The sequence below is a fragment of the Actinomadura macra NBRC 14102 genome (assembly GCF_001552215.1).
GTDB lineage: Bacteria > Actinomycetota > Actinomycetes > Streptosporangiales > Streptosporangiaceae > Spirillospora > Spirillospora macra.
In genome coordinates, this window is record NZ_BCQT01000001.1 from 1 (window position 1) to 56,891 (window position 56,891).

Sequence of the window (56,891 nt, forward strand, 5' to 3'; positions counted from 1 at the left end):
CTGTCTTCACGTCACGCAGCCACGATAAAGGCACTCGGATTTCAGAGGCCAGACACCCAGATGCCGGGCCGGAGCACGTTTACCGAGGTACAATCATACGTACGGTAGATCATTCGTCGACCGCGATTAGGAAAGTTTCCCCGATGGGACACCAGCGGGGCCATGTGCTGTCGGGGCGTGTCACCCCTCGGACACAAGATCAGCCCCGGAGATGTGCAGGTCACAGGTCCGGGGCGTTGTCGTACCTGGGCACGCAGAGGCCCGTTGATACCCTGCTGATACTTCCGGCCTGTGGATCATGGTTCTACGCCTCGGCGACGAGCGCGGCGAACGAGTCGGCCGCCGATGCCGATGCGCTGGAGGAGATGATCCGCCTCATGGACGAGTCCCGAACGTTGCACCGACAGGCGGGCGGCCCGAGCGTCGTCAACATCGGCCGCCACCGCATCCGAGCGGGGTACGGGATATAGGCGATGCGGAGGGCGAGCGCGCCCGGCCGGCGAGCCTGCGCGCCGAGTGTCGGCCGCATCATGGCCACTAGGGACAAGCCCACACACGGCTGGCACGTGATGGTGGGAGCGGCGCCGCCCCGGCTCTACCCCTGGAAGGGGCTGGGGACACCGGTGCGCCGAGTGCCCTGCCCACCCGCAGCGCGGCCTGCTCCGGATCGGCTGGCAACTGCACCTGGTAGTCCGGGCCGGATGCCCACACGTAGGTTTCGGCGCCTTCGTCCCAGCGGATCCGCCGCGCCGGACGGTCCCGGTACGAGACGTGCAACCGCATCCCCAGCGCTCCGACCGTCCCCAGCTTGGGGATGCTGTACTGCTCCGGGACGCGTGCACGCGTCACCGCCACCTGCGGAGCGCATCGCCGGACGGCGGCATACAGCGCGTCCAACGGCCCGAACGGCTCGACCTTGAGAACGTCGAGTTCAGCCATCATGCCGCCTGAGCCGGGTCTGCCGGGTCTGCCGGGTCTGGAGACACCGGACGGGAAAGCGCGGGGGTGCGTCCCGCCGTCCGGGGCAGGCCAGCCGCCGGACGGCCTCCGCCATGGCGTCCGGTGTCAGCCGCGCGCCGATCTTCGCGACCGCGCCGGGCAGGTCATGGCAGGGGGTGAGCGCGTCACCGGCCGAGCCGACGAACCAGGGCACCCCACCCTCGCCCGCCTCGACGCCGACGCTCTCCCCGACCACGGGAAGGCTGGGACACCGCACATGCAACAGTGCCGGATCCCGGTCGTAGCGAGGATGCACCGTCCATCCCTCGCTGATCAGGGCCCGTGCGAGCAAGCCGAGATAGAACACGGCATCTCCCGCGCTCACGGCGCCGGGGACAGGTTACCGCTGACGATGACGGCGGCGCCGATGATGTCCTCTGCCTCTGCGATCGGCTCCCCGTTGGCCTCATCGAGGAACCACATCCGCTCCTGCTCGATGACGCGCGGCTTGCACGTGATCCTCTGAACCGCTCCGGTGGGATCGTCCGGACGAGTCACGATGATGGCGAGCGGGCTTGCCCGCAATTCCACGGCGAAGCCGCGCCCCTGCAAGGTGGTCATCAGGTCGTAGAGCTTCGGGTACGCGTGCCGATGTTCGGTGCCATCGAACCGGTCACCGGTGGCCGCTCCGCGTAGTTCGTTACCCTGCCCCATAGCCGGGCCTCCGTTCCGGTCAGGTCCCGGCCGGTGGTCGATTCACCGCGTCCGGGGCCGCCTGTGTGTCGTCAGACACACTCGCGGTGACCAGGATCGGGCGTTGTCCCAGATTGGAACACTGGCGTACTTGTCGACTCGTCCGCGCCTCGCTACGCGCTCATGCGGTTGTGAAGCTGCCGCAGCGACTCGGGCACCGTGCGCCGAACGTCCATCAGGTGGTCCACGATGGTGCGCGCTGAGGGGTGGTAACGGGTCATCTGGGGCGCGGTTTGCTCGGCCGTCAGCAGCCGCGAGAGCGCTCGGTTGTAATCGCCGAGCTCTACTCTCACGCGCGCCATGTCGATCTGATGATGCGCGCGACGCTCGGCTGCGAGGCCAAGAAGCGCCGCTTCGGAGATCTCTTCGTCCCGTCGTGCGGCCTCGTCCAGATCACCCAACTCCAGCGCTATCGCCGCACCGTGGATCGCGAGGTTACCGGGGTTGTAGTCGGTACCGTGCTCGTCCAGGGTGGGGCCACCGGCCGCGCGGCTGACCTCCGTGGCCTGCCCGTAGTAGTCCCATGCGTCGGCGCTCTTTCCACCGCGGGCCGACACGACGGCCGCGCGCAGGTTCAGGGCGCCGAGTACCTCGATGGCGTCCGGGCGCGACCGATCGACCTTACGGATCGACTTGTCGAGCAGGCGCACAGCGGGCCCGTAGGCGGCGACACCCATCATCAGCAGGGAGCGCCGATGTGCGATCATCAGTGGCAGATGAGGGTCTTCTGAGTGTGCAGCTGAGACGGTCGCACGCTCCATGATCTGCCCTGACAGATCGTTGTATCCCAGCCTGCGGGTGAGGGAGGCGGCGAGGTTGTGTGCCTGGTTGAGCATCGTCCAGGCGCGCGGGCTGCCTACCTCGTAGACGTGCCAGGTGAGTTCTTCGACGATGCCCGGCAACCGGGCGGCAAGCTGAAGGTGACGTGCCTGGCGGCGTAGGGCGAGGGCGTTCGCGACGGCGGCCGAGATCTGGTTGAGGGCGCGCGGCGGGGTGTCGAGTTCTGGCCCTACGTCCACATAGGCCATCGCTCGGCGCAGGTCCGATATCGAGCCGTGCACCTGGTCGTGGTCACGGGTGTGGCTGCGGTAGGGCTGCCCGTAGATCTCGGCGGAATCCACAGCCAGGGCCGCGGCAACGGAGGCGACGAACCCGGGAGTCGCGACCTTGTGCCCTGCCTCTACCTGCGCGATGTGGGATCGGGAGTACCGCGAACGCTGGGCGAGGCCGTGTTGCGTCAGTCCACGCCGCTTGCGAACGCGCGCCACCCGGACACCGATGCCATCGGGGGTAGCACCGCCCGACATAGGCCCCGCCTCTCCTGACTGGTCGCGCTTCAGGCTACGAGGCAGATCCCATCGGCGTCATGCGGTCCCAACTACCGAACACCAGACAGCGAGAACCCGCCTGTGGCCGACCGAGCAGGGTCTCCTATGGCCCCAGTCGCCGTTCACGGACGCCTACATCCGGCGGTTCGCCCGCGATAACGGCATTGACCCTGATGGAAGGGCGACGGAAAGGCCGGGGTGTAGGTGAGCGGCAGAATGGCCGGCCGCCCGGGGCGGGTGGCCGGGCATTTCATCGCCCTGGTCCAAGGCTTGTCGTGACCGAATCTACCGCTACCCCCACGAACCACGCCGGTGACTTCGCCTATGTCGGGGTGCAAGCGTCGACCGTGCACGACGGCGTCCACATCTACTCACCGTCCACGGACGCCTCCCCCGCGGAAAAGTTCGAGATCGGTGTCAGATGGTAGGCGAGCCGCAGGCCGGGCTGTCGGTAGACGTTCTGTCGGTCCTTGGGTTTGGCATCGGCCAGGATTTTCACCAGGCCACCGAGAGCCGAGATGCGCCCCTCGATCTCCCCGGGCGTCATGAGCTGCGGCCGCTCGCATCCGGCCGCGTCCATCTGCGCTTGCGCAGCGGCCCGTTCGGCGTTGGTCTCGGCGATCCATGTGGTGATGGTGGCCGGATCGGCACCGGCTTCCAGCGCGGCCCGGTGGCGGGCGAGCCTGGCGTCGCAGGCCGCGACCTTCGCGCGGGCCCTGGTGGTGTCGGAGGTGGGCGGCTGCGTCGGCGCGGTGATCTTGGTCTGCCGCCGCTCAGTCCTTGACCAAGCCGAGCAGGAGGGCGGCGTTGTCCTTGAGGATCTTGGGCCGCACCTCGGGCTTGATTTCGAGCCTGTCGAAGTCGGCCAGCCAGCGGTCGGGGGTGATGACCGGGTAGTCCGAGCCGAAGAGCACCTTGTCCTTGAGCAGGGTGTTCGCGTACCGCACCAGCTGCGGCGGGAAGTACTTCGGCGACCAGCCCGAAAGGTCGATATAGACATACGGCTTGTGGGTGGCCACCGCCAGCGCCTCGTCCTGCCACGGAAAGGAGGGGTGAGCCAGGATGATCCGCAGCTGCGGGAAGTCGACGGCGACGTCGTCGACCAGCATGGGGTTGGAGTACTTCAGCCGGATCCCGCCGCCGCCGGGCACGCCGGCGCCGATGCCGGTCTGGCCGGTGTGGAACAGCGCGGGCACGCCGAGCTCCTCGATCGCCTCGTACAGCGGGTAGGCGAGGCGGTCGTTGGGGGCGAATGCCTGGATGCTGGGGTGGAACTTGAAGCCGCGCACCCCGTACTCCTCCACCAGGCGGCGGGCTTCGCGCACCCCGGCGCGGCCCTTGTGGGGGTCGATGCTGGCGAAGGGGATGAGTACGTCGGGGTGGGCAGCGCAGCCTTCGGCGACCTCTTCGTTGGCGATCCGCGGGTGCCCGGTGGCGTGCTCGGCGTCGACGGTGAACACCACCGCGGCCATCCGGCGCTCGCGGTAGTAGGCGGCCATCTCCTCGATGGTGGGCTGGCGGTGCCCGTGGGCTTTGAAGTACTCCTCGGAGGCACCGAACAGCTCGGGGCTCAACGCCCCGTGACCGTCCTTGGAGATCTCCGCGTGCGTGTGCACGTCGATCGCGACGAGCTCGTCCGGGTTCAGTGATGGCATCGTTGTCTTGCCTTCCGTGGATGAGTGGCGTCGCGCGGGGCCGGGGCCTCCGTTACCGCCAGGTCAGCGCATGCGGGTTCTGGGGCGGCCCTCGGTACGGAACCGCTGTGCCTGGTCCACGTACCAGTCGACCACTTCGGGGTTGGCCAGGGAGCCGCGGTTGACGGCGGTGCCCGGGTCGTGTCCGGTGAAGAGCTTTTTGATCGGGACCTCGATCTTCTTCAACGCGTGGGTGACCGGTACGCCGGGCGCGGCGATGATGTCGTCCGGGACGTGCCGGTGTGAAGTGTGCTCCCGGATCGTGGTGTTGATCCTGGTCCTGAGCTCGTCGGTGAGCTCGTCGTCGAGGACCACGAAGAGCGGCATCCAGTAGCCGCCGTCCGGTTGTTCCAGCCCGAGGACCAGGGCGTCGCGAACCTCGGGCACGTGCTGTAGCGCGGCGTAGATGTCACCGCTGCCGAGGCGGACCCCGAGCCGGTTGAGGGTGGCGTCCGACCGCCCGTGCACGATGAACTCGCCCTCGGGGGTCTCGGTGATCCAGTCGCCCTGTGTCCAGGCGCCCGGGAACTTCTCGAAGTACGAGCCGCGGTACTTGGTGCCGTCCTCGTCCCCCCAGAAGGACACCGGCATCGACGGCATGGGACGGGTGATGACCATCTCCCCGACCTCGCCGACGACCCGCTCCCCGGCCTCAGACCAGGCCTCGACCGCCACGCCGAGCAGTGGCCCCTGGAGCCGGCCCAGGTGCACCGGCTCCAGCGGGTTCGAGCCGATGAATCCGCTGCAGATGTCGGTACCGCCCGTGTCGGAGCCGAGGTGGATGTCTCGCTTGACGTGTTCGTGCACCCAGCGCCAGGTCGAGTCCGGTAGCGGGGATCCGGTGGAGAGGATGGAGCGGAGCAGGGACAGGTCCCACTCCTTGCCGGGGTCCAGGCCGGACTTCTCCACCAGCGACAGGTAGGCGGCGCCAGTGGCGAACATGGTGGCGCCGGTCAGCGCGATGACCTCGAACTGCCGGTCCTTGCGCCGGTGGGTGGGCGACCCGGCGTAGGTGACCACGGAGGCGCCGGACATGAGGTTGTTGACCAGGGTGTTCCAGACCATCCACGAGGTGTTCGCGGCGACGTAGTAGCGGTCGCCCGGGCCCATGTCCTGGTTCAGACCGGTCCCCTTGAGGGCCTCCAGGGTCATGCCGCCGTGTCCGTGGACGATCCCCTTGGGCGAGCCGGTGGTACCGGAAGAGAACAGGATCCAGAGCGGGTGGTCGAAGGGCACCCTCAGACAGGCGGGCTCGACGTCGTCCGCCACCAGCGCGGCGAAGTCCAGTCGGCCGGTGGCCGCCGGCCCGGCTCCCGGCTCCGAGGCCGGGTTCAGGTGACGGACGAGGATGGTGTGCCGTAGGCCCGGCAGGCCGGCTTCCACCTCGGCCAGATGGTCCAGCCGGTGGACGTCCTTGCCGTTGAACCGGTAGCCGTCCACACCGATCAGGATCTTCGGTTCGAGCTGGAGCAAACGGTCCAGGGTGGACGGGGCGGACAGATCAGGCGAGTTGATCGTCCAGACCGCACCGATGCTCGCGGCGGCCAGCAGCCCGATGACGGCCTCGGGCAGATTCGGCAGCACGGCCGCCACCCGGTCCCCCGGTTCGACGCCCAGACGCTTCAGGTGCGCCGCGAGCGACGCCACCTGGGTCGCGAGCTGCCGCCACGTGAGCTCCAAGGCGGCGTTGTCCTCGTCGATGGTCAGCACCGCGGTGGTCTCCGCGAGCCGCGGATCCCGCGCATGGCGCAGAACGTTCTCGGCGAAATTCAGCCTGGCGTTCGGGTACCAGACCGCTCCGGGCATGCGCTCCTCGGCCAGTGCGGGCCCCTGGAAGCCCTCGCCCACCACGCCGAAGTACTGCCGCACCGCGTCCCAGAATTCCGCCGGTTCGCGCACCGACCACCGCCAGACCTCGCGGTAGTCCGCCACCCGAACGTTCCGGTGCCCGGCCACCCAGGACATGAAGTCCCACAGACGGGACGCCCTCCGCTGTTCCTCGGTGGGCAGCCACGTCACCTGCCGGCCGTCCGCCATACTGTCGGGCACCGCGCTGTCATGAACCGCGCTGTCGCGGGTCGACATCGTCGCCATCTCCTCCCCTGTCCCCTGCCTGTCCGCTGTCCCAGCTCGTCCTCTGCACCTACTGCGCCTGCGCCGACGGCGGCGCCGCGTCCTGCGACGCGAGCGAGAGCAACTCCAGCACCTCGGGCAGGCCGTCCGCCACGAGGTCCGGGCGCCGGTCGGCTGGTGCCGCCTCGGCGTCGGCGGCGGAGCTCGTACCGGTGGTGACCAGACATCCCAGGGCACCGGCCGTCCGTGCCATCGCGCACTCGAGGTCGAGGTCGTCGCCGACGATGAGCATCTGCTCCGGCCTGACCCGCAGCCGCCGGGTCAGCAGCTCCAGGGCCTCCCGCGACGGCTTCCCGAGCACGTGGTAGGGGCGGCCGGTGACATGGCTGAGCCCGCTGGCGATGAAGCCGGACACCCCCACGTTGAAGCGGCGTTCGGAGGCGAAGGACGGGGCGTCGGAGGTGCAGTAGATCGGTGCGCCGGCCAGGACGGCCTCGGCGGCCACCTGGAGCTTCTCCCGGCCGAACTGTGTGTCCCAGCCGATGACCACGGCGGCGGCGTCCGTCGGTTCCCCGGCCAGGGCCCGGTCCAGATCCACCAGGGGGAGCCCGTGCCGCAAGAACTCCTCCTGGACGCCGGGGCCGCCGAAGATCAGGACAGGCCGCCCCGGATACAGGGTCCGCATCGTCTCCGCAGCCACCACGGCTGGGGTGAGCACCTCCTCGTCCCGCACGTCCAGACCGAGGGAGCGCAGGGTCTCGGCGATCCGGCTGGGGGTCTGCATGGTGCCGTTGGTGAACACCGCCATGCTCCGCCCGGTGGCACGCACCAGGTCGATGACCTCCCGGGCGCCGGGGAGGGCTCTACCGCCGTGGCCGCTGGGGCCGTCGGAGAGCACCAGGCAGCCGTCAATGTCGAACATCACGCCGCGGACCTCGGCAAGCCTGGCGAGCTCCCTTCGTCGCTGCTCCCGGTGCGCCGTGCCCACCGCGCTCACCGGGCGTCTCCGGTCTCGGTGCGGCGCAGCTCTACCCGCTCCGCGCCGCGGGTAACGGAGAGGTACTTCCACCTGGGCAGCCGGTGGACGGCGCGGATGAAGTCGAGGACGCCGGTCACCGGGGCAGTGCCGCAGCCGGCGTCGGCCGGGGACCAGCGCGGGGCGGGCCCGGCGGCGAGCATGGTGTCCGCCTGGTCCTGCGGGAGCACCAGGCGCAGCAGCAGCTCCTCCTCGGGCAGCTCGCGGGCGAACCGGCGCGCGTATTCCTCGTGCAGCTCGGCCAGGGACTTCTCGGCTGGGGTCACGGCGAGCTCACGGGCCCGGGAGAGCGTGGCCACCTTCTCCAGGACCTCCGGCGCGATCTCCCCCTGGGGAGTGCCGAAGTGCCCGAGGACGAAGCGCACCACCTCGTCGGGGATGCGGCTGTAGCGTTCCTGGCCGGACCCGGCCGCCAGCACGTTCATCAGCGCCTGGCTGCCCACAAACTGGCTGAAGGGCGTGACCATGATCGGGTATCCGAGCTCCGCGCGGACACGTCCGACCTCCTCGATGACGGCGGGCAGCTTGTCCAGCATGCGCAGCTCGCCGAGCTGGCGCTTGAGGGTGGAGATCATCCCGCCGGGAACCTGGTGCACGTGGAAGCTCAGGTCGTACTCGGTGGGCGCACCGGCCGGCAGGCCCTGGGAGTCGGCGATGGTGTGGAGGATCTCCGCGGCCGCGGCGGCCGCCTCGCGATCCGCCTGCACCGCGATGCCGAGGGCGTCGAGGTTGCCCAGCAGGTTCTCCAGGCTGGGCTGGGCGGTGCCGTTGGAGAGCGGACCGAGCCCGGTGTGCAGCACGTCCACGCCCAGCTCGGCGGCCACCAGGTACAGGTGCGAGGCGGCGCCGGTGGTGCAGTGGCTGTGCAGCTCCAGGGGCTTGGCGCCGGCGGCCTGGCGGATACCGGGGATCAGCTGGCGGGTGCGCTCCACGGTGAGCAGCCCGCCGGGGTCCTTGACGTAGAGGGAGTCCACGTACGGGCTGGCGTGGTATGCCCGGATGTTGCGGCTGTAGCTCTCGTCGGTGTGGACGGGGCTCTCGGTGAATGTCACCGCCGCCACTACCTGCTCGAACCCCTCCTCCTTGGCCCACTGGGCCACCCGGAGCAGGGAGTCGACGTCGTTCATCGGCTCGGCGATCTGCAGCCGGCGCAGCCCGTGCCCGGCCATCAGTCGCAGCGCCATCCGCATCACGGTCTCCGAAGCCTTCTCCCAGGACATGAAGCGCATGCCCGTGGTGATGGCAGACAGCGGGGTGGCGGGCATGACGGCGCGCATCCGGGAGATGCGCTCCCACGGGTTCTCCCGGTGCCACTTCACGCCCATGGCGAGGCCGGTCGAGCTGGTGAAGTCGATCGCCTCGTAGCCCACCCGGTCCAGCAGCGGTCCCACGGCCTCGACCATGCCGGTGGTCAGCCCGGTGGCGCCCCACAGGCTCTGGTTGCCGTCCCGCAGGCTGGTGTCCACCAGGCGGATCGTCTTCTGCTGCCCGTCGGACTCGGTGCGGACCCCCGCCGCGGCCGGCTCGGTCGCGAGCGTGGTCATCGGACGGCCTCCTTTCGCCGGTTCTGCCGCTGTTCCCAGACCGGGCCGAACCACGAGGTGCTCACTCCGCCGTGGATGAAGTCGGGGTGGGAGAGGACGAACTGGTGGAGTGGCAATGTGGTCCTGACGCCGTCGAGTTCGACGGAATGCGCGGCGGAGCGCACCGCCGCCACCGCGGCGGGGCGGCTGTGAGCGCGGACGATCACCTTGGCCATCAGGCTGTCGTAGAAGGGCGGGAAGGGGTAGCCGTCCTCGATGTGGGTGTCCACGCGGATCCCCGGCCCGGTGGGCCACCGCACGCGGTCGACGACTCCGGGGTCGGGCCGGAAGTCGTCGTCCGGGTCCTCCGCGTTGATCCGCAGTTCGATCGCGGTGGCCGGAGGGACCGGCGGGACGTCGGGCAGCTGCGGGTCCCGCCCCAGAGCCAGGCGCAGCTGGGCCGCCACCAGGTCGATTCCGTAGGCCTCCTCGGTCACGGGGTGCTCCACCTGGATGCGGGCGTTCATCTCCAGGAAGACCACGTCCTCGGACTCGGTGTCCACCAGGAACTCGACGGTTCCGGCGCCGCGGTAGCGCAGGGCCCGTACCAATGCTCGGGAGGAGTCGTGCAGCACGGCGCGCCGGGCTTCGGAGATTCCCGGTGCGGGGCATTCCTCGATGAGCTTCTGGTGTCGGCGCTGCACCGAGCAGTCCCGGTCCCCGAAGATCTGCGCGCCGCCCTTGCCGTCGCCGAAGACCTGCACCTCCACGTGGCGGGCCGCCGGGTAGAAGCGCTCCAGGTACAGCGCGCCGTTGCCGAAGGCCGCCTGGGCCTCGGCTGCTGCCTGCGGGGCCAGCCGGGCGAGCTCCTCGGCGTCGGTCACCAGGCGGATGCCGCGGCCGCCGCCGCCGTGGACGGCCTTGATCAGCAGCGGATAGCCGAGGGACTCGGCGAGCGGGACCACGGCGTGCACGTCGTCGACCTCGACGGCGGGGGCCACCGGGACACCGGCCGCCACGGCCGCCTTCCGCGCGCTGCTCTTGTCCCCGACCGCGCGGAGCGTCTCCGGCCGCGGACCGGCGAACGCGATGTTCTCGGCGGCGAGCAGTTCGGCTAGTTCGGGCTGTTCACTCAGGAAGCCGTACCCGGGGTGGACGACGTCGGCGCCCGCATGCACGGCGGCCTGGGCGATGTACTCCGGCCGCAGGTAGGACCGGCCAGCCTGCGGCGGGCCGATAACGATGACGCCATCGGCCAGCCGTGCCGCCCGGGAGTCGGTGTCGGCCGCGCTGGCGGCCAGGACCGGGCCGGCCCCGATACGCCGGGCGGCGGCGATGATCCGCACTGCGATCTCCCCGCGGTTGGCGACGAGTACCACGGGCTTCTCGCGGGTCCCGGGAGCCGGGCGGGTGGTGGCGTCGCTCATGACGTGCCCGCCTCGGCGACGACGGCGAGGGGCTGGCCGAACTCGACCTGCTCGCCGTCCTTGACCAGGAAGTCGGTGAGCGTGCCGGCCACCCCGGCGGTGACCGGGTTCATCAGCTTCATCACCTCGATGATGCCGATGGTGGTGTCCGGCTCGACGGCGGCGCCCGGCGCCACGAAGGGCGGTGCGCCGGGAGAGGGCGAGCGGTAGAAGACGCCGATCATGGGGGCGGGGATGGTCGTGCCCTCCACGGCCGGGACAGCGGGGGCCGGTGCGGCCGCGGGCTCCGGTGCCGGGGCGGCGGGCTGTGCCACCGGGGCGGCGACCGGCGGGGCCGGAGCGGCGGCCTGGACCGGCTGGGCAGGCGGGGCCGGCGGGGCCGGCTGCTGGACCGGCGGGAGCTCGGCCGAACGGGACATCCGCACCCGGACGTCGCCGAACTCGACGACGGCGGACTCGTAGGAGCCCTCGTCCAGCTGCGCCACGAGGTCCAGGATGTCCTGCCAGCTCGGGGTGGTCTCGGTGCTCATCGGGTTTCTCCCTTGGCCGCGGCAGCGACGAAGCCGAGCAGGTTGGTCGTGGCCTTGGTGGTGTTCCTGCTCTTCTCCTGCTTGCGCTTCCGCCAGTTCGTCTCCGGCCGGGACTGCAGCAGCATGACCCGGGGAGTGCCGTCGGCGTCCCGCTCAAGCGCCCACTCGATGTCCTGCGGGCAGCCGTAGTGCCTCTCCACGCGCAGCGCGATCTCCGCCAGCTGCATCAGCTCGCTCTCGCTCAGGCAGGAGACGTCACGGCGGGACTTCTCCACGTCGCGCCGGATCACGCCGGTGCCGTCCGGAGCGGGCACGTACTCGTGCTGCTTGGAGGCGATCCGGCGGCTGGTGACGGAGGGGCCGGCCTTGGTCAACCAGTACTCGTCGGGGGTCACCTCGCCCGAGACCACGGCCTGGCCGAGCCCCCAGCTGGCGTTGACGGCGATGACCGAGCGGTCGCCGGTGCGGGGGCTGACCGTGAAGGTGACCCCGGCGACGTCCGCGGCGGCCATCAGCTGCACCGCGACCGAGATCTTCGATGCCTCGGTGGCGTCCGTGTCCGACATGCCGGAGCGGTAGGCGATCGCCTGGGGCGAGTACAGGCTCGCCCAGCACTCGCGCACCTTGGCGAGCACGGCGTCCGCGCCCACCACCCACAGGTAGGTCTCCTGCTGACCGGCGAAGCTGGCGGCGTCGCCGTCCTCGTCGACGGAGGAGGAGCGGACGGCGACCGGGCCGCGGTCCAGGTCGTCCGCACCGCGGCGCCGGGCGGTCTCCCCGGCGAGTTCCAGATAGGCCCCGCGGATCTCCTCCTCGACGGCGGCCGGCAGTTCGCGGCCCAGGATCAGCGCGGTGGCCCGCTCATGGGCGGCGTGGAGGGACCGCGGGCTGGCCGGGTCGGCGCCGCGTACCAGGCGCTTGAGCTCCTCGCGCAGGTCCGAGGCGTCCCGGAAGTCCTCGTACGCGTCGACGGTGATGGCGAACCCGTCCGGGACGGGCAGGCCGGCCTGGAGCATCTCGCCGAGGCCGGCGCACTTGCCGCCCACCAGGGGCCGGTCCGCCGAGCCGAGCTTGTGAAATCTTCTCGTGTAGGTTCCCACGTGTTCGTCCTTGTCAGCTGGGTCAGCTGGGTCAGCTGGTCGGTCCCCGTCAGCTGTGCGCGCCGCCGGATCAGGGCTGTCCGTTCAGGGTGGGTGCCGCGGAGACGAACGGCGGTGCCGGACCGTCGCGGCTGTCCGGCGGGGGCGCGTTACGAGACGTCGGCGGCCTCGTCCAGGATGGTGACGGTGCCGGTGTTGCCGTCGACCCGGATCAGCTGGCCGGTCTTGATGGTCGAGGTGCCGAAGCCGGTACCGACGACGGCGGGCAGTTCGTACTCGCGCGAGACGATCGCGGCGTGGCACATGATGCCGCCGATGTCGCTCACGGCTCCGCGGATCCGGCCGAACACCGGGGTCCAGCTCGGGCTGGTCACCGGGGCCACCAGGATCTCGCCGTCCTGGACGGCGTCGAGCTCGCTCGGGCGCAGCACGAGGCGGGCGCGGCCCTCGACGACGCCGGGGGAGCCAGCGAAGCCGGAGAGGGTGTTGCTGTTCGCGCCGTTGCCCTGGGCGGCCAGCCAGCGCTCCACGGTCTCCGGGGTGATGCCCCAGAGCATGATGGTCAGCGGCTCGCTGATCTCTTCGGGGACCGGTCCCAGGGCCGGCGGTGGGTTCCAGCCGCTCAGCGCGGCGTAGATCTCCTTACGCCGCCTGATGACCTCCGGCCAGTGGTAGCCGCCCTGCGGGCCGCCCCCGGCGCCCCAGGCCATTTGCAGGTCGACGATCGCCTCCTCAACCTCGGCGCGGCGCAGGAAGAAGACATCCTCCACGTCCTCCCAGAAGCCCCACTTCTGCAGCAGTGCGCTGAACTCGCGCGCCTTGTTCCAGAAGTTGGTGAGGAACCAGTGCTCCACGTAGAAGTTGTGGTTCTCCACGTAGGGGAACACCATCCGTGCCAGGCCGAGCGCCTCGTCGAAGCCGGGGAGGTCCTCTTCGTCCAGTAGCGAGCGGTACTGCTCCACCAAGGCGTCGCGCTCCGCCTGGAGCCTCTCCAACGGGCGGACGAGGTCGTCGCCCTCGCGCAGGCGGTCGATGTAGTCCCCGATGGCCTGGATGGGCAGGGTCAAGTCGTCGATCCAGCTGCGGTGCGAGTGGTACATACCCGAGCCGTAGGAGAAGCGGAACCAGGGGTCCTTGCTCTCCTCCAAGGCGGCCAGCCACTGGCGCCCGGCGTCGGTCCCGCCGAGGCCGGTGATCAGCTCCTCCTCGGTGGTGGCGGCGCGGACGACGTCTCCCACGCCGAGCTCCTCGGCCCTGCGGGCCAGGGCGCGCAGTTCGTCGTCGGGGCGAAAGAGCAGCACGTCGATGCCGCTGACCATCCCGGAGATCGTCTGGTCGTCGATCTCGGGGAAGTGCTCCTTGCACAGAGTGAGGAACTGCAGGTAGGCGGCGTAGCCCAAGTTCAGGAACTCCGAGTGCAGGGTCCAGATCCGGTCACCGTACTCAAGCAGCCGGTGGTAGGCGGCGAGCAGCTGGTTGCCCTGGCTGGGTCCACGCTCCTCCAGCACGCGCTCGATCGGCTCGAACTCCGACAGCGGGGGGACCTCAAGGTCGTGGACGGTGCGGATGGCGTCCGTGACGCGGTCCTGCCACTCCGCGTACAGGGTGTCCCAGTTCCGAAAGTAGTAGCCGGCGCGCTTGGCGAACTCCTCCGCCCGGCGGGCCTGCTCCTCCTCGTCCGGGCTGGGGATGGTGGACATGTAGGTGTAGCCGTTGACGACCCTCACGTCCAGGCCCTTGGCCGGCGGCAGGACGAACACGCGGGTGTTGGTGACGCCGGTGCCGGTGAAGGCGCCGTCGACGGTCAGCTGGTCGAAGGGGTAGGAGACCTCCGGGAAGTGCAGCGAGTTGCGGAACCAGGTCTTCGCGGAGTCCTCCGCGCGCCGGGCGTCCAGGAACCGGTTGTGGTAGGCGTACATCTCCTCCCAGCCCTCGGCCCCTTCCGGAGTGGCGATCTCGTAGGGGTCCGGAAAGCCACGCTCGGGAGTGAGGTGCGCGGAAGGAGGAGTCTGGCTCCGCTCGCCGTCTGCGGTGGTCACTGGCTGCTCCTTCACGTCCACCGGGGGCTTGCACGTAGGAGCCACCATGGGGCCTGTGGCCCAGATCTCCAAGCGAGCTTTCCACTGAGTAAAAAACAACTGACCCCGAACCATCGATCCTGCACTTCGGAAAGTGATCATCCGGCGGACTTTTTCATTCAGTGAAGTGCTGGTTAGCTGGATTCCGCGTCGCCGTGACGCCGCACACAGCCACCATGGAGCCACCGCACGAAGCCATCACAGCCACCACAGGAACGACCCTCCAGGAGAAGCGATGGCAGCAGCAGAGAACGGCAACCCCGGCAAGTCGGTGATCCACCGGGCCTTCGCCGTCCTCATGTCCTTCGACGTCGCCCACCGGTACCTGACGCTGTCTCAGCTGTCGCGCCGCAGCGGTCTTCCGGTGGCCACCACCTTCCGGCTGCTCAACCACCTTGAGGTGATCGATGTCGTCGAGCGCGACACGGCGGGGCGGTACAGCATCGGCCCCAGGGTCTGGGAGCTCGGCATCCTGGCCCCCACCCATGACGTGACCGGCAAGGGAACCCGTCCGCTGCTGGTCCGGCTGGCGGCCAGGACCGGCATGATGGTGCGGGTCTTCGCCTACAAGAGCCACAGTGCGCTGTGCCTGGAGGAGGTCCTGGCCAACGGCGCCAGCTCCTCCGGCGGTGGGCCGGGGCTGGCCCTGCCCCTGGCCGACTCGGCCGCCGGCCGGGTCCTCCTGGTCCGCATGGCACCCGCGGCCAGGAAGTCGCTGCCGTTGACCCGGGTGCAGTTCGACCAGGTGGAGGAGGGCATAGCCGCTTACGGGCGACAGGGCTGGGTCCGGTTTGTCCGCTCCGATGGACAGGCCGAATACGCCGTCGCCATCGACGCCGAGGGCCGCCCGCCCATGGCGCTCTCCGTCAGTCAACCGCCGACCCGGGCGGCGGGGGCCAAGGCCGATCCCTTGCCGGCCGCCGCCGTCAAGAGCCTGGTATCCGAGCTCCAAAGCGTGGCCCATGCCCTCGCCACCGCTCTGGCCAGACCTGTCGATCCTCCGGGACACGCGAGCCCACCACCGTACGACAGCGAGGAGAACACCGTCGACCATGAGCAGTGAGCCGTCCAAGAGCCCCCCGAAGTCTGTCACCGCCAGGGCACTCGCCGTGCTGGCGGCGTTCGACGTCGAGCATCCACTGCTCACGCTCAGCCAGCTCGCCCGGCGCTCGGGACTGCCAGTGGCCACCGTGTACCGGCTCGCCGGCGAGTTGGAGGACGGCGGCTTCCTCGACCGAAACAGCTCCGGCCGGTACGGGCTCGGCGTACGGCTGTGGGAGATGGGCGTGCTCACGCCCATCCACGGCCGGCTGCGCGAGACGGCCCTGCCCTTCCTGCTCAACCTCCAATACGACTGCCGGGAGACCGTGCAGCTCGCCGTCTGCGACGGCGCGGCCGCCATCTACATCGAGAAGCTCACCTCCGAGATGTCCGTCCCCGTGGAGAGCCGCATCGGCGCCCGGATCCCCCTCCACGCGACCGGCATCGGCAAGGCGCTGCTGGCGTTCAGGCCCGAGGCCTTCACGGAGGTGATCCTGGCCATGCCCCTGAAGCGGTTCTCACCGGAGACCATCACGGACCGCCGGGTGCTGACCCGCCAGCTCGCGCAAATCAGGCAGCAGGGTTACGCCCAGAGCCACCAGGAGTACCGCCTGGGCTCCACCTCCATCGCCGCGCCAGTCCTGGTCGGCGGGACCGTCAAGGCCGCCATCGGCATCATCAGCTACTCGCTGCGCGAGGATCTGGACCAGTTCGCGCCCGCCTTGCTGCACGCCGCGAAGGGCCTGGCCAAGCGGCTGGCGGAGACAGAGGGCACTGCCTACCCGAGCCTGAGCGGCCTGGACCAAGAGTGACCGCCGCCCGGACGCCCGGACGCCCGACAACGATCGCGAAGCACCTGGTGGCGGACTACGGTGATCGCCGCCTTCTCAGGTGTTGGGCAGCTTGACCCATTCCGGCGTCAACACCGTCCAGTCTCCCTTCCCGTCCGGCTTGACGAACTTGGCGGAGAGGTTGGAGGCGTGGCTGTTCCCGGTCCCGAACGTGAACGGCATCCCGGTCATGGTCGAGTCCAGTGGCTTGAGGTTCTTCACGGCCCTGGTGACGCTCTCGCGGGTGATGTCGCCCTTGATCGAGCGCAGCACCGTGACCAGGTGCTGGGCGGCGAGGTAGCCGCCCTGCGCGAAGGCGCTGAGCGGCACGCCGTGGCGTGTCATGGTGTCCCGCCAGTCCCTATTGGCGGCCGACCGGGTGTCGCTGTAGGGCTCGAACTCCGACAGCGCCACGACGTTTCTGCCCGCCGAGCCCAGCGCCTTCGCGGCCTCCGCGGTGTAGATGGGGGCGAGGAACAGCCACCTGATGTTGGTGATGTTCTGGGCCTGCGCGGCCTTGAACCAGCCGATGGACATCGGTTCCAGGCCGCTGAACAGCACGGCCTGGCAGCCGGCGCCGCGGGCCCGCAGGACGTAGGGGGTGTAGTCGGTGGTGGACGTCGTCAGGCTCATGTCGTTGACGACGAGCCGCTTGCCGGTGATTGTGGACCAGCGGTCCACTCCGTCGCGGAAGCCGGTTGCCATCCCTGCGGCGGCGATCGTGAAGAACGCGCAGATCTTGGTGTACTTCAGCTTCTCGGAGGCGTAGTAGAGGGTCACGGTCGAGCCGAAGAACGGGCCGGTGTTGACCGGCGAGATGCTCGCCGAGGTGAAGCAGCCGGCGTCCACGCCGATGCCCCGTACGTCGGTGATGTTGCTGCGCTGGTAGAACGGTCCATTGACCTGGCAGTCGACGAGGCTGGCGCCGCCCGCGAGGGCCACGGCCTTCTTGCTCTGGATGATGTCGCGGGCGGCGAGCGTGGCGGCGGCCAGGTCGCCCTTGTCGTCGGCCGTGGTGTAGACGATCTTTCGGCCGTTGATGCCGCCTTTGGCGTTGACCTCGTCGAAGACGGCACGGGCGGCCTGGGGGGCTTCGGAGAAGGTGACAGGACCGCTGAGGGTCGACACCGCTCCAATGTTGATCGGACCGGAGCCGGAGTCGGACCCGAGGCTGTCGTCGGCGCACGCCGTCATGGGAAGGACCAGAGCGACGACAGCGAGAATGCGTGTGATTCGCATGTCAGAGACCTTCGGTGCTGGAGGCGATCCCGCGTCGAAAACGGTCACAGCGATGAGAGCGTTCGGGAGGCCATGGGGGGCGGTTCGGCGAGGGTAGCACCTGGCACAGTGACATCGGAGGCTATTCGAGGTTCGAGCTTGCTTTTCTATTCCCCTCAGCCAGCGAAGCGCCCCCGATCGTCCCTGGCATCGGCGCCGCGGTGACAGCCGGGGCGGAGCTGCTCGGGTTCGTCGTCGCCGCGGCCGGAGGGGAGAAGGTCGAAGACGTTCCACAGGGGTGACAGGAGGTCCATGCCCCGGTTGGCGCCGTCCGGGAACTCGGCGCATTGCAGGTAAGTGTGGTGCACCTGCCGTCCGTCGCGGGTGAAGACGCTGAAGCAGGGGGAACTGCCCGCCGCGCGAACCCTCGGTGCCGAGGTCGGTCGTGAAGGCCGTCCCGTACGCCGAGACCAGCCGCAGCCCCTCCCAGCCGCGCTGCCGACCCCACGCGCGAAGCTTCTCGATGGGCGCCTTGGCGATGATGGTTGTTTCCCGGACGCGCTGGGCAGCCACTTCACTCACGCAGCCTGGCCGACCAGGTCAGGAACCTAGGCATCCCCGGAGCCGCAGGTCGCGCTGCCGCGCTGCGCCAACTCGTTCTTCAGCACCCGCACCCGTCATCGCCCGAGCACTGTAGGTCATCTTCAGGCCGCGCTGCACGTAGCTCACCTTCCAGGCCCGCATCGGCCTGGGCACCGGGCCTGTGTCAACGTCGGGCGAATGTGAGGAAGCGCTGGCGAAGGAAGTTCGTCGAAGAACAGTTCTCTGTACGTACTGTCCCGTCAGGCTTGGGGGTCGGTGGTGGTCTCGACCGGCGTGGAGTCGAAGTGCCGAAGCTCGGGTTCCCGTGCGAAGAACTTCTCCACCACCTCGGCGAACGCCGGTGCCTGGGGGCTGATCGGGAAACGCTCGACGTGGTGGGCGAGCGATTCCCAGCCGATCCGCAACAGGTAGGCGCCGGACCTTTCGACGTCGCGGAACAGCTCCACAGAGTGGCACCCGTCCGCGGCCGCGAGGATCGACCGGCCGGACAGCAGCTCGCGTTCGAACCGGTGCTCTTGGCCTGCTTTGATCCACAGGTAGGCGTGCTCGTAGATCATGGTTCCCCTTCACGTCGAGAGTTGTCGTCGGGAGCGATGTCAACGCGCGCTGCGGACCTTGCTCACGACCAAGATGCCGCTGAGCGCGCACAGCGCGGTGAACATGTAGAGCGCGGTGTAGTTCTGCCCGCTGCCGATCGCCAGCAGCAGCGGTGCGAAGGCGGGGCCGATGGACTGCGGGAGGACGTTGGCGATGTTGATGACACCCAGGTCCTTGGCGGTGTCGTCCGGGGCGGGCAGCACCGAGGCGCACAGGGCCACGTCCACGGAGAAGTACAGCCCGGTGGCCAGTCCCTGCACGGCCTGGGCCACGATCACCCTGGTCAGGCTGTCCGCGGTGGCCAGCAGGACCATGCCGACGGCCATGACCACCGCGGCGGCTACGACGAACGGCTTGCGCCGTCCCACTCGGTCCGAGAGGCGACCGCACAACGAGGACGTCAGCGAGCTGGTGCTGTACTCGACGAGCATGAGCAGCGCCAGCACGCCGGCCAGCGCGTGCGGGCTGATGCCGATCCGGTCTCCGAGGTAGAAGGCCAGGTAGGACACCGGCGTGAACAGGGCCAGGAACAGGACGAATCGGGTCAGCCACATCCACCCGAACGTCGGGTGCTCGCGCGGGTCGGTCCAGAACGTGTCCCGAAACGCCTTCGCGGTCAGCGGGGGCAACCGCTTCGCCACTCGGCGGTCGGGCAGTGTGACGGCGAAGATCAGTACCAGGACGGTCGCGGCGAGGCACGGCACCAGGAACCGGATCACCGCGTCGCCGAACAGCGCCGCCGACGCCGCTCCCAGCGGCACCGCGATGAGCTGGCTGAAGCCCACCGCACCTGACACGGTTCCCCTGCGGTCGGCGGGCACCTGGTCCGGGACCGTGGCGCTCAGCGCCGACAGCGTGGCGTTGAAGGACATCTGCGCCAGGCACCAGCCGATCGCGATGGCGGGCACGGCGGGGGCGAGCGCGATGAGCATCAGCCCCGCCGAGCCGCCCAGCACCCCGCCGACCAGCCACGGCCGACGGCGACCGAACCGCGATGTCGTCCGGTCGGAGAGCCTGCCGAACAACGGGTTGGCGACCACCGCCACCAACGCGCCCAGGGCGACGATCAGCGCGAGGCTGCGCTCCTTGCCCGCAGGATCGACCTCGGCGACGCGGAGGGGCACGGTGACCAGCGCCGAGGCCAGCAAGGCGGTGTAGAGCCCCAGGTAGGCCAAGGAGATGCGGAAGGTGAAACCGCGTGGCATCGTGGCGGGAACGGTCGACGTCGTCATCACCGTGCCTCCTCTGCAGGACGTGCGGTCAGCTCAGGAGGCGACCGGCGCGCGAAGGTCTGCCAGCCGCTTCGCCACCACGTCGAGGAGGTCCGCCCAGGACTCCTCGAACTTGGCCACGCCCTGCTCCTCCAGCAGTTGGACGACCTCGTCGTAGTCGATTCCGTGGGTGGTGAGAGCGTCGAGGTCCGCTCGTGCTTCGGCGTAGCGACCGCGCACCTGGTCGCCGCCGACGGCCCCGTGGTGCGCCACCGCCTCCAGCGTGGCCTCCGGGATCGTGTTGACCGTGCCCGGCGCCACCAGGCCGTCGACGTAGCAGGTGTCCGGGTAAGCCGGGTCCTTCGTGCTGGTCGAGGTCCACAGTGGTCGTTGCGGGCGAGCGCCATCCGCGGCGAGGGAGTCCCATCGAGGACCGGTGAAGAACTCCTCGTAGATCTGGTAGGCCAGTCTGGCGTTCGCCATGCCCGCCCGGCCGGCCAGCGCCGCCGCCGCCGGACCCCGCGCACGCAACCGCCGGTCCACCTCGGTGTCCACCCGTGATACGAAGAACGAGCCCACGGACTCGATGGCGGACAGGTCCGCACCGGACCGGCGCGCCGACTCCAGCCCGGACAGGTAGGCGTCCAGCACCGCCCGGTAGCGGTCCAGCGAGAAGATCAGCGTCACGTTCACGCTCACCCCACCGCCGATCACCGCGCTGATCGCGGGCAGGCCCGCGATCGTCGCCGGGATCTTGACCATCAGGTTGGGCCGGTCGACCAACCACCACAGATGCCTCGCCTCGGCGATGGTCGCCGCGGTGTGGTGGGCCAGCCTCGGGTCCACCTCGATGGAGATCCGGCCATCGCGGCCACCGGTGTTCTCGTGCACCGGGCGCAGCACGTCCGCCGCCTCGCGCACGTCGGCGGTGGTGAGCATGCGGACCGCCTCGTCCGGGTCCACGCCGCGATCGGCGAGCTCCCGCAACTGCTCGTCGTAGGCGCCGGCCGCGCCCGCGATGGCGTTGCGGAAGATGGTCGGGTTGGTGGTCACGCCGACCACCCGCTCCGACGCCACCAGCCGCGACAGACCACCACCGGTCAGCCGCTCGCGGCTCAGGTCGTCCAGCCAGATCGACACGCCTTCGGCGGCCAACCGCTTGAGCACATCGGACATCGCTTCCCCCTCTCGGCTCCGGTCACGCCTTGACGGCGGCGCCGGCGTCGACCGGCACCGTCGCCCCGGTGATGAACCGCGACTCGTCCGAGGCCAGCCACAGCACCGCGCTGGACACGTCCGCGGAGTCCACCCAGGGCACCGGGATGGCGTTGAGCTTGGCGGCTTCCGCGGCGAACTGCTCGCGCGTCGGGTTCTCCACGTCCGGCAACAACAACCGGCGCCCGGTCTCGTTCTGCACCATGTCGGTGTCGACGTTGCCGGGATGCACGCTGTTGACCCGGATGTGGTGCGGCGCGAGCTCGTTGGCCAGGGACCGCATCAGGCCGACCAGACCGTGCTTGGACGCCGCGTAGTGCGACATGTTCGGCCGCCCCAGCAGACCCGCCACGGAGTTGGTGAAGATGATCGAGCCACCTCGGCCGGCCTCGATCATGTGCGGCACGACCGCCACGACGGTCAACCACGCCCCGGTGAGGTTCACGTCGATCATGTCCCGCCACTGCCGCTCGGACAGTTCCCAGGACAGGCCCAGCGACCCGATGCCGGCGTTGACCAGCACCACGTCGATGTGGCCGAACGACTCCAGCGCGGCCTCGACGGCGGCCTTCAACTGGGGCAGCAGGCGCACGTCCGCAGAACGGGCCACCATCTCGCCGCCCTGGGCCTCGACCAGTCGCCTGGTCTCCTGGAGGTCCTCCGAGGTGGCCAGGGTGTAGTGCGTGGTCCCCACCTCCTCGCAGATGTCCACTCCGACGATCTTCGCGCCCTCGGCGGACAGCCGCACGGCGTGCGAGCGGCCCTGCCCGCGCGCGGCTCCGGTGATGAAGACGACCTTGCCGTCCATCCGTCCCATCTGAATCCCTTCGTCGCTCGTCCTGGTGCGGTCCCGACCGGTCAGCACCGGCCTGTCACCGATCTGGTCGCCTCGGCCCGTGCCCGCAGGTCCCGCACGACCGCAGCGGGGTCCTCGCCCTGGAACACCGCCGACCCGGCGACGAACACGTCCGCGCCGGCCTCCGCGCACCGCTCGATCGTCTCGGCGTTGATCCCGCCGTCGACCTGCAACCACAGCGGCACCTCCCGCCCGAACGCGCGGTTGCGGTCGATCGCCCGCCGGGCCCGCTCGATCTTGGGCAGGACCGCGTCCAGGAAGCGCTGCCCCCCGAACCCCGGTTCGATGGTCATGACGAGCAACGTGTCGACCTCCGCGAGCAGGTCCTCGTACGGCTCGACCGGCGTGGCCGGGTTGAGGGCGAGCCCGGCTCGTCCGCCCGCCGCCCGAATGGCCCGCAGCGTGCGGACGGGCGCCTTGACCGCTTCCGCGTGGATGGTGACGTTGTGCGCGCCGACCTCGGCAAAACGCGGGGCCCACCGGTCGGGGTCGGCGATGCCCAGGTGGCAGTCGAGGGGCAAGCGAACGTTCTTGACCAGCGACTCCACCACCGGCAGGCCCACGGTGAGGTTGGGCACGAAGTTGTTGTCCATCACGTCGACGTGGAGCAGGTCCGCGTCGTCGGCGATGAGCGCGGCCTCCTCCGCTAACCGCGAGAAATCCGCGGCCAGGATGCTAGGCGAGATGCTGACCGTCACGGGCCACCTCCATCAGTCGCACCAGCGCACCGTCCTCGACCAACTCGAACGGGATCGCGCCGACGTTGTCGTAAACCGCGCGCGCCGCGGACAGCGACGCGTCGTCGTGCCGGAAACGGATGCCGATCGACGTGCACCCAGCCGCGTTGGCGGCCTCGATGCCGATCGGCGAGTCGTCCACCGCGACGGTCTCCGCCGGCGCGTGGCCGAGGCGTCGCGCGGCCAGCAGAAACCCCTCGGGCGCGGGCTTGGGCAACCGCACGTCGTCCGCGCTCACCAGGACCCGCGGCAAGGGGAGTTCGGCCGCCCGCAGGCGGGCCACCGCGACCTCGGCGTCGTTGGACGTCACGATCGCCCACTGGTCCGGTCCGAGCGACTCCAGCAGTTCCCGCGCCCCCGGCAACGCCACGGTCTGCCCCGTGTAGCCGCGTTCCTCGATGCGGACCCGCTCCGCGTGCTCGGCGATCTCGTGTTCGGTCAGGTGCGGCAGTAGTGCCCGTACGATGTCCGCGCGCTTGCGGCCGTAATGATGTGCCAGGTCGAACGATTCGCCCACACCGACCGATAGCGCCCAGTCCGACCAGCACTGGTCCGCGTCCAGGTATGAATCGACAAGTGTGCCGTCCAGGTCGAGCAGGACAGCGCTGTAGAACATGCTCAAAAGCTCCTCCTCAGCTTCTTCGGGTTGTTTTTCGTCCGCAGGTTGCGGTGTTCTGTCGCTGATTCCCAGCCCGGTCGTCCGGGCTCGGCGGCGGCGACGAGTGCGGTGGCCACCGGCCCCCGACCCGGGGTGTTCATCGGTCCGAGGGGCCGGCTTCCGAGTGTTCAGCGGAGGCGGCCCCTATTTCTCCTGGGTCCAACCCGGGCGTTCCGCGACCCCGAGGGCGGCGCCCAGCCGCGCCATGCGCAACGCAGGGCGGTAGTCGGCGGTTTGGCGGGGACGCACTGGTACAGGCACGGCATCCCACCCACCAGGTCAGACCATGTGGCGAAGCGGTCCCCGGCCTCGCGATCCTCACCGCGGAACATCGAGGTGATCATGCGAGCCCACCCCTTCCACCACGGCAACCGGCAGCAGGTCCGGCCGCAGCCGCCCGGCCCGTGCACCACGCGTTGAACTCGTTGAGGATGTCGCCGTCGCCGGGTGGCAGTCTGCGGCTCATGGCCAGGTCTCCAGTTCGGTGGGGGAGGTCAGCGGGTGGTCCTCGTGAAGCGTCCCCTTGCTTACGATCTGTAGTCACTCAATTGCAGCAGGTTAGGGACGGGAGGAGTATCGAGGAAAACCCGTACATCAGAGCGCGGCCCAGCCACGGTGAGATGTTGTGGAGTCCGGGTGGAGGGGGGCCGTCGGACGCGGGGAGCCGGACAGACCGCCCTCAGCCGCGCGTGGAGCTCCGGCCCCAGCTCCATGACTATCTCGTGAGCGCACGCCTCGGATTGTCGACGGTGATCACCCGGAACTCCTCGTCGGAGAGGCCGGCGGCCCGGAGGTGACCCGCGAAGTCGGTGAACAGGAAGCTGTAGCCGCCACCGCCGTAGGCGCGTAGGTGGCTCTTGAGGCAGACGTCGTGTGAGAGCAGCACCTGGTCGAGCCGTCCGTCCCGCACGATGTTCATCACGTACCGGACCGCTCGCTCGATGTCGTACGGCGCCGTCGGCCGGATTCCGTCGAACTGGACGAAGGCACCGCGGCGTGCCATGTCCAGGTGATACTCCTCATCGAAGACCCGGTCGCAGTGCCCAATGATCACTCGCCGCGGATCGACACCCTCCTCCTGGAGCAGGTCGAGCTGTTGCCTCCCGACCGGCCAACGCGCCGCGTGGGTGGTGATCACCAGCCCCGTGCGCCGATGGGCACGCGCGGCGGCACGGAACGAACGCTCCTCCGCCGCGCTGACGTGCCGGTCGCAGCCGATCTCGCCGATGACGCCCGCCCGGACGCCGGTTCCGTCGATGCCCTCCTCTATCTCGGCCACCAGCAGCTCGGCGATCCGATCGACCGAAGTGCGGTCGAACCAGTCCCGGTCGAGATACGGGTGCCGGTAGAACCCCGTTCCGACGACGATGTTCAGCCCCGTCGCGACGGCCGTGTCGCGCACCGCGCCCACGTCCCTGCCGAGACCGATCGTGGTGCAGTCGACCAGGGTCCGTCCGCCCAGCCCGACGAACTCGCCGAGTTCCAGCTCCATCAGGCGACGGTCGTTGAGAAGCCCATCGGCACGCGCCTCCTGGAGCATGTCGACGTAGATGTGCTCGTGCGGGAGTGTCAGGCCGAGCCGCTCCTCGGCGACCGGGCCGAGCACCGTCATCACGTCCGCCATGTACCCGGCCCCTTCATCGTTGACCTTCTTACCATACTGCATATAGATTCGGATATAAGTCCGATCTGAGGAGGCGCAGTGCCCCAAGAACCCCGGCTTCCCGAACTGAGCTTCGACCTTCACCCCCGCCTGTCCGCGCTCCTCATCATCGACCTGCAGTACTTCGACGCACACCCGGACTGGGGACTCGGTCCCGCGATCAAGGGCGGCGCCAGCACGGACGCCGGTGCGTACTACTTCGGCCGCATCGACTCCCTGGTCGTCCCGCAGGTGCGCCATCTGGCATCGGCGTTCCGGGAATGTGGCGGCAGGGTCGTCCACGTGGTCACCGGCCCGCTGACCCAGGACGGCGCCGATCTGCTCCCGCGCACCCGAGCACGCCGCGAGGAGATGGCCAAGCGGTTCCCGATCACCGGCGAACCGCCCGGCATCTACCCCGAAGGCAGCATCGAGCGCGCGGAGCTGCCCGCGGTCGCGCCCGTGGCCGGCGACATCGTGGTCAACAAGCTGACCACCAGCGCGTTCAACTCCAGCAGCATCGACCAGGTGCTGCGGATGATCGGCATCAAGACCGTCGTGTTCACCGGGGTCGCGACCAACAACTGCGTCGAGTCGACCTTGCGCGACGCCTCGGATCGCGCCTACGACTGCATTCTGGTGGACGACGCCTGCGCCGCTTTCGACCGGGAGTCGCACGAAGCGTCCCTTCGCAACGTGCGGCGTCTCTTCGGGCGCGTCGAGTCCACTGCTCACGTGCTCGGCCGGCTGGGGGTCTGGGAAGCGGATCTCAGTGGAGCGCCGGCATGAGCGGGGAGAGCCAGGCCGAGGCGCCGTTCCAGGACATCAGTCTCCCGGTCGGTACCGGGTACGTACATCCCTCGATGCGGGGACTCGCGGCCGATCCGGGATTCCGGATCGAGATCCTGCGCCGGCATGCCGACACGGACGGCGACGGCCAGGTGATCCGGGCGATCTCGGCGCGACTGCACGTCGGCACGCATGTGGATGCGCCGGAGCACTACGTGCCTGGAGGCTCCCAGGTCATGGACGTTCCGCTCGAGAAATATGTGGGGCCGGCGGTGGTGGCCTTCCTTGGCGATCTCGAACCCGGACAGCCGATCGACGTTCGCCTGCTGCGGCGCGCCCTCGGGGGTCGCGTGGGTCCGGGCTCGCGGCTGCTGCTGAAGAGCATGTGGAACGCGCGTTTCGGGCAGCCGGGCTGGCGGGAGGACTCGCCGTACCTCACCGTCGACGCCGTCGACCACCTCTGCGGACTGGCACCGGCGCTGATCGGGTTCGACTTCTCGCACGCGAAGGACGCACCGGACAGCCCGCGCCGCTACTACCTCAGCCACACGCTCTGCACAGCGGGCGTCGTGGTGCTCGCGGGCCTCCGCCTGGATCAGGTGTCCGCAGGCAGCGGACTGCTGATCGCGGCACCCATCGCGATCCACGGGGTCGAGGCGGCACCCGTCCGGGCCCTGTTCCGGCCGGACGCGCCCCCCGTCTTGGATCGGCCTACGACCCGTTAGCGCGGTGGACCCGTCTGCGCCGCCGCCAGCACCTCGGCGATCGGAACGCCGTCGGGGTCCAGGAGCCGGCCGACGAGACCGACCGTGCGCGATATCAGTCCGAGGCCCCGGCCCGCCTGCCACGGCAGGCCCACCTCGTTCACCAGGGCGCCGAGCGCGCCGGTGACGTTGACGATCAGCGGCCGCCCGTGTCGCCGGCTCGCCGACTCCGACAGCATGCGAACGAGATCGACACACCGGCCGTCGAGATCGTTCTCCCGGGCGATGGCGAAAAGGCGCTCGGTCCGGGGGTCGAGCGACTTGTAGAACCGATGCCCGATGCCCGGCAGGATCCGCCCTTCGGCCGCTGCCTCCTCCACCGCGGCCTCGGCGATGTCCTCAAGCGAGGCGTCGGCCGGGGCGTCCCGCAGCAGATCGCCCAGGAGACGCGCGGCACTCTCGATCGACCCGACCAGGCGGTCGCCGACCCCGAGCAGGCCGGCGGCGACGGCGCCCTGCAGCGCGTTCGGAGCCCCGAAGGCGGTCAGCTTGCTCGCCAGTACCGACGGGGTCATGCCGTGGTCGATCAGCGCCACCAGCATCGCGTCGAAGACCGCGGCCTGTTCGGCGGTCGGCAGTCGCCCGGCGAGATGCAGGTAGGTGACGTCCGACAGGGGGCGCACTCCCATCAGTTCGTCGACCAGGCTGTGCCCTCGCATCACCAGGTCGCCGGCCGGCGGGGACCCGGTCTTCGAGCCGTCCGTGGTCATCTGCCCGGCCGCTCAGGCCCCGACGGCACGGTCGGTGATCTCGAAGGCCGCGTCAAGGATGGCGAAGCCCTCCTCCAGCTGCGCTTCGGTGACGCACAGGGCCGGGTTGGTGTGCACCATGTGATTCGCGACCATGGTGAACAGGCCGTGCTCGCGGAGATGGCCCGCCAGCGCGCGCATCTCGTCCGACGTCCCGTTGTACGGGGCCATCGGCGTGAACGGGTCGCGGCTGCGCACCACCTCGATCGTGCCGAACAGGCCCAGGTTCCGGACCGCGCCAACGGACGGGTGCTTGTCGTAGAGGCGTTCGTGATGCGCTCGCATCACCTTGCCCATCCGGGCGGCGTTCTCGATGAGCCCGTCCTCCTCGTAGACCCCGATCGTCGCCACGGCCGCGGCGCAGCTCACCGCATGGCTGTTGTAGGTCAGCCCACCGGAGTACGGCCTGTCATCGAACGCCGCGGCCACGTGCCGCCGCATCGCCACGGCGCCGAGCGGGAGGTAGGAACTGGTCAGCCCCTTGGCCATCGTCATCAGATCGGGGACGGTGTCCCAGTGGTCCACGGCGAACCATCGCCCCGTCCGGCCGAACCCCGCCATCACCTCATCCGCGACCATCAGCAGGTCATAGCGGTCGCAGATCTCGCGCACGCCCTGGATGTAGCCGTCGGGCGGGATCAGGATGCCGTTGCCGCCGACCACGGTCTCCAGGAACACCGCGGCGATCGTGTGCGGGCCTTCGTAGCGGATCACGTCCTCGAGCCCCTGAAGGCTTTCCTCGACCGGACGTGGGTCCTTCTCACCCCAGCGGTGCGTGTCCGGGTACCGGACGACGCCGCCACCGCCGCCCGCCTCGTTCCCCCAGCGTCGTGGGTCGCCGGTGAGCGACAACGCGCCCATCGTCGCCCCGTGGTAAGTCCGGTAGCGGGCCAGGATCTTGTACCGGCCGGTGTACTGGCGGGCCAGCTTGATCGCGTTCTCCACCGCCTCGGCGCCGCCCAGGGTGAAGAACACCTTGTCCAGGTCACCGGGCATGATCTCGGCCAGCTTCCGGCCGAGGCGCGCTCGCGGCTCGGTCACGAACCCGGGCTGGACGAAGCCGAGCTTCGCGGCCTGCTCCCCGATGGCCTCGGCCACCCGCCGGTCGCCGTACCCGATGTTCACCGACATCAGCTGGCTGTTGAAGTCGAGGATCCGGTCGCCGTCGACCGTGTAGAGGTACACGCCTTCACCGCGGTCGATGGCGAGCGGATCGACGCTCTGCTGGGCGACCCAGGGAAAGAACGTGTGCTCCTTCGACAGCGCGATGATTTCTGCGGCTGTGAGCTTCCCTGACTGCATCCCGCACCTCGCGTTCGGTTCGTCCGATGGTACGACGCCCGCTGCGCCAGTGCCATTTTCGTGCGATATTATCGAATTATACTAATGTTTCATATCATGCGCGACCGTCTGTGCAGGCATCTTTCCCGAAGTGCTGGTCATGGCCACCGCCGCGGCCAGCCCGAGTGCCACCAACGTGGTCAGCAGGGCTCCGTTGAAACCCGCGACCGCGACCACGGGAGCGGCCCCGACACTGCCGATGACCAGGGCCCCGGCCAGCGCGGCCGACGCCAGCGCGAACGCGCTCCCCCGGTCGCCCCCGTCACTGAGGTGGGAGAGATCCACGTACAAGGGGGTCACCACCAGGCCGGAGCCGCCGCCGGTGAGGATTCCGGCGATGACGAGGCCGGGCACGGTGACCCATAGCGTGAGCAGGCACAGCGCGATCGCGGTGGCGACCAGTCCTGACATGACCAGCCACCGGGTCGAGAACCGGTCCGCGAGCCATCCGGACGGAACCCGCGAGGCGAGCACCGCCAGGCCGTCGGCGACGAAGAACACGCCGGCATCGATCCCCGCCTGTTCCGCGCGCTGAGGCAGGTACGCCGTGATCGAGCCCCAGTGCACGAGGTAGAGCAGGATGATCGCCAGCGACGGGACCCAGGAGCGGCGCAGCGCGATCCCGAATCGGCGCGCCACCCTGCCGGCCGGCGCGGGACCGGTCCAGGCGCGCACCCCGCGCAACCGGCCGAGGACCATCGCCGAACCCGCCAGCACCAGGGCGAGCACGGTCATCGAGACGCCGGTGAGCTGTTCGTGCGAGCCGAGCACCAGGAGGGAGAGCGGCGGCATGATCGTCAGGCTCAGCGTCTGGGCGCTCGCGGCCAGGGCCAGCGCGATCCCGCGCCGGCTCGCCGCGGAGACCTCCAGCAGCGCCGCGAAGTAGGCCGGCGCGATCAGCCCGAACCCGATGCCCTGGGCGATGCGGGCGATGACGAACGGAACCAGCGTTCGACTGCCGTCCAGCGGCGGTATCAGCAGGCAGGTGCCTGCCACGTAGGCCAATGCGCCCGCGGCGAGCAGCCGGATCGGCCCGAAGCGGTCGACCAGCGCTCCGCCGACGATCGCCGCCGGGATCTGCACCATCGCGGCGACACCCACGACGATCCCGATCGTGCTGTCCGGGACACCCGACCGGGAGAGGACCACCGGCATCGACACCACGAAGCCGTAGAACCCGCCCTGCAGAGCCACCTGACCGAGCACATAGAGGAAGCTGATCCGGCCGGCGTCCGCGGTGTGCTCGCTCATACGCCGGCCGGGGTGTCGCACCCCTCGATCTCATCGAGCACCTGGTCCAGCGCATCGACGAGGTACCTCATCTCCGCGAAACCGAAGACCATCGGTGGCCTGATCTTGAGCACGTCGCGTGCCGGACCGGCCAGGCCGACCAGAACACCGTGGCGGAGCAGCGCATTGATCGCGGCACGTGCCTCGCCCGTCCCGGGTTCGCCGTCCGGGGCGCGCAACTCGACCCCGATCGCGAACCCGCGACCGCGGACCGCGCGAACCGATCGATGGCGGGTACGCAGCTCGTCGAGTGCCGCGAGGAGACGGCCGCCGACCACCCGGGCGTTTCGTTGCAGGCCCTCGCGCTCCAGCACGTCCATCACCGCGAGTCCCGCGGCGGCCGCCACCGGATTGCCGGCGAAGGTGTTGAAGTAGTGGTGGCTGGCGGCCAGGAAACGGTCGACGATCTCGCGCCGCGTCACCACGGCCCCCACGGGAATGCCGCCGGCGGTCGGCTTCCCCATGGTCACCAGGTCCGGCACCGTCCCATAGAGCTGGAATCCCCAGAACGCGTCGCCGACCCGGCCCTGGCCCACCTGCACCTCGTCGGCGATGACCAGGGCTCCGGCCTCGCGCACCTGGCGAAGACCGGCCCGCATCACGTCCGGCTCGGGGATGCGGAACCCGTCGCTGACGAACACGGTGTCGTAGATGAACGCCGCCGGACCGAGGTCGCGTTCACGCAGCTCGTCGACCCCCCGGAGCATCGCCTGGGCGAACTCGGCACCGCCCGCCGCCGGATCCGGTCGCGGGCCGTGCGGGGGATACGGGACGAGCGAGACCCACGGCACACGACCATCTCTGCCGGCGGGACCGAGCGCGCTGACCGCGACCGTATTGCCGTGGTAGGCCGACGTGGTCGCCACGACTCCCTCGCGTCCCGAGAACGCGCGGGCCAGCCTGAGCGCCAGGTCGTTGGCGTCGCTGCCGGTGCAGGTGAACAGGCAGGTGTCCAGCTCGGGAGGCATCGTCGCGAGCAATCGTTCGCCGTACTCGACGACGGCGGGATGCAGGTACCGCGTATTGGAGTTGATCTCCCGCATCTGCCGGGCCACCGCCGCCACCACGTGCGGGTGGCTGTGACCGACATGCGGAACGTTGTTGTACGCATCCAGGTAGCGGCGGCCGGATTCGTCCTCGACCCAGGCTCCGCGTCCGCGCACCGGCATGAACGGCTGGTCGTAGAACTGTCGCAGGCCGGGGCCGAGCGCTTTGAGCCGGCGCTCGATCACCGCGGACGGCGACGGCAGGCCCGCCGGCACCGACACCGCCGGAGACCGGCGGGTGCCGCGCGCCTGGAGCCGCTCCAGCACCTCCAGCGAGTCCGCGCTCGAGAACACCGGCTGCTCCGACGGCCGGGGGGACCGGCTCGCGCGCCACTCGTGAATGGCGACCCTCATCGCCAGCCGGGTGATCACCAGGTCCGGCAGCACCGATCGTTCGAGAGGTTCCAGGGGGACCACGTCCTCGAACCCGACGCACACGTCGTCGATGACCTGAAGCGGGTCGTCCTGGCCGCAGACCAGGAAGCTCGCGGCGATCGCCGGTTCCGCGACCAGAGGTGCGTGCAGGGCATCGCCGAAATCGATGACGCCCACGATCCGCTCCGGGTCGTCCGGATCGGAGAGCAGGTTGGTCGGGCTCACGTCGCCATGGATGATCTGGGCACGCAGGCCGGGGAGCTGCGGCAGCACCTCGCTCTCGAACCTGGCCAGCGCCTGCTCGACCGCGCGCCGCATCGATCGGTCCGGTAGCGAATCGATCAGTGTGCGAAGCTCCTGGGCCCGGCTGATGTCCCAGAGCAGCCGGCGCTGCGCCGACCGGTGAAAGAACCCGCGCGAGGCGCGCACCAGGCGGGCGGCGACGTTGCCAGTCCGACGGCGGTACACCGCGGTGCTGCTCTCGACGGTGCCCCCGGCACCCGGAAGGAAGCTCAGCAGCTGTGTGACCAGTGTCCGGCCCTCCACGGACCATTCGCCCATCAGCTCGCCGTCCCGGGTGCGGCGCACCTCCTGCACGTGCAGCGAGGGGTCGATGGAACCGATCGACTCGATGAGCCGCACCTGCAGGTCGAAAGCCTCTCGTTCGGCAGGTCCGCCGAGCTTGAGGACGTGCTCGGGGCCGTGCCGGCCTTCGACCACGAACACGCTGCTGGTGCACTCGCCGGCAAGCCGCCGAGCCGTCCCTTCGCAGCCGTAGACCGCCATCGCCGCGACCGCTGCGTCCGCGGGGCTGACCCGCAGCAGAGCCGACGACATCGTCAGTTCGAACCGAGCTGGAAGAGGGAGTCCTCATGCGCGCCCGGCGCCACGTCGCCGTCGGCCGCGACGGCCGGCTCGGGGACGGCATCGACCTCGGGCAGCAGCACGGCGGCGTCGGGGTCCCAGTCGACGGAGACGGAGCTGCCGACCGCGAGCCGCTCCGAGGGGCCGCGCGCCGGCAGGCACGCCACCACCCGGCCGAGTTCGCCACAGCGGACCTCGATCCGGCGGTGGTCGCCGACGTAGACCGCCTCGGTGACCTGGCCGTCGAACCAGCCCGGGCCGGGGTGCGGTGTCAGCCGCAGGCGCTCCGGGCGGATCGCGAGCACGGAGGTGTCCGCCGCCTCGTCGAAAAGGGATTCGAGCACGTTCACCGTCCGGCCGTTTCGCAGATGCCAGATCGATCGGTCCGCGGCGTCGCGGGCGACCGGGAAGAAGTTGGACTCACCCAGGAAATTGGCCACGTACGTGTTCGCCGGCCGCTCGTAGAGTGCCTCCGGGTCGCCGACCTGCTCGATACGGCCGTCCCGCAGCAACGCGATCCGATCCGACATCGTCAACGCCTCCTGCTGGTCGTGGGTCACGTACACGACCGTCAGCCCGAGGCGGGTGTTGATCCGCTTGATCTCCAGCTGCATCTCGCCGCGGAGCTGCTTGTCGAGAGCGCCGAGAGGCTCGTCCATCAACAGGATCCGTGGCTCGAACACGAGCGCGCGGGCCAGGGCGACGCGTTGCTGCTGACCGCCCGAGAGCTGGGCCGGACGGCGTTTGCCGAACTGCCCGAACGGAAGCCGCACCAGCTCCAGCGCCGACTCCACCTTGGCGCGGATCTCCTTGGCGCGGACCTTTCGCAACTGCAGCGGATAGGCCACGTTCTCGAACACCGACATGTGCGGGAACAGCGCATAACTCTGGAACACCATGCCGAGGTTGCGCTTGTTCGCCGGCACGTCTCCGATGTCACGTCCGTCGACGAGGATCCGGCCGGCGTCAGGTCGCTCGAAACCGGCGAGCATCATCAGCGTGGTGGACTTCCCAGAGCCGGAGGACCCCAACAACGAGAGGAATTCGCCTTCGCGGACGTCGAGCGAGATCCCGTCGACCGCGGTCACCGAGCCGTATCGCTTGACGAGCCCCCGCAGGGAGATCGAGGCGCCCAGGTGCTTGTCGCTCACACCAGTTCCTTCCGTTCAGCCGGTGCAGTCGTTGTGGACGATTCCTCGCCGCGCCGGACGGCCCCGGCGGCGCCGAGGATGACCGCGGTGAGCAGGAGCAGGAGCGCGGAGATCGCCGCGACGACCGGGGACAGCCCGAAGGTGATCTCGCTGAAGATCTGCATGGGCAGCGTCGAGCCGGCGGCGCCGAGCAGGAAGACGGCGAGGACCAGTTCGTCGAACGAGGTGAGGAACGCGAACAGGGCCCCGGAGAGGATCGCCGGGGCGATCAGCGGCAGCGTGATCCGGCGGTACGTCGTCCACACCCCGGCACCGAGACTGGTCGAGGCCAGTTCGAGCCGATCGTCCAACCGCGACAGCGAGGCCATCACCAGCAGCATGACCACCGGCACCCCGAAGACGGTGTGTACCAGCACGAGGCCCGGCAGCGTGCCGATCAGGTGGAAACGCTCGAAGATCTTGTAGCCCCCGACCGCGATGACCACCGGCGGTACCACCATCGGCGAGATCGCGAGGGCCGCGAACCCGCGGCGCAGCGGCAGCTGGCCCCGGACCACGGCGATGGCCGACGCCGTGCCCAGCAGCGCGGAGAGGCCGGCGGCGCCGAGGCCGACGAGGATGCTGCGCACCGCGGCGTCACGCCAGTCCTCACTGCCGAGGAACTCGTCGTACCAGCGCAGGCTGAACAGGTCCGGCGGGAACCGCAGCAGGTCGCCCTTGCCGAACGACATCACCGTCACCAGGACCGACGGCACCAGCAGGTAACCGGCGACCACCAGGACGTAGGTCAGTCCGCCGAGGCGGAGCAGGCGGGCGTCGGTCATCGGCCGTTCCCCAGCATCGAGTCGATGTTGAACACCCGGCGGGCGATCAGCACCGAGAGGAAGGTCGTCGCCAGCAGGACGAACGCCAGCGCCGCGCCCTGCCCGAAGTCGAGGAACCGGTTCACCTGCTGATCGACGAGGTTGGCCATGAACATCGAGTGCGGGCCGCCGAGAATCGCCGGCGTGATGTAGAAACCGAGGGACATCACGAACACCAGGGCTCCGGCGGCGACGGCGCCCGGCCCGGTGAGCGGCAGGAGGACCCGCCGGAACGTCTGCCACGGTGACGCGCCGAGACTTGACGAGGCCTTCGGCAAGGAGGCATCGAGCTGGAGGAACGACCCGTAGATGGGCAGGACGCCGAACGGCAGCATCACGTGCACCATGCCGATGAGCACCGCCGTCTCCGTGTTGAGCAGATCCACGCGGCCGAGGATGACGACCCAGGCGTAGTTGCGGACCAGGATGCTGGTCCAGAGCGGGAAGAGGACGATCAAGATCAGCAGACGCCGCCAGCGCCCGGCCAGCCATGTGATCAGTGCCAGCGGGTAGGCGACGACGAGGACGATGGCGGTGACTTCGAGCGAGATCCGGAGCGTCCTCAGCAGGACGGAGCGGAACAGCGGCTCGGTGAAGATCCGGGTGTACTTGCCGGTGTCCCCGTCGGGAAGGCTGGCTGGGATCAGCGTGACCAGCGGCGCGATATAGGCGAACGACAGGAGAACGAGCAGGGGCAGGATCAGTAGCACCGATGCTCTGACGGAGAGTTTTCCGCTGTTCATGCCTTCTCCGCTCACCTTTCCGGAGGTCACCGATGGATGGGATGGACTACCTGGAGATCCAGGTCGCCCATTCCTCCTCCAGTTGCGTCTTCACCTTGGCGATCTCCTTGAGCTCAGCGAGCGTCGGCGTCCACCACTTGTTCTTGTTCTCTTCGGTGGTCGGCACGAACTTGAGCTTCTCGGGAGTCATGAAGCCGGCCGGCAGGTAGTCGATGAACTTCGGGTTCGTGGGGGTCACCTGGAAATTCTGGTAGAAGACGGCCTGCCGCTTCGGGTCGGTGAAGTACCCGAGAAGTGCCTGCACCACATCGGCCTTCTTGGTTCCGTTGACCATCGCCATGTTCTCGAAGCCGAGATAGCCGCCCTGAAGGGTGTAGGTCCACTTCGGGTTCTTCGCCATGGCCTGCTGGGCGCGGCCGTCCCAGCAGAGGCAGTAGTCGATGCGCTCGTCCACCATGGCCGACACCAGCTCGCTGCCGGACTGGTACCAGAGCTTGACCGACGGCTTCACCCTGTCCCAGACCTTCTTCGCCCGGTTCATGTCCAGCGGGTAGAGCTGGTCCCGCGGAACACCGTCGGCGAGCAGCGCGGCGGCGATGTTGCGTTCGTCGTCGCCCCAGTTGCTGACCGCGCGCCGGCCCGGGAAGTCCTTGACGTTGAAGAAGTCCGCCACGGAGGTCAGCGGCTTGACGTCGTTCTTCTGGATGTAACCGGCGACCATGATGCTGAGCAGGTGCCCGACACCGACACCGGAGTCGGCGCCGGGGACCAGGCCCGTCAGGCCGGGCACCTTGGCCGGGCCGAGCGGGGCGAGAAGCTGGTCGTTGGACATCTGGAAGATCGCTGGGCTGCCCCACGCGTCGATCATGTCGAACCTCGCCTTGCCGGCGGCATGCGCTGCCTTCAGCAGGGCCGGGGTCTGGCCGGTCACCTCGACGACCTTGATCTTCGCGCAGGTGTTCTCCTCGAACGGCACGTAGTAGGCCTTGTGGATGGCCTCCGCGACCGCGCCACCCCAGCCCTGGACGGTGATGGTTCGGCCCGAGAAGTCGGGGTTCCCGTTCTTGCCGCAGTTCTTCCCTGCGGATGAGTCGGACGTGCTCGAACACGCTTGGACGGTGAGTGCCGCGGTCAGCGCGGCGAGCATGATCGCAACGGGACGCCAGTGTCTCATCACGGGTGGTCCTATCTCTTCGAGCGATCGCCTACAGCGCGATGCGTGTGCTCACAACGCGACGCAGACGTTCTTGATCTGGGTGAATTCGAGGAGACCTTCGAGCCCCTTGGTCCGGCCGTGGCCGCTCTGGCGGTAGCCGCCGAACGGGAGTTCGGCGCTGCCACCGCCACCGACGCCGAAGGTGTTGATGTACACCTGGCCGCTCTGGAGCCGGCGAGCGATGCGATGGCCCCGGGCCACGTCCGCGGTCCAGACGGCAGAGGTGAGTCCGTAGGTCGTGTCGTTCGCGATCCGCACCGCGTCCGCGTCCGAGTCGAAGGGGATCGCCACCAGGACCGGACCGAACACCTCTTCGCGGGCGATCGCCATCTTGGGGTCCACCTCGCTGAGCAGGGTGGGAAGGTAGAAGTGGCCGCCGCTGAACTCGTCTCCCTCAGGGGAGGCGCCGCCGACCACGACGCGCGCGCCGGCCGCGACCGCCTCCTCCACCATGCCCGCCACCTTGGCGTGCTGACGCTGGGTGATCAGCGGCCCCAGGTCCGGATCGCCGATCCCGTGACCGCACTGGAGGGAGGCCAGGCGTTCACCGACGGCGGCCACCACCTCGTCATGGATCGAACGGTGCACGAGGAGGCGCGATCCGGCCGCGCAGTTCTGCCCGGCGTTCTGCGCTATCGCGCTCACCACCGCGGGAATCGCCTTCGCGAGGTCGGCGTCCTCGAAGAGCACGTTCGGCGACTTGCCGCCGAGCTCCAGCGAGAACGGCCGGATCAGCTGCGCGGCGGCGGACCCGAGCAGCTTGCCGACGTCGCGCGACCCGGTGAACGCCACCAGGTCGACGTCCGGGTGGATCGCCAGCGGCATCCCGACCTCGGGCCCGCCGCCAGTGATCACGTTCAGGTAGCCGGCGGGGACGCCCGCCTCCTGCGCGATGCGGCCGAGCTCAAGCGTCGACAACGGCGCTTCGGGCGCGGGCTTCACCACCAGGGCGTTGCCGGCGGCGAGGGCGGGAGCGACCGACCTGGAGGCGATCTGGATCGGGTAGTTCCAGGCGGTGATGACCGCGACGACGCCGTAGGGCTCGCGGACGGTGAAGTCGATGAAGTCGGGTCCGACAGGAATGCTGCGGCCGTCCAGCTTGTCCGCGAAACCCGCATAGAACTCGAAGTAGCGGGCCGCCCCGGTCACGTCGGCCCGGGCCTGCGAAAGCGGCTTCCCGGTGTCCCGTGATTCGAGGACGGCCAGTTCCTCGGCGCGCTCGCGGATCAGAGCGGCCATCCGGTTCAGCACGATGACCCGATGCCGTGGCACCTGCCAGTCGCTGTCACGGTCCACTGCGGTACGCGCCGCACCCACGGCGAGATCCACGTCCCGCTCGGTGCACGCGACCAAGGTGCCGAGGACTTCGCCGGTGGCCGGATCGACGCTCTGGAACTCCCCGCCGTCGATTCCCGGACGCTCCTCGCCGCCGATCAGCACGCGCGCTCCCTGGCTGCTCGTTGTCACCGGGCTCTCCCCTTCGTTCGCGACTTCTGCATAATCTTCGTATAGATTCGTAAGTCTGTCAATGGCGTGTTGAGTATGTTTCCAGGTCAGCCGCTTGCGACCAGTTCGATCTCCAGTCGCGCGGCCGGGAAGGGCGTCGTGCTCACGATCGGAATCACCGTCGTCGGCGGCTGCTCGCCGCCGAAGAACCGGCGCGCCACCATTTCGAGTTCGAGCACCAGCTGCGGATCCGTGGTGAACACGGTCTGGTGCACCACGTCGCGAAAGGCCCGTCCGGCCGCGGCGAGATGGGCCGCGAGAACCTCGTACACCTTGAAGGCCCGTGCCTCGAACCCCGACTCCGCGTCCAGCCGCCCGAAGCGAAGCAGGCGCCCGGCGGGGGAAAGGCCGGTCGTCGCGGCGAGGACCCGCTGATCACCGATGTCGACCGGGATCTCACCGCTGGTGATGACCAGGCCTCCGCCGGCCGCCGCGCCGGCGACGTAGGGGCTGGAGATCGCCGAGGCGGCGCCGGTGACCTTCTTGCCGGCGGACCGGTCAGCCAGGGCGATCGCATCGAAGGCGAGGAGCGCCTCCGCCGAGCCCACCCCGGCCACCTGGAGGCCGGTGCTCGCCATCATCGTGCGCTCGCTGCTGTCGAAGTACTCGTTGCGGGCCAGCACGACGCTGCCGTACTCCCGCATCGGCAGCCGGACCCAGCCGTTGACCTTGAGCACCCCGGCGATGTCGCTGCCGGCGTCCTTGAGGATCTCCGCGAGGCGCTCGAAGGTGCGGATCGTCTCGTCGAACGCCTGGCGTTCGCGGTCGGTGCGCAGCAGCGAAGGCGGCGCCACCGCGGCGGCTTCCCCCGCCGCCGGCAGGCCGTCGATCGCGGAGACGAACAGCAGGTCGCCGCACCGGATCGCGTCCGGGTAGCGCCGGTCCCCGGAGCCGAGAGCATGGCCGTCGCGGGCCCACCCCCGATCCGCGGCGGCCACCACGTCGAGATAGACCTTGATCTCCGGGTCCATCAGGTGGTCCGGGACCACGATCACCGACGTGGCCGGCAGCGGTCCGGCCAGGACCGCGTCCATCACCCGCTCGATCGCCGCCAGGTCCCGGACGTCGGTCAGGAACAACCGCTGCCGGACGATGTTCCCCAGCGTCAGGCCACGGGCGCCGAGCAGAGCGGTCAGATTCTCGTAGAGCTGGAACGCCTGCGCACGCGCCGCCTCCTCGGGCACGTCGAAGAACATCAGGCCGATCTTCGGCCCAGGTGCCGCGGTGGCCGGCCCGGCCGTGCCGGTGACCAGCCGGCCGCTCTCCAGATCGTGCGGGGTCACCGTGCCGCTGAACACCACTCCACCGGCGACGTCCGAGACAAGACCGTCCGCCAGGTTCCTCCGGTTCATCGCGAACTCCTCCACCCGGGTCCTCCTCGCTACCGCGGTATGAGCGCGACCGCTCGGGCCCAGCCCGAGCCGGCATGCTCCAGCTTGATCGGCGGCGCCCAGACGAAGAATCCGGTCGGATCCTCGAGCGCGCCCAGATTGCCCAGCTTCAGCAACTGGCAGTGCTCGATCTCACGTGCCAGCCGGTGCACCGGGAAGAACGACTCGTGCTCGCCACGCCGGAGGTCCGCCACCATCGCCGGCAGCGGCCGGTCCAGGAGCTCCGCGTCCGTGCCGACCATGGTGACGCCCCTGCGCAGCAGCGACAGCAGCCCGTCGCGCGTCAACCCGCGTCCGGAGGCGGCGAAGTCCGGGTCGCCGTCGAACCGCTCCTCCGCGCCGGTTCGCAGGACGACGATCTCGCCCGGCGACAGCCGATGCCCGATGCGTTCCAGGGCACGATCGATCTCGGCCTCGTCGATGCCCGCCGCACTGCCGCCGGCGCGCACGTCCAGCAGCACGCCCGGCCCGAAACACCAGTCGAGCGGCAGTTCATCGATCGGGCGGGCGTCCTGGCCCGCACACGACGGGCCGAACCGCAACGGAGCCTCGATGTGCGTACCCGCCCGGGTGGACGCGGTGACCAGGTCCCAGGATCCGCGGGCCTCGACCTCGCTGACCGGCACGCCGAGGTGCTTGGCCCATTGCCGGCGCCGGCGCTCACGACCGTGTGTCTCGATCGTGGAGACCTGCGGCTCCATGCTGACGTTCCGGATCGGCTGGCTGAGGTCGACGATCGTGGCACGTTCCAGCGCCGCCGGCAGTCCCCGCATGCCGGCGAAGCGGGTCCAAGCCCCGCTCGCGCCCTCCAGCTTGATCGGCAGCGCCGACACCCGGAAGCCCGTGGCGACCGGCAGCCGATCGAGCCCATAGGCCTTCTCGACGTGGACGTAGCGACGCCGCCCGCCGACGGTGTGCACGGGGAAGTACGCGTCCCGATCCCCCTCCCGGAACCGCTCCTCCATCCACGGGATCGGCATGTCCGCGGTCATCGAGTCGGTCGCGGTGATCCGGACGCCCCGGTCGAGCAGCCACTCGACGGCCGCGCCGCTCATTCCCGCACCCAGCAGCGGGATCGCCGGGTCGTCGTCGTACTTCGCCCCCATGCCGACGTGCGTGATCACAAGATCCCCGGCGCACAGCTCGTAGTCCATCCGGCGCAGCGCGTCGGCAAGATCCTGCTCGGTGATCAGCCTGACTCCCCGGTCGCTGAAGTCGACCTTGACTCCATGGGCGAGCAGCGGCTCGAGCGCCATCTCGTCCACGGACTCGGCCACGGCCCCCTCGATCACATCGCCGTAGTGCGTGGGGGCGTCCAGGTGAGTGCCGAAGTGACTCGACAGGGTGGCGCGCTCGTCGGCCGCGAACAGCCCGTCGAGGGGCAGGTTCGAGACCGGCATCCCCACCGCGCGACTCAGCTCACGCAGGGTCGCGCGGTAGTCCGACGACACGATGTGCACCGGCGCCCGCTCCATCGGCTCGTTGCGGATGGTCGCGGCGAGGTCGTAGAACTCGGTCATCGCTCGCCCGCTCCCTGGGCCGCCTGCTCGCGGTCGTACAGGTCCGAACCCCGCCAGTCGGCACGCAGCTGGTCCTTGCGCACCTTGAGCGACCCGGTTCGGGGGAACTCGCTGACGATCCGCACGTAGCGCGGAACCTTGAACGGGGCGAGTCGCTCGACGGCCCACTCGAGGAGCGCCTCCGGGTCGATGGTGCGGTCCGGCCGGGGAATCAGGCAGGCGAGCACCTCGTCGTCCAGCAACTCCGAGGGCACCGCGACCACCGCGGCGTAGGCGACGTCGGGATGGGCGGCGAGAGTGCGCTCGACCTCCGCGGAGGAGATGTTCTCGCCGCGCCGTCTGATGATGTCCTTCTTCCGATCCACGAAGAAGTAGAAGCCGTCCTCGTCGCGCCGCAAGAGGTCACCGGTGTGCAGCCACCCGTCACGGAACGTCTCCGCGGACCTCTTCGCGTCGCGGAAGTAGCCGCTCGCCATCGCCGGATTCCGGAGAAGCAGCTCACCGAACTCGCCTTCCGGGACGTCGTTGCCGTCATCGTCGACCAGCCGGGCCTCGTTGCGGGGCACCGTGGGATCCGGGTGCTGACGCGGCCTGCCGATCGATCCCGGCCGGCGTTCGCCGGCGATGTCCTCGACCATGCCGAAGGTCGTCTCGCTCATTCCGAACCCGGAGATGACCTTGAGGCCGAAGCGCCGCTCGACGTCCAGCTGCATCTCCCGGGGCAGTTTGGTGCCGCCGTAGGCGATACGGACCACGTTGTCGCCGTCCTCAGGGTCGGGTTCCCTGCGGGACAGGATCGCCGTCATCGCCCCGACGAAATTGAAGTGCGTGACCCGGTGGCGACGCACCTCGGGCCAGAACCGCCTCGCACTGAACTTCGGCGACAGCACGATCGTGGCCCGGGCGCCGATCGCACCCATCGTCGAGTACGCCTGCGAGTTGATGTGGAAGTACGGCATGCACACGTAAAGACGATCACCGTGGCGAATGTCGAGCCAGTACGGATACCCGTGACCGGTGAGAACGAAGTTGCGATGCGTCTGCATCACACCCTTGGAGGGCCCGGTCGTCCCCGAGGTGTAGATCAAGGAGATCAGGTCGGCCCCGTTCAGGTCGACGTCCGGGACGCCGGGGGTGATCGCGGTCGTGGCGGCCAGGAAGTCCTCGTACCGGGGATGCGGCCCCAGATGGAACACCCGGCGCTTCATGCCTTCGGCGATCGGACCGGCGACGTCGGCGTGAGCGGCGTCGACCAGGACAGCGGCCGGATCGGAGTGCCTGATCTGGTACGCCGCCTCTTCGCGCCTGAAGCCGGTGTTGATCGCGGAGATGACCGCACCGATCTTGATCAGCCCGAACCAGGCCGCCAGGAACTCCGGCGAGTTGCCGACCATGAAGACGACCCGGTCACCCTTCCTCACGCCGGCTTCGCTCCAGACGGTGGCGGCACGGTTCGCCCGGTCGTCGAATTCCAGGTACGAGATCGGCTGGTCCTCCCAGATGAGGAACGGGTGGTCCGGCACCTCCGCCACCGCGTCCTCCCAGAACGCCCGAACGTTGAGGCTGTCCAGATCCATGAGCGTCCTTCCGCCTGCGCATCCTTCGATACTGCATAAAGATTATGCTGTCTTCGTAGATTATGATGCTTGTGGCGAGGCAGTCAAGAACCGCGGTCGCCAGCGGACTACTGTTGGGACGGTGAACGGCGTGGACGATACGACCAATCGGAAGAAGGCCACGGCTACAGCGGCGTCGCTGCGCGCACCGCGCGTCGCGGAGATCGTTGCCGACAAGCTCCGGGCCAGGATCCTCAGCGGTGAGCTCGGCGATGGTGATCGACTACCCAAGGAGGACGACCTCCGCCTTGAGTACCCGGTCGCCAAGCAGTCGATCCGCGAGGCCATGCGCATCCTGGAGGCCGAAGGTCTGCTCACCGTGATGCGCGGCCAGAAGGGCGGCGCGATCTTGCACACGCCGCAGCCCGCCCGCGCGGCCTACGCCCTCGGATTGGTGCTCGTGCGGCAGAAGGTCCGGCTCGACGACCTTGCCCGGGCGATCCGGGTACTCGAGCCGCAGTGCGCGGAGATGTGCGCCGCACGCCCGACCGGCAGGGGGGCGATCGTGAAGCGCCTTGAGAACCTGCAGACGCAGAGCATCGCGGCCCTCAACGACTCGATCAAGTTCACCGACATCTCCCGGCTGTTCCACGAGGAGCTGGTGCGCAGTTGCGGGAACCAGACCATGGTCATCCTCTTGGGCGCCCTGGAGTCGCTGTGGTCCGGTCATGTGCACGAGGACGTGACCGGCGAGACCGAACGCGGCGTGGATCGCGGACCCGAGAGCCGGCAGCAGTCGGTCGAGGAACACCAGCGGATCATCGACATGATCAAGGCCGGCGAGCCGGACGGCACCCGCGCCGCCGCGGAGGAGCACCTGGCCCGCGTTCAGCCCCGGCGGACCCAGGGGCACGACGCGTACGTGCGCATCGCCGGGCTGGAAAGCGTGGTCGCGCAGTCACGAACCGGCCTCGTCGGCTCCTGACGCCGGCGCCCGCCACTCGTCGTACGCGGATCGCCGGGGCCGACGCCGACCTGCGATCGCTAGGAATCACGCGGTGTGCTGGGCGTCGCCGAATTCCCGCGCATCGGCGATTCCCGCCACAGAGCCCTCGCCGGCACCCGGCTCCCCCCGCCTTCAGATTCCTGGCCGCGGCGGCGGCCTGAGGGTCGCGATCGTCGGTCCTCCCGCACCGGCATCGCCTTCGCGGCGTCCGTGGCGGCCATGTGGTGTCCGATGCCCTCAGGCGGCGCCGTGCAGGGCGCCACGGAGTGGTCTCTTCTGGGTTTCAGCCCCGCAGGACGGCGATGGCCTTTTCGATGCGCCGCTGGCGCGTCTCGGGCTTCTTCGCGCTCTCGATGGCGCGCACGTGCTCACGCTTGTGGCTGTACGCGAGCTTGTCGTAGGCGGCTCGGGCGGCCGGGTCGTCGTCCAGGGCCCGGGCGAAGTCCGCGGGTTCGACGACGACGCGCGGCTCGGTGTCGAGTTCCAGGTCGACCTCGACCTCGTCGCCGGTCGCGACACCCGCCGCCTGGCGGTTGGCGTTGCTCAAGCCGAGCAGGTGGCGGCCGCGCATGATCGCGACGCGGCTCTGCCACGTATGCCCGTTGACGGTGATCGTCACTGGCGGCCGCGCGCCCGCGCCGAGCGCCTCCACCACCTCGGGCGGAACCTCCAGCCCTCGCATGGGCTCGGGTGGCTCGACGCGGGTGCGGAACTTCACGACGTGCTCCTTCTCGATCGGTGTAGGGCAGAGTGACCTTTCGCGGGTCGCCGTCCGGGACGTGAGGCGCCCGTGATGCCGCCTACTTCCCCCACGGCCACCGCATTGCGGAAGCGGTCGCCTCGCCCACTCTTACCAGAGCGGTTACTCCGCGTAGGGCTGGTCCGTCCCCCGGGCGCTGTAGCCCAGGCTCCAGATATAGCCGTCCGGGTCAGCGAAGGTGCCGCCGTACCCGCCCCAGGGCAGAGCGCCGGCCGGCTTGAGGATCGTGGCGCCGGCCTTCTCGGCTTCCGCCATGATCTCGTCGACCCGAGCCTCGCTGCGGACGACGTAGGTGAGGACCAGCCCGCTGAACCCGTTGCCCTCCGCACCCGTGCCCACCTGCTCGGCCAGACCTTCACGGCCGTAGAAGCCGACGGGTGAGGCGCCGTCCGACTCGAAGAACACCGAGATGCCGTAGTCGTTCTTGATCGTCCAGCCGAGACCGTCGGTGTAGAACCGCTTGGCCCGCTCCATGTCCCGGACGCCGAGCAAGATCGAGCTCACGTGCGCTTTCATAGCGTCTCTCCTTCTCTTCGAGGTGAATGTGCTGCCTGGACCGGGAGGCCGAACACCTCGGGCTGCCCCGGATGTCACATCGGCGTGGATTCGCCGGTCAGTTGGTATGACAGGCCGAGACGGAGGAATGTGACAGATGGTCGAGCAGGACTGGCTGAGCGAGCGGTTCGCCGAGCACCAGGGCCGCTTGCACGCGGTGGCCCGCCGGATGCTCGGCTCACCCGGTGAGGCCGAGGACGCGATGCAGGAAACGTGGTTGCGGGTCAGCCGCGCCGACACCGGCCAGGTGGAGAATCTGGCCGGCTGGCTGACCACGGTCACGGCCCGGGTCTGCCTGAACATGCTGGAGGCACGCCGGGCGCGGCGTGAAGAATCCGCCGGGCCGCTGCCGCCCGAGCCGGCCGCGCCACACCCGGACCTCGGCCCGGCCGACCCAGAGCACGAGGCGCTGATCGCCGATTCGGTCGGTGTCGCGCTGATGGTGGTGCTGGACACGCTGTCTCCCGCCGAACGGCTCGCGTTCGTCTTGCACGACGTCTTCGCCGTGTCCTTCGGCGAGATCGGCGGCATCATCGACCGCTCCCCGGCAGCGGCCCGGCAACTGGCCAGCCGGGCCCGGCGCCGGGTGCAAGGCGCGGCGGAGGCGTCCGCTCCCGCGCGATCGGCGGAGCGGGACATCGTCGAAGCCTTTCTTGCCGCCTCGCGAAGCGGGGATTTCGCCGCCCTGCTCGAATTGCTCGATCCGGACGCCGTGGCCCTTGAAGTCCGCGGCGCCCAGGAGGTGGCGGCGTTCTTCGCCGGGCGAGCTCAGGCCGCTCGGCTCGCTCTGGTCGATGGTGTTCCGGCGGCCGTCTGGTTGCACCGCGGCCAGCCGAAAGCCGTCTTCGCGTTCACCATCAGGGACGGGAAGATCACCAACATCACCATCGACACCGCCCTGCACCGCCTCCACGACCTCGACATGGTCCTTCTTCAGGCCAACGACCAGGAACGGCGATGAGCCAGCCTCCCCTGCAGATCCGCGTAACCGGCATGGATCTCATGCTCTGGTCTTGCACCCTCGCCGTCCACGACCTTGACGAGGCGCTCGGCTTCTACCGTGACGTCCTCGGCTTCGGGGTACACGACGGCTCCGAATCCGAGGGGGCACGGTGGGCGAGCGTCGGGCCGCCGTCCCCTCCGAACGTGCAGATCTTTCTCCGATCGCTTGGCGCGGACCCGGGTGCCTCGCCGGCCGACCGGCGGACGATCGAGGGTCTGATGTCCAAGGGCCTCCTGGGCCACCGGCTCGTCTTCGTGACCGGCAATTGTGACGCCACCTTCGAGCACATCGAGGCCGCGGGCGCTGAGGTGATGCAAGAACCGACCGACCAGCCCGACGGCGCCCGAGACTGCGCCTTCTTCGACCCGTCCGGCAATATGCTGCGATTCACTCAACCGCGGCAGCTCGACCGGGCCCTCGCATCGAGACAGGTCCACGCCGCGACGGCCTTCCTGGGCATCCTGAACGCGGCCGCGGAAAGGACGATCCTCACCGAGGAGGACGCCGAGCTGCGGGCACAGCTCGGCCTGCCGCCCGTGTAACCGGAGTGGTCGCCATTCCTCATTCTGCGAGGAACGCTGGGGTCACAGCCTGCACGCGGGAACCGAGGAAGACTCTCTCGTCGTCGCGAAGGCGGCACCATGCGGTGAGGAAGGGGGCGTCGAGGCAGATCTTCTCGATCACGCGGGTGGACGGGTTTCCCTCGCCGTTGACATAGTCGATACAGACCGCGGTGCCCGTCTCGACGGCATGCGCCAGCACGCGCAGTTCCGAGGCCGACAGTTGCGGGGCCAGATCCGCCACCCGGGCCTCGACGCCGTCCGTTTCAGTACGTGGTACGACCGGTGTTTCGTGCAACCGGGCGGCCAGTTCGAGGGGTGTGGTGCGCCGGGAGGGGACGCTGCTTCGGGGGACGTCGGCGTCCGGGCGCTTCCGACGCCGTTGCCTGGCCGGCGCGCGCTCGATCACCAGCGAGCCACCGCCGTCCGGCCCGATCGGAAAGTAGCCGGCCTGCCGTAGTGCCTCCAATGTCTCGTTCACGGGCTCGGCACTGGCCAGCACTGTGGGCGCCAACTCCCGGAGCCCGAGCCGCCGCAGCCCGCGGTGGGCGAGGATCTCCGTGAGCAGTGCGGGACGGGAACAGGAGATCGCGCAGGCGAGCGGCGTGACGGCGACCTCACCGTGCCTTCGGGCGACGTCATCGATCAGATATGCCAGCGGCTGCGGCAGGTCGGTGCCGGCCGCAGCCCGCAGGTCGGTTTTCAGCCGTTCAGCGGTAAGACCCGCGTCGAAGGCGCGCCGAACACTGCCCGGACCGAACCGCCAGACCGAGGCGGTTCCCCGAGACTCGCGGGCGGCGACGAGGTCTAGAAGTTCGGCCAGCCACGGTGCGGGCGGGCCGGGTACCACCGCCGTGAGGTCACCCTGAAGCAGTGGCTTGGCGCAAGCCGAGTCCAGTACGTCCGCAGCGACTTCGTCCAGTGACAACGCCCCGTCGGCGTCCAGCAGCGCTCGCCCCGTCGAGGTGAGCACACCATTGGCGATAACGCCGAGTCTTTCCGCCTCCCGCCAGACGGCCGTGACGTAAGGCGGCGCCAGCTCGGCGTCCTCGAACAACAGCGGGCGTCGCCACGTCACCATCGCGACCAGTTCCTCGGGCCCGGTCACGCCGCGGCTTTCGGGGAGGCCCGCCAGGCTTTCCAGGACCGCGACGCGGAGCACGGGCGCCGCCGGATCGTCGGCCCGGGGGTCGAGCGGCGCGCCGCGGGTCGCCTCTGGATCGTCCAGCAACGGAAGGCGCGTCATCTGCTTCCAGCTACGCAGCATCGACGCGAGGCGCATGCCGGGCGTCCGCTGTTCGTCGCGTTCGCCGGTCGGGACGAGCGCGCCGTCACACCACCCCAGGAGGCCGTCGGCCACGGCCACTTCCAGCCAGAGCCGGGCGGCGTCCTCGGCACAGCCCGTCCGCTTGGCCGTTCGCCGCAGTTCCCGGACACCGACGCCGCCGGACTTGAGACGGGTCGGCGGCTCCGAGGCGCACAGCCGGACGACCGATGCCGTCTCCTCCAGCGCACGCGCCGACGCGGCAGCGAACTCCGCCGCCGTCACGTCCTCGGGCGCCGCCACTGTGGCGGCGACCGGCGCGGCCGGCGTGAACGGCGGCCGGTAGGACGGTCCGCGCAGCGCCAGCGCCACCTCCGCCGGCATGACGGGCGCCAGCCAGTCGGCTTGGACGAGCAGTCCCCGCGCCAACGCCCACTCTTGCGGACCATCGGCCCCGCCCATGTAGACGTTCCGGAAATCGTCCACGAACCCATCGCGCGCGGCCCTTTCGAGCAGGCGCCGCACACGTTGGGGTGCCGCAGCGGCTACATGCCGCACCCGTTCGGCGTCGCGCAGGCCCTGGATGGCCGCGTCCAGCAGTTCGGCCTTGCGCCTACCGACCGGCTCAACGCCCAGTTCACGAGTGACCCGGCGTAGGACGTCGGCCCTCAAGTGGGGCAACAGCACAGCGGCCGGCGGCCCCAAGCCGAGCGGACCGTTCCCGAGCGGCCAGTCCCTCAGCGGCTCCACGAGGTGCAGCAGATCACCGTCCGGCCACGCGAGCCCGCGCAGGACGAGCCCGGCGACGGCACCGTCGAAGTCCTCCAGCGTGGCACCCAGCAATGCCTGCGCGTCGGCCCTCGGCGTCCCCTCGCCGAGGGCTGCGAGAACCTCCGCGACCTGCACCGACCGCAGCTCGCATGCCGCGAGCGCCGTGAAGACCCCGTGCGGCCAGTACAGGCGTTCGGCGACCTCACCGATGGTCAACGGCTCCGGTTCGGCCATCGCCTCCGGCCGCTTTCCCAGCAGGCCCGCCAGGTCTTCCTGTCCCAACCGGCCCAGCCATCTGCCGAATGACTCCACCGAGCCTCGTTCCGAGCCCTCCATCCCCCTACGATGTCACCGATTCCGGGCCAACGAGCCGGTTCGGCGGGTGTCATCCGCCCCTGCCGGCCGGGCGGCCGGGCGGCCGGGTGTCTGGTCGGGTTCGGTTACCTTCAGCCTGGTTGAAAGAATGCCAGCGCCGTCGAGCAGCGCCATGTCGGCGCCCTGCCCCACCGGCGGCATCAGATGCGCGGCGTCGCTGAGAGGCGTGACGCCTGGCGTCGACGGCCAGGTCAGGCCGACCGGGAGGGTCGTGATCGACCGCGGCACTTGTCAGTCGTCGTCGTGGTGGACGGCGGCCCATTGCTTGAGGGCGGCGCGGCTGGGGAACTTGCCGACGTTCTTGTCCAGTGGCTCGGAGGTGTACTGGTGAAACAGCCACTCATGGTCGATCTTCGGGTCGCCGGCCTTGCGGTAGTCGGCGATCCAGAGCCCGTCGCCGGTGTAGTCGCCGGTGCCGGGGTCGCTCCATAGGTCACGGTTGGTGTAAAGGATCACCCGGTGGCCGGGGCGCAACTGCTTCACCTTGTGCAGGAACTCATCTTTCTGGGAACTGGTGGCCCGCCGCCCCTTGGGATCCTTCTCCCAGTCCAGGGCCAGGATGTCGCCCTCACGGGCGCCGCAGTGCTTGACGAAGTACTTGGCCTGGGCGGTGATCCGGGCCGGCCGTAGCGCCCGGCCGGGGCGCAGGTAGTGATAGTGGCCCACCACGCACCCGTGCCGGCGGGCCACCTTGACCTGCTCGGCGCGCTCGGGGTTGGTGTAGGAGGTGCCTTCGGTGGCTTTGACGAACACGAAATCCAGGCCCTTGGCCTCGTAGGAAGGGTTGTGGGAGGAAACGTCGACACCGTTCAGCATGACGATCCTTTCGCGTGCGATGACGTGACCACCCAACGCATCGCCTCAACTGCTCTGAGTAATCGCGAGTTGGAGTGAGAGAGCGGTATCCCGGCGCTAGCCTCCTCAAACGCCGGCGTGACGTCGTTGGTGTCCTTCTGCGCGTAAGGGCTGGCCAGGCCCCTGGGGGAGGCGGGCGTCCTCGTCAGATCGACTTTGTGACGCGGCATGGCTCGTGGCAGCGATCATCTGCGGGTGATGCTCGTCCGCGATCTTTCCATTGGGAGCGCTTAGCCAGCGGGGTGGAAGTCGTACGGCAGTTCGTCGTAGACGTAGTACACGCAGTCGGCGCCTGGGGCGCACTGACCCCAGTGGACGGCCTTGCCCGGGTAGTAGAGGAAGTCCCCGGCGCCGACCTTGTAGGTTTTGTGGCCCTTGATGTTCCAGAGCATGGTGCCCTTGACGCCGACTACATGCTCGGGGCTGGTGTGCCAGTGCTTGGGGAACGGCGTCCCGGCCTTGAGCGTGAACATGGCCTCGGACGGGCCGGTGGCCGGATCTCCCTTGAGTTGCACGAATGTGCACCCGGCGAGCCCTTCGCATGGGTTGCCCGCCCCAGGCCGGTGATGGTGGTAGATCACCCGGTCGTGCTTGGGCCTGGCGGACCCGTTCTCGGCCGCCGCGATTCCGCCGAGCGTCGTGATTGACGCGAGCACTCCGAGTGAAAGCGTGAGCCGACGCAAGATCGATGACCGTGACATGACAACCTCCGGTGGTCACCGGCCCGAAAGATCTATCGGACCGCAGTCCGATTAACTTAGCGGACCACGGTCCGTCTTGGCTAGTCGTCGCGCGGACCCACCGGACCATCGTCTCCGCGCGATTCCTGTCTTCGATCAGTGGCGGTTTGTCTTCCCCACGGTGGCCGGACGCATCTTCTCCTCGAAGAACGCCACCGCCTGGGCGGCCAGGGGCTCGACGTCGGCGCCGAGGAAGCAGTGGTCCGCCTCAGCGACGATGGTGAGGCGGCTGTCCGCGCCGCACTGGTCGAGTGCGCGGTGCAACTGCTCGCTCTGCCCGACGGGCACCACCCGATCCGCGGCCCCGTGCACCAGCAGCACCGGCGGTGCCGCGGCGTGCGCGTAGCTCACGGAACTGGCGGCCTGGGCGGCGCTGAGCGCCGCGGGGATCGCCGCACCCAGCAGCAGGGCCTCGGGCGCGTCGGCGGCATTGTGGTCGATGACCGCGTCTGGTCCGGATTGTTGCTGCATCGTGCGGAAGTCGCTCGGTGCGTACCAGATGACTCCGGCCTGGACGGCCACGCTGTCCGAGGCTCCTTCGTCGTCGGTGAAGAGGTCGTCAGGCGCCAGGCAGGCCAGTGCCGCCAAGTGGCCACCCGCCGACTCACCCCAGACACCGAATCGGGTCGCGTCGATCCCGAGGGCATCGCAATGGCGGCGCAGCCAGCGTATGGCCGCGCGGATGTCCAGTAGTTGAGCGGGGAACCGCGCCTCCCCGCTGAAGCGGTAGCTCGCGTGCGCGACGGCGAAGCCCGCGCCGAGCAGGTGTTCGTCGAGCCGGGCCGATTGCAGGGGCGGAGGCATCTCCCGGTGGGTACCGCCGAGGTAGGCACCGCCGTGGATCCAGATGACCAGCGGGACGGGCTCGGCGCTGATCGGACGCAGCAGGTCGAGCGTCAGCTCGCGATAGCCGGGGATCCGCGCCACCACGGCGTCCGCGTACAGGTCGTACGGCACTGGCGAGCCGGTGAGGCGCCGGGGATGCGGTGGCGGTCCCGGCTCGCTCGGCGGGAGTCCCGACGCGGGTGGCCTGGTCATGCGCCTGCCCCCGTCGGAAGGTCGCGCGGGTGCTGGCCGGTGTGCGGGCTCCAGGTGCTGTCGATGCGCATGGTCGCTCTCGTTTCCGGGGTGTAGGGCTCCCAGGTCGGGATGTCGCCGTGTCCGGGTTCGCCGGTCCGCGCGAAGGACGTCCACGCCTGTGCCATGCGCGTGGAGACCTCGCGGCGGTCGCCGCGGTCGCCCGCGAGCGGTGACAGTTCCGCGTTGTGGAACACGAACGGCAGGTCGAGGCTGTGCGTCGCTCCGAGCAGGCCGCCGAGGATCGGGGTCTGGTAGGCGAACTCGTAGCAGTGGACGGTGTGCCGTGTGGAGAGCTCGGATGCCAGGTTGATCGCCGCCGGTGCGAAGGTCATATCCGTGACGATGCGAGCCAGGCGCAGCCGTGCCGGCTCGGGGCCGACCCGGTCCTGGTAGGCGGTGGCGGTGGCTTCGGCTGTGGCGCCGAAGCGGCCCGCCGTCCAGGCATGCAGTTGGGGGTCGGTGAAGGTCGCGTACTCCGGCGCGTTGCAGAGGATGAGCGAGGCGTCATGGCTGGTGTAGCCGATGAGGACGGGGACGCCGGCGCCGTCTGGAGTGGGCGCCGGATCGACGCTGGGTGTGAACGACGCCTGAGCTGCGGCGAAGATGTCCTGATCGAGGGTGAAGCCGCCCATGACGTCCCCGGTGACGCACCGCTGGAGTTCGAGGAGCGGACCGGTACCCCAGGTGGTCAGCTCCCGGGCCCGGGACGGGCTCAACCCGGCGACGTGCACGGTCTGGGCGGCGAGGTCGTGGGCCGCTTCGGGCGACGTCGGCAGCGGGCCCGGCGAGCTCTGGATGATCGCCTTGTGGAACAGGCCGGACACGGATGGCATCGACATCAGGTTGCGGACCTTGTCACCGCCCCCCGACTGGCCGAACAGCGTGACGTTGCCGGGGTCCCCGCCGAAGCCGTCGATGTTGTCGCGTACCCATTCGAGGGCGAGGACGAGGTCGAGCAGCCCGGCGATGCCGGAGCCCTCGAACTCGCCGCCGAGGAGTTCCTCCAGGTTCAGATAGCCGAACATGCCCAGCCGGTGGTTGACCGTGACCACGACGACATCGCCGAGCCGGGCGAGGCGATCGCCCAGGAACATCGACTCGGAACCGGCGCCGTGCTGGTAGCCGCCGCCGTGGAGCCACACCATGACCGGGCGGTCGCCGGGCACCCTCGCCTCCGGCGTCCAGACGTTGAGGACCAGGCAGTCCTCGCCCATCGGGATGCCTTCGAGCGCCGAACCGGTGCGCGGATAGAAGTAGTCGATCGCCTCGACCCACGAGCCCGTCGCCGCCAACCGGATGTCGTTCTGCGGCGCGGCGTTGCCGAAGATCGTCGCGTCGCGCACGCCGGGCCACGGTTTCGCATGTTCCGGCGGCCGGAACCGCGCCGGGCCGCCGGTGGGCGCGCCGTACGGGATGCCGAGGAACGACGCGACCCCGCGATGCCGGACGCCGCCGACCTTCCCGGACGTGGTGTCGACTATGACTCGCTTTTGCATGAGGGAGCCTTCTCCTGCGGTGTGGTCTGGGGGATCGCGGCGATGAGCCGCTTGGTGTAGTCCGCGCGGGGACGCTCGTACACCGGCTGGGTGGCGCCGGACTCCACGACGGAGCCGTGGTACAGGACGACCAGGTCGTCGGCGAGGTACCGGACGACGCCGAGATCGTGCGAGATGAACAGGTAGGCGACGCCGAGATCGGCTCTGAGCTCGTTGAACAGATTGAGGATCTGCGCTTGCAGGGAGAGGTCGAGGGCGCTCACCGGCTCGTCGCAGACGATCAGGCGCGGCCGCATGACCAGGGCGCGAGCGATCGCGATGCGCTGCCGCTGGCCGCCGGAGAACTCGGCGGGGTAGCGGTCCAGCACCGCGGCCGGGAGGCCGACGCGCTCCAGCGCCTCGACGACCCGGTCCCGGCGGGCACGGGCGTCGAGGATCCGCTGGACGCGCAGCGGTTCGCCGAGCGTCCGGCCGATCGGTTTGACCGGGTTCAGCGAGCCGTACGGATCCTGGAAGACGACCTGGATCTGGCTGCTCAGCTCCCGGCGTTCGCGCCGTCCGGCCCGGGTGATGTCGCGGCCGTCGAAGGTGATCGACCCGCCGCCGACCGGCACCAGCCCGAGGATCGCCTTGCCGAGGGTCGACTTCCCGGAGCCGGATTCCCCGACCAGGCCGACGGTGCGTCCGTGACCGACGGTGAGCGAGACGCCGTCCAGCGCGGTGACCGGCTCGCCGCGCCGGCGCGGGTAGCGGACGGTGAGGTCGTCGATCGACAGCAGCGGCTCGGTCATGGTGTGGCCTCGATCTTGTGCAAGGGCACCGAGCGGAGACAGCGGCTGCGATGCTCGTCCGTTCCCGCCACGGCGATCGGGTGCGTGGTGCATTCGTCCATCACGTAGGGGCAGCGCGCCGCGAAGTGGCAGCCGAGCGGCCACTCGCCCGGCGAGGGGACGCCTCCGGGCATGACGCGAAGTGCCACGCCCGGCGTGCCGAGTTGCGGGTTCGCGGCCAGCAGGCCCTCGCTGTAGGGGTGCTGAGGCGCCTTGATGATCGTCGCGGTCGGGCCTGACTCCACGATCTGTCCCGCGTACATGACGAGGGTCTGTTCGCAGAGTTCGCCCACCGCGCCCCAGTCGTGGCTGATCAGCAGGATCGCCATGCCCGTCTCCCGCTGGAGCGTGCGCATCAGCTGGAGGATCTCCGCCTGGACGGTGACGTCGAGCGCGGTGGTGGGCTCGTCGGCGATCAGCAGCCGGGGTCCGCCCGCGAGCGCGAGCGCGATGGCGACGCGCTGCGCCATCCCGCCGGAGAGCTGGTGGGGGTACATCTTCACGACGCGTTCGGGGTCGGGCAGGCGGACCTGGTCGAGCAATTCGACGGCGCGCCGCCGGGCTCGCGCTCGTCCGGCGGCGGTGTGGGTGCGGACGGCGTCGGCGATGTGGCTGCCCACGGTGAACAGCGGGTCCAGTGCCGCCATCGGCTCCTGTGAGATGAACGCGATGGTCGAGCCGCGCAGCCCGGCGCGGTCTCGGCGGCTCATGGCGTTGGCGTCGGCGCCGTTGACCAGGATCGTGCCGCCGGTGACGTGGGCGCCGTCCGGCAGCAGGCCGAGGACGGCGCGCCCGGTCATCGTCTTGCCGCATCCCGACTCGCCGACGATGCCCAGCGTCGCACCGGCCCGCAGGTCGAACGACACGTCGTCGATCACCGGTACCGGTCGCCCATCGGCTCCGGGGACGACGACGGTCAGGCCATCGACACGCAGCAGGATCGGCGGATCGTCCGCCGGTGCGGCATCGCCGGCCGGTGCGGTGTCCTCTGCCGGCCGGTGGTGCTCACCTGCGGCCACGGCCTCGCGCGGCGGCTTCTTCCGTGTCCGGGTGACCGGGCGTGCCCAGCCCTCCGCCGTCGCGTCGCGGACGCCGTCCCCGAGCAGCACCAGCGCGATCACCGTGCAGGCGACGACCGCGCCGGTCGGGATCAGCATCCAGTTCTGCTGGTTCATCACCGCGGAGGCGTCGGCGACCATGCCGCCCCAGCTGGCCTCCGGCAGGTGCACGCCCAGCCCGAGGAAGTTCAGCCCGGTCTCGGTGAGCAGAGCGGTCGCGGCGACGAGCGACAGGTTGACGAGGATCGGCCCCACGATGCGCGGCAGGACGTGCCGCAGCGCGATGGTGAACCAGCCGAACCCGTACACGCGGGCGGCGGCGACGTACGGCTCCCCCGCCACGGTCAGCGCGGCGGCACGGACGACGCGGACGAGGCCGGGCGCGGTGAGCACGCCGAGCGCGGCCATCGCGGCGACGAGCTCCTGGTCGAAGGTCGCCAGCACCATCAGCAGCACCACGATCGCCGGGATCGACATGAACAGGTCGACCAGGGGCGACACGATCCGGTCGGCGCCGCCCGAGAGCGCCGCCGACAGCCCGATCGGGACCGCGATGACGGCCGCGACCAGGACGGACACGAGCACCCCGACCAGCGCCGGGCGCGCCCCGAACATCAGGCGGGAGGCGATGTCGCGTCCGAGCGCGTCGGTGCCGAGCCAGTGGCCGGCCGTCGGCGTCGCGAGGACGTGGGCGAAGTCGGCCTCCTGCGGATCGTACGGCGCGAAGATCGGCGCGAAGATCGCGAGCAGGATGACGACGACCAGGTAGAGCAGCGCGCCCACCGCGAGCGGATGGCGGAGCAGGCGGCGCGCCAGGCCGGGCCGTCCGGACGGGGCGCTGGCGGCGGGCTCCGCGGCGGTCGGGGCGGTCGGGGCGGTCATGAGGCCCGCACCCGGGGGTCGATCAGCACGTACGCGACATCGGTCAGGAGGTTGGCCGCGACGACCAACAGCGTGAAGTACACGGCGACACCTTGAATCACTGGAATGTCCTTGGAGCCGGTCGCGCTGACGGCGAGGCTGCCCAGCCCGGGGAGGCCGAAGACCTGCTCGATCACGACCGATCCGCCGAGCGCGCCGACCAGCAGGATGCTCGACATCGTGCAGATCGGGATGGCCGCGCTGCGCAGCGCGTGCTTGAACACGATGCGCCGCTCGGGGACGCCGTTGGCCCGCAGGTTGTCGATGTAGGGGCGACGCAGGACGTCGAGCATCGCCTCCCTCGTCTGCTTGGCGATCGCCGTGACCCCGCCCAGGGCGAGCGCGGTGACCGGGAGCACCAGCGATCGCGCCCACCCGTTCGGCGAATCCCCGAGCTTGACGTACCCGGTGGCCGGGAGCAGCCCGAGCTGAACGCTCATCACCGAGATCAGCAGCAGGCCGAGCCAGAAGCTCGGGACGGCGAGACCGCCGATGCTGAGCAGGTCGACCAGCCGTCCGGCCAGCGAGCCGGCCCTGCTGCTGATGACGCCGAGGACGACGCCGAGCACGGTGGCGAGGATGGTCGCGCCGAGGACGAGGGAGAGGGTCACGGGAAGCCTCGTGCTCAACGCGGTCGTCACCGCCTCCTTGTTCGTCAGCGAGGTGCCGAGCGAGCCGTGGAAGACGCCGTTGAGCCAGTGCCAGTACTGCGCCCAGATCGGCTCGTCGAGGTGGAGCTGCTGCCGTAGCCGCAGGACGTCCCCCCGTGTCGCCTGGAGCCCGGCGAGCTGGCTCGCGGCGTCGCCGGGAATCAGTGACTGGAGGATGAAGACCACGACCGACACCACGAACAGCAGCGGCACGGACAGCAGGAGCCTGCGCATCAGGATGCGTTTCATCAGGCGTTCCCTCCTTCAGCGGGGACGCGTCAGCTCTTGGCCGCGGTGAAGAACACCGGGTTCGGGTCGAGAGCCCGCGGTGAGGCGATGACGCCCTGGAGTCCGGGGCGGGCGACCGTGACCTTGTCGATGCCCGCGAAGGGGACGAACCAGGCCTGTTCCACCAGGACCCGTTGCAACCGCTTGTAGATCGCCGGGCGCGACGCGTCGTCGGCGGCGGCTCCTTCGCGCATCAGCCTGGTGATCTCGAGATGGGTGTTGTTGAACGGGTTGAACAGGCTTCCGGTGCTGAGCAGCTGATCGGCCACGAGATACATCGGGAGGCCGCCGTACTCGAACATCTGGGCCTGGTACTTCTTGCCGGTGAGCCCGCTGGTGTAGGCGCTGATGCTGACCGGAACCTCGATCTTGGCGTTGACGCCGATCTTCGACCAGTAGCTGGCGATGGCCTGGGCCGCGTCGGTC

The 56,891-nt window shown here is 69.6% G+C and carries 53 protein-coding genes (1 of these 53 running past the window's edge); 7 read left to right on the forward strand and 46 right to left on the reverse strand.

What is annotated here, in order from left to right:
* Positions 1-304 precede the first annotated feature (304 nt).
* From AMA02S_RS41150 to AMA02S_RS00065, 14 genes are all read right to left on the reverse strand, one after another.
* On the reverse strand, positions 305-532 hold the full coding sequence (locus tag AMA02S_RS41150; protein ID WP_157430272.1) for a hypothetical protein: 228 nt from the start codon (positions 530-532) through the stop codon (positions 305-307).
* Between the two features lie 5 nt (positions 533-537).
* Entirely contained in the window at positions 538-942 is a 405-nt protein-coding gene (locus tag AMA02S_RS41155; RefSeq protein ID WP_157430273.1) for a hypothetical protein, read from the reverse strand.
* Positions 932-1,324: a hypothetical protein gene (locus AMA02S_RS00010; RefSeq protein WP_157430274.1), complete on the reverse strand. Its 393-nt coding sequence runs from the start codon at positions 1,322-1,324 to the stop codon at positions 932-934. The genes AMA02S_RS41155 and AMA02S_RS00010 overlap by 11 nt, the downstream gene beginning before the upstream one ends.
* Entirely contained in the window at positions 1,321-1,653 is a 333-nt protein-coding gene (locus tag AMA02S_RS00015) for a hypothetical protein (RefSeq protein WP_067449654.1), read from the reverse strand. The genes AMA02S_RS00010 and AMA02S_RS00015 overlap by 4 nt, the downstream gene beginning before the upstream one ends.
* A 152-nt stretch (positions 1,654-1,805) precedes the next feature.
* Complete coding sequence (locus tag AMA02S_RS00020; protein WP_067449656.1) at positions 1,806-2,999, reverse strand: helix-turn-helix domain-containing protein; 1,194 nt, start codon at positions 2,997-2,999, stop codon at positions 1,806-1,808.
* 388 nt (positions 3,000-3,387) lie between these two features.
* Positions 3,388-3,600, reverse strand: a complete 213-nt coding sequence (locus AMA02S_RS00025) for a hypothetical protein (protein ID WP_067449658.1) — start codon at positions 3,598-3,600, stop codon at positions 3,388-3,390.
* A gap of 193 nt (positions 3,601-3,793) precedes the next feature.
* Entirely contained in the window at positions 3,794-4,666 is an 873-nt protein-coding gene (locus tag AMA02S_RS00030) for an amidohydrolase family protein (RefSeq protein WP_281181829.1), read from the reverse strand.
* Between the two features lie 72 nt (positions 4,667-4,738).
* Positions 4,739-6,799 (reverse strand): acetoacetate--CoA ligase, encoded by a 2,061-nt coding sequence (locus AMA02S_RS00035; protein WP_157430275.1) that lies wholly within the window; start codon positions 6,797-6,799, stop codon positions 4,739-4,741.
* A gap of 58 nt (positions 6,800-6,857) precedes the next feature.
* On the reverse strand, positions 6,858-7,784 hold the full coding sequence (locus tag AMA02S_RS00040) for an HAD-IIA family hydrolase (protein WP_084264354.1): 927 nt from the start codon (positions 7,782-7,784) through the stop codon (positions 6,858-6,860).
* On the reverse strand, positions 7,781-9,367 hold the full coding sequence (locus AMA02S_RS00045) for a hypothetical protein (RefSeq protein ID WP_067449666.1): 1,587 nt from the start codon (positions 9,365-9,367) through the stop codon (positions 7,781-7,783). Before AMA02S_RS00045 ends, AMA02S_RS00040 begins: the two co-directional genes overlap by 4 nt.
* On the reverse strand, positions 9,364-10,773 hold the full coding sequence (locus tag AMA02S_RS00050) for an ATP-binding protein (RefSeq protein WP_067449668.1): 1,410 nt from the start codon (positions 10,771-10,773) through the stop codon (positions 9,364-9,366). Before AMA02S_RS00050 ends, AMA02S_RS00045 begins: the two co-directional genes overlap by 4 nt.
* Positions 10,770-11,303, reverse strand: a complete 534-nt coding sequence (locus AMA02S_RS00055; protein ID WP_067449670.1) for an acetyl-CoA carboxylase — start codon at positions 11,301-11,303, stop codon at positions 10,770-10,772. The genes AMA02S_RS00050 and AMA02S_RS00055 overlap by 4 nt, the downstream gene beginning before the upstream one ends.
* A complete protein-coding gene (locus AMA02S_RS00060; protein ID WP_067449672.1) occupies positions 11,300-12,403 on the reverse strand; it encodes a PEP/pyruvate-binding domain-containing protein in 1,104 nt (367 codons plus the stop codon). Before AMA02S_RS00060 ends, AMA02S_RS00055 begins: the two co-directional genes overlap by 4 nt.
* A 149-nt stretch (positions 12,404-12,552) precedes the next feature.
* Positions 12,553-14,442, reverse strand: a complete 1,890-nt coding sequence (locus AMA02S_RS00065; RefSeq protein ID WP_067449674.1) for a PEP-utilizing enzyme — start codon at positions 14,440-14,442, stop codon at positions 12,553-12,555.
* A 274-nt stretch (positions 14,443-14,716) separates the two neighbouring features.
* On the opposite strand from AMA02S_RS00065, the gene AMA02S_RS00070 reads away from it, so the two are divergent.
* Positions 14,717-15,544 carry an IclR family transcriptional regulator gene (locus AMA02S_RS00070; protein WP_067449676.1) on the forward strand — a complete coding sequence of 276 codons (828 nt, stop codon included), beginning with the start codon at positions 14,717-14,719 and terminating at the stop codon, positions 15,542-15,544.
* A complete protein-coding gene (locus AMA02S_RS00075; RefSeq protein ID WP_067449677.1) occupies positions 15,534-16,334 on the forward strand; it encodes an IclR family transcriptional regulator in 801 nt (266 codons plus the stop codon). The genes AMA02S_RS00070 and AMA02S_RS00075 overlap by 11 nt, the downstream gene beginning before the upstream one ends.
* Positions 16,335-16,409: 75 nt before the next feature.
* Here the strand turns inward: AMA02S_RS00075 and AMA02S_RS00080 are convergent, their stop codons facing one another.
* From AMA02S_RS00080 to AMA02S_RS00120, 9 genes are all read right to left on the reverse strand, one after another.
* Entirely contained in the window at positions 16,410-17,591 is a 1,182-nt protein-coding gene (locus AMA02S_RS00080) for an ABC transporter substrate-binding protein (RefSeq protein WP_067449678.1), read from the reverse strand.
* A gap of 155 nt (positions 17,592-17,746) precedes the next feature.
* Positions 17,747-18,148 (reverse strand): DUF899 family protein, encoded by a 402-nt coding sequence (locus AMA02S_RS44575; protein ID WP_084264356.1) that lies wholly within the window; start codon positions 18,146-18,148, stop codon positions 17,747-17,749.
* A gap of 264 nt (positions 18,149-18,412) precedes the next feature.
* Complete coding sequence (locus AMA02S_RS00090; protein ID WP_067449683.1) at positions 18,413-18,730, reverse strand: antibiotic biosynthesis monooxygenase family protein; 318 nt, start codon at positions 18,728-18,730, stop codon at positions 18,413-18,415.
* A gap of 39 nt (positions 18,731-18,769) precedes the next feature.
* Positions 18,770-20,002 carry an MFS transporter gene (locus AMA02S_RS00095; RefSeq protein WP_067449685.1) on the reverse strand — a complete coding sequence of 411 codons (1,233 nt, stop codon included), beginning with the start codon at positions 20,000-20,002 and terminating at the stop codon, positions 18,770-18,772.
* Between the two features lie 33 nt (positions 20,003-20,035).
* On the reverse strand, positions 20,036-21,157 hold the full coding sequence (tal, locus tag AMA02S_RS00100; RefSeq protein WP_067449687.1) for a transaldolase: 1,122 nt from the start codon (positions 21,155-21,157) through the stop codon (positions 20,036-20,038).
* 22 nt (positions 21,158-21,179) lie between these two features.
* Entirely contained in the window at positions 21,180-22,004 is an 825-nt protein-coding gene (locus AMA02S_RS00105; protein ID WP_281181825.1) for a mycofactocin-coupled SDR family oxidoreductase, read from the reverse strand.
* Between the two features lie 50 nt (positions 22,005-22,054).
* Positions 22,055-22,750: a ribulose-phosphate 3-epimerase gene (gene rpe, locus AMA02S_RS00110; RefSeq protein WP_067449690.1), complete on the reverse strand. Its 696-nt coding sequence runs from the start codon at positions 22,748-22,750 to the stop codon at positions 22,055-22,057.
* A complete protein-coding gene (locus AMA02S_RS00115; protein ID WP_067449691.1) occupies positions 22,728-23,405 on the reverse strand; it encodes an HAD-IA family hydrolase in 678 nt (225 codons plus the stop codon). Before AMA02S_RS00115 ends, rpe begins: the two co-directional genes overlap by 23 nt.
* Positions 23,406-24,162: 757 nt before the next feature.
* On the reverse strand, positions 24,163-25,113 hold the full coding sequence (locus AMA02S_RS00120; RefSeq protein WP_084264357.1) for a phosphotriesterase family protein: 951 nt from the start codon (positions 25,111-25,113) through the stop codon (positions 24,163-24,165).
* A gap of 36 nt (positions 25,114-25,149) precedes the next feature.
* Here AMA02S_RS00120 and AMA02S_RS00125 point away from each other — a divergent pair, with 36 nt between their 5' ends.
* Together AMA02S_RS00125 and AMA02S_RS00130 are read left to right on the forward strand one after the other, a co-directional pair.
* Positions 25,150-25,878, forward strand: coding sequence for a cysteine hydrolase family protein (locus AMA02S_RS00125; RefSeq protein ID WP_067449693.1), 729 nt, complete (start codon positions 25,150-25,152; stop codon positions 25,876-25,878).
* Positions 25,875-26,603 (forward strand): cyclase family protein, encoded by a 729-nt coding sequence (locus AMA02S_RS00130; protein ID WP_067449698.1) that lies wholly within the window; start codon positions 25,875-25,877, stop codon positions 26,601-26,603. The genes AMA02S_RS00125 and AMA02S_RS00130 overlap by 4 nt, the downstream gene beginning before the upstream one ends.
* Here AMA02S_RS00130 and AMA02S_RS00135 read toward each other — a convergent pair.
* From AMA02S_RS00135 to AMA02S_RS00190, 12 genes are all read right to left on the reverse strand, one after another.
* Complete coding sequence (locus tag AMA02S_RS00135; RefSeq protein WP_067449700.1) at positions 26,600-27,352, reverse strand: citryl-CoA lyase; 753 nt, start codon at positions 27,350-27,352, stop codon at positions 26,600-26,602. The genes AMA02S_RS00130 and AMA02S_RS00135 overlap by 4 nt on opposite strands.
* Before the next feature lie 12 nt (positions 27,353-27,364).
* The gene (locus AMA02S_RS00140; RefSeq protein WP_067449702.1) at positions 27,365-28,693 is read right to left on the reverse strand and encodes an aminotransferase class III-fold pyridoxal phosphate-dependent enzyme; all 1,329 of its coding nucleotides are present in this window, start codon (positions 28,691-28,693) and stop codon (positions 27,365-27,367) included.
* An 81-nt stretch (positions 28,694-28,774) separates the two neighbouring features.
* Positions 28,775-29,983, reverse strand: coding sequence for an MFS transporter (locus AMA02S_RS00145; protein ID WP_067449704.1), 1,209 nt, complete (start codon positions 29,981-29,983; stop codon positions 28,775-28,777).
* Positions 29,980-32,280, reverse strand: coding sequence for an aminotransferase class III-fold pyridoxal phosphate-dependent enzyme (locus AMA02S_RS39715; RefSeq protein ID WP_084264358.1), 2,301 nt, complete (start codon positions 32,278-32,280; stop codon positions 29,980-29,982). The genes AMA02S_RS00145 and AMA02S_RS39715 overlap by 4 nt, the downstream gene beginning before the upstream one ends.
* Positions 32,281-32,282: 2 nt before the next feature.
* Positions 32,283-33,458, reverse strand: coding sequence for an ABC transporter ATP-binding protein (locus AMA02S_RS00155; RefSeq protein ID WP_067449706.1), 1,176 nt, complete (start codon positions 33,456-33,458; stop codon positions 32,283-32,285).
* Entirely contained in the window at positions 33,455-34,282 is an 828-nt protein-coding gene (locus tag AMA02S_RS00160; protein WP_067449708.1) for an ABC transporter permease, read from the reverse strand. Before AMA02S_RS00160 ends, AMA02S_RS00155 begins: the two co-directional genes overlap by 4 nt.
* Positions 34,279-35,064, reverse strand: coding sequence for an ABC transporter permease (locus tag AMA02S_RS00165; protein ID WP_084264359.1), 786 nt, complete (start codon positions 35,062-35,064; stop codon positions 34,279-34,281). Before AMA02S_RS00165 ends, AMA02S_RS00160 begins: the two co-directional genes overlap by 4 nt.
* A gap of 46 nt (positions 35,065-35,110) precedes the next feature.
* Complete coding sequence (locus AMA02S_RS00170; RefSeq protein WP_084264360.1) at positions 35,111-36,238, reverse strand: extracellular solute-binding protein; 1,128 nt, start codon at positions 36,236-36,238, stop codon at positions 35,111-35,113.
* Positions 36,239-36,289: 51 nt separating this feature from the next.
* Positions 36,290-37,747 (reverse strand): aldehyde dehydrogenase family protein, encoded by a 1,458-nt coding sequence (locus AMA02S_RS00175; RefSeq protein WP_218004799.1) that lies wholly within the window; start codon positions 37,745-37,747, stop codon positions 36,290-36,292.
* A gap of 86 nt (positions 37,748-37,833) precedes the next feature.
* Entirely contained in the window at positions 37,834-39,138 is a 1,305-nt protein-coding gene (locus AMA02S_RS00180; protein ID WP_157430278.1) for a Rid family hydrolase, read from the reverse strand.
* Between the two features lie 29 nt (positions 39,139-39,167).
* Positions 39,168-40,697: a cyclase family protein gene (locus AMA02S_RS00185; RefSeq protein ID WP_067449719.1), complete on the reverse strand. Its 1,530-nt coding sequence runs from the start codon at positions 40,695-40,697 to the stop codon at positions 39,168-39,170.
* A complete protein-coding gene (locus tag AMA02S_RS00190; protein ID WP_067449724.1) occupies positions 40,694-42,274 on the reverse strand; it encodes an AMP-binding protein in 1,581 nt (526 codons plus the stop codon). The genes AMA02S_RS00185 and AMA02S_RS00190 overlap by 4 nt, the downstream gene beginning before the upstream one ends.
* A gap of 130 nt (positions 42,275-42,404) precedes the next feature.
* Between AMA02S_RS00190 and AMA02S_RS00195 the strand changes: the two genes are divergently transcribed.
* Positions 42,405-43,238: a FadR/GntR family transcriptional regulator gene (locus AMA02S_RS00195; RefSeq protein ID WP_067449727.1), complete on the forward strand. Its 834-nt coding sequence runs from the start codon at positions 42,405-42,407 to the stop codon at positions 43,236-43,238.
* A gap of 304 nt (positions 43,239-43,542) precedes the next feature.
* Here the strand turns inward: AMA02S_RS00195 and AMA02S_RS00200 are convergent, their stop codons facing one another.
* On the reverse strand, positions 43,543-43,977 hold the full coding sequence (locus AMA02S_RS00200; RefSeq protein WP_067449728.1) for a YdeI/OmpD-associated family protein: 435 nt from the start codon (positions 43,975-43,977) through the stop codon (positions 43,543-43,545).
* Positions 43,978-44,121: 144 nt separating this feature from the next.
* Entirely contained in the window at positions 44,122-44,535 is a 414-nt protein-coding gene (locus AMA02S_RS00205; RefSeq protein ID WP_067449729.1) for a VOC family protein, read from the reverse strand.
* Between the two features lie 136 nt (positions 44,536-44,671).
* Between AMA02S_RS00205 and AMA02S_RS00210 the strand changes: the two genes are divergently transcribed.
* Both AMA02S_RS00210 and AMA02S_RS00215 read left to right on the forward strand, forming a co-directional pair.
* The gene (locus tag AMA02S_RS00210) at positions 44,672-45,535 is read left to right on the forward strand and encodes a sigma-70 family RNA polymerase sigma factor (RefSeq protein WP_067449731.1); all 864 of its coding nucleotides are present in this window, start codon (positions 44,672-44,674) and stop codon (positions 45,533-45,535) included.
* The gene (locus AMA02S_RS00215) at positions 45,532-46,119 is read left to right on the forward strand and encodes a VOC family protein (protein ID WP_245667282.1); all 588 of its coding nucleotides are present in this window, start codon (positions 45,532-45,534) and stop codon (positions 46,117-46,119) included. Before AMA02S_RS00210 ends, AMA02S_RS00215 begins: the two co-directional genes overlap by 4 nt.
* A 19-nt stretch (positions 46,120-46,138) precedes the next feature.
* Here AMA02S_RS00215 and AMA02S_RS00220 read toward each other — a convergent pair whose 3' ends face one another.
* From AMA02S_RS00220 to AMA02S_RS00265, 9 genes are all read right to left on the reverse strand, one after another.
* Positions 46,139-48,508: a helicase-associated domain-containing protein gene (locus AMA02S_RS00220; protein ID WP_067449737.1), complete on the reverse strand. Its 2,370-nt coding sequence runs from the start codon at positions 48,506-48,508 to the stop codon at positions 46,139-46,141.
* A gap of 270 nt (positions 48,509-48,778) precedes the next feature.
* Positions 48,779-49,363 carry a glycoside hydrolase family 25 protein gene (locus AMA02S_RS00230; protein WP_067449743.1) on the reverse strand — a complete coding sequence of 195 codons (585 nt, stop codon included), beginning with the start codon at positions 49,361-49,363 and terminating at the stop codon, positions 48,779-48,781.
* A 269-nt stretch (positions 49,364-49,632) separates the two neighbouring features.
* Positions 49,633-50,103, reverse strand: a complete 471-nt coding sequence (locus AMA02S_RS45245) for a cupin domain-containing protein (protein ID WP_084264363.1) — start codon at positions 50,101-50,103, stop codon at positions 49,633-49,635.
* Positions 50,104-50,238: 135 nt separating this feature from the next.
* Positions 50,239-51,180, reverse strand: a complete 942-nt coding sequence (locus AMA02S_RS00240; RefSeq protein ID WP_084264364.1) for an alpha/beta hydrolase — start codon at positions 51,178-51,180, stop codon at positions 50,239-50,241.
* Positions 51,177-52,718, reverse strand: a complete 1,542-nt coding sequence (locus tag AMA02S_RS00245; protein WP_067449745.1) for a carboxylesterase/lipase family protein — start codon at positions 52,716-52,718, stop codon at positions 51,177-51,179. Before AMA02S_RS00245 ends, AMA02S_RS00240 begins: the two co-directional genes overlap by 4 nt.
* On the reverse strand, positions 52,700-53,509 hold the full coding sequence (locus AMA02S_RS00250; RefSeq protein ID WP_067449750.1) for an ATP-binding cassette domain-containing protein: 810 nt from the start codon (positions 53,507-53,509) through the stop codon (positions 52,700-52,702). The genes AMA02S_RS00245 and AMA02S_RS00250 overlap by 19 nt, the downstream gene beginning before the upstream one ends.
* Entirely contained in the window at positions 53,506-55,488 is a 1,983-nt protein-coding gene (locus tag AMA02S_RS00255) for a dipeptide/oligopeptide/nickel ABC transporter permease/ATP-binding protein (protein WP_084264365.1), read from the reverse strand. Before AMA02S_RS00255 ends, AMA02S_RS00250 begins: the two co-directional genes overlap by 4 nt.
* Positions 55,485-56,426 (reverse strand): ABC transporter permease, encoded by a 942-nt coding sequence (locus tag AMA02S_RS00260; protein WP_067449752.1) that lies wholly within the window; start codon positions 56,424-56,426, stop codon positions 55,485-55,487. The genes AMA02S_RS00255 and AMA02S_RS00260 overlap by 4 nt, the downstream gene beginning before the upstream one ends.
* Positions 56,427-56,455: 29 nt before the next feature.
* A protein-coding gene (locus AMA02S_RS00265; RefSeq protein ID WP_169806748.1) for an ABC transporter substrate-binding protein crosses the window boundary here: on the reverse strand, positions 56,456-56,891 show its end. Its footprint extends 1,169 nt past the window's final position; the window shows 436 of its 1,605 coding nt (coding positions 1,170-1,605); the start codon falls outside the window, past its right edge — the gene reads right to left on this strand; it ends in the stop codon at positions 56,456-56,458.

Coding starts and splice junctions, on each gene's coding strand:
- AMA02S_RS00070 (WP_067449676.1), top strand. CDS start 14,717: ATGGCAGCAGCAGAGAACGGCAACCCCGGCAAGTCGGTGATCCACCGG.
- AMA02S_RS00050 (WP_067449668.1), bottom strand. CDS start 10,773: ATGAGCGACGCCACCACCCGCCCGGCTCCCGGGACCCGCGAGAAGCCC.
- AMA02S_RS00260 (WP_067449752.1), bottom strand. CDS start 56,426: ATGAAACGCATCCTGATGCGCAGGCTCCTGCTGTCCGTGCCGCTGCTG.
- AMA02S_RS00055 (WP_067449670.1), bottom strand. CDS start 11,303: ATGAGCACCGAGACCACCCCGAGCTGGCAGGACATCCTGGACCTCGTG.
- AMA02S_RS00190 (WP_067449724.1), bottom strand. CDS start 42,274: ATGGATCTGGACAGCCTCAACGTTCGGGCGTTCTGGGAGGACGCGGTG.
- AMA02S_RS00215 (WP_245667282.1), top strand. CDS start 45,532: ATGAGCCAGCCTCCCCTGCAGATCCGCGTAACCGGCATGGATCTCATG.
- AMA02S_RS00230 (WP_067449743.1), bottom strand. CDS start 49,363: ATGCTGAACGGTGTCGACGTTTCCTCCCACAACCCTTCCTACGAGGCC.
- AMA02S_RS45245 (WP_084264363.1), bottom strand. CDS start 50,103: ATGTCACGGTCATCGATCTTGCGTCGGCTCACGCTTTCACTCGGAGTG.
- AMA02S_RS00140 (WP_067449702.1), bottom strand. CDS start 28,693: ATGCAGTCAGGGAAGCTCACAGCCGCAGAAATCATCGCGCTGTCGAAG.
- AMA02S_RS00165 (WP_084264359.1), bottom strand. CDS start 35,064: ATGAACAGCGGAAAACTCTCCGTCAGAGCATCGGTGCTACTGATCCTG.
- AMA02S_RS00075 (WP_067449677.1), top strand. CDS start 15,534: ATGAGCAGTGAGCCGTCCAAGAGCCCCCCGAAGTCTGTCACCGCCAGG.
- AMA02S_RS00210 (WP_067449731.1), top strand. CDS start 44,672: ATGGTCGAGCAGGACTGGCTGAGCGAGCGGTTCGCCGAGCACCAGGGC.
- AMA02S_RS00105 (WP_281181825.1), bottom strand. CDS start 22,004: ATGGACGGCAAGGTCGTCTTCATCACCGGAGCCGCGCGCGGGCAGGGC.
- AMA02S_RS00135 (WP_067449700.1), bottom strand. CDS start 27,352: ATGACCACGGACGGCTCGAAGACCGGGTCCCCGCCGGCCGGCGACCTG.
- AMA02S_RS00080 (WP_067449678.1), bottom strand. CDS start 17,591: ATGCGAATCACACGCATTCTCGCTGTCGTCGCTCTGGTCCTTCCCATG.
- AMA02S_RS00045 (WP_067449666.1), bottom strand. CDS start 9,367: ATGACCACGCTCGCGACCGAGCCGGCCGCGGCGGGGGTCCGCACCGAG.
- AMA02S_RS00205 (WP_067449729.1), bottom strand. CDS start 44,535: ATGAAAGCGCACGTGAGCTCGATCTTGCTCGGCGTCCGGGACATGGAG.
- AMA02S_RS00120 (WP_084264357.1), bottom strand. CDS start 25,113: ATGCAGTATGGTAAGAAGGTCAACGATGAAGGGGCCGGGTACATGGCG.
- AMA02S_RS00095 (WP_067449685.1), bottom strand. CDS start 20,002: ATGACGACGTCGACCGTTCCCGCCACGATGCCACGCGGTTTCACCTTC.
- AMA02S_RS39715 (WP_084264358.1), bottom strand. CDS start 32,280: ATGTCGTCGGCTCTGCTGCGGGTCAGCCCCGCGGACGCAGCGGTCGCG.
- AMA02S_RS41155 (WP_157430273.1), bottom strand. CDS start 942: ATGATGGCTGAACTCGACGTTCTCAAGGTCGAGCCGTTCGGGCCGTTG.
- AMA02S_RS00185 (WP_067449719.1), bottom strand. CDS start 40,697: ATGACCGAGTTCTACGACCTCGCCGCGACCATCCGCAACGAGCCGATG.
- AMA02S_RS00015 (WP_067449654.1), bottom strand. CDS start 1,653: ATGGGGCAGGGTAACGAACTACGCGGAGCGGCCACCGGTGACCGGTTC.
- AMA02S_RS00090 (WP_067449683.1), bottom strand. CDS start 18,730: ATGATCTACGAGCACGCCTACCTGTGGATCAAAGCAGGCCAAGAGCAC.
- AMA02S_RS00170 (WP_084264360.1), bottom strand. CDS start 36,238: ATGAGACACTGGCGTCCCGTTGCGATCATGCTCGCCGCGCTGACCGCG.
- AMA02S_RS00220 (WP_067449737.1), bottom strand. CDS start 48,508: ATGGAGGGCTCGGAACGAGGCTCGGTGGAGTCATTCGGCAGATGGCTG.
- AMA02S_RS00020 (WP_067449656.1), bottom strand. CDS start 2,999: ATGTCGGGCGGTGCTACCCCCGATGGCATCGGTGTCCGGGTGGCGCGC.
- AMA02S_RS00115 (WP_067449691.1), bottom strand. CDS start 23,405: ATGTTCTACAGCGCTGTCCTGCTCGACCTGGACGGCACACTTGTCGAT.
- tal (WP_067449687.1), bottom strand. CDS start 21,157: ATGTCCGATGTGCTCAAGCGGTTGGCCGCCGAAGGCGTGTCGATCTGG.
- AMA02S_RS00180 (WP_157430278.1), bottom strand. CDS start 39,138: ATGAACCGGAGGAACCTGGCGGACGGTCTTGTCTCGGACGTCGCCGGT.
- AMA02S_RS00240 (WP_084264364.1), bottom strand. CDS start 51,180: ATGACCAGGCCACCCGCGTCGGGACTCCCGCCGAGCGAGCCGGGACCG.
- AMA02S_RS00130 (WP_067449698.1), top strand. CDS start 25,875: ATGAGCGGGGAGAGCCAGGCCGAGGCGCCGTTCCAGGACATCAGTCTC.
- AMA02S_RS00035 (WP_157430275.1), bottom strand. CDS start 6,799: ATGTCGACCCGCGACAGCGCGGTTCATGACAGCGCGGTGCCCGACAGT.
- AMA02S_RS00245 (WP_067449745.1), bottom strand. CDS start 52,718: ATGCAAAAGCGAGTCATAGTCGACACCACGTCCGGGAAGGTCGGCGGC.
- AMA02S_RS00255 (WP_084264365.1), bottom strand. CDS start 55,488: ATGACCGCCCCGACCGCCCCGACCGCCGCGGAGCCCGCCGCCAGCGCC.
- AMA02S_RS00160 (WP_067449708.1), bottom strand. CDS start 34,282: ATGACCGACGCCCGCCTGCTCCGCCTCGGCGGACTGACCTACGTCCTG.
- AMA02S_RS00025 (WP_067449658.1), bottom strand. CDS start 3,600: ATGGACGCGGCCGGATGCGAGCGGCCGCAGCTCATGACGCCCGGGGAG.
- AMA02S_RS00145 (WP_067449704.1), bottom strand. CDS start 29,983: ATGAGCGAGCACACCGCGGACGCCGGCCGGATCAGCTTCCTCTATGTG.
- AMA02S_RS00250 (WP_067449750.1), bottom strand. CDS start 53,509: ATGACCGAGCCGCTGCTGTCGATCGACGACCTCACCGTCCGCTACCCG.
- AMA02S_RS41150 (WP_157430272.1), bottom strand. CDS start 532: ATGATGCGGCCGACACTCGGCGCGCAGGCTCGCCGGCCGGGCGCGCTC.